This is a genomic window from Pseudodesulfovibrio sp. JC047, assembly GCF_010468615.1.
Classification (GTDB): Bacteria; Desulfobacterota; Desulfovibrionia; order Desulfovibrionales; family Desulfovibrionaceae; genus Pseudodesulfovibrio.
Map to the genome: position 1 here is coordinate 1 of NZ_WUEH01000014.1, position 57671 is coordinate 57671.

The window sequence follows — 57671 nt, forward strand, 5'->3', positions numbered from 1 at the left end:
TTCGAGTGGATAACGGGACCCCGTTTGCTGGACATGGCGCTGGAGGACTTTCTCAATTGAATATTCTGTGGCTCAGACTAGGAATTGATGTGGAATTTATAAAGCCTGGGAAACCGCAACAAAATGGTGCTCATGAAAGGATGCATCGTTCATTGAAACAGGAGATTCGCAAAGGGAAAAATATGCGTCAGCAGCAACGAATCTTTCGATCTTGGCGGCGAATTTATAATCACAAGCGAGAGCATGAATTTCTTGGACAACAGGTCCCAGCAAGTTTGTATACTCTCTCAGACAGAAAGTATCCACCTGTCATTCCTGACTTTTCGTACACAAATATCCATAGTGTCCGACGGGTGAAATTCAATGGTCAAATCAAATGGCAAGGGAAACGGCGTTATATAAATCAGGGATTGCGGGGTTGTTCAGTTGGATTGTTGGAGAATAGAAATGGCGACATGAACGTCTACGCTGGATCAGTATTGTTGGGTGTGCTCAAAAACTCCGACTCCAGGGGCCTAATCAGGCCCCTGGAGTCGGAAGAGCGGTGGTAAAAGTGTTACCCATGTACCCGGACAAAAGTGTTACCCATGTTCCGGGTTGCACAGGTTGATTTTTTGAATTTATTTGCTCAAAAGCATATCCCTATGTACTTTTTGGGTGCTTCAGGAAAGTTTCGCTTGCGTCAGACTCTATTAAAAAGTTGGGGCAAGACAACGCACTTGAGGAAAGATTGAATATCTACGGACTCCCCGGTGGGGGAAAAGGGAAGTTTTTAGAAGCACAAAAAATAATATTGCTATCACGTTTGGTCATCAAGGAATATATGAAGAAATGTTTTATAATAATTTCTTTGTTTATGATTTGGATTCGATGCCTTATGACTAATTTTGTGTGCCAGACGAGTATCTTTTAGCATATAATGGCGATGACATTTTTAAACTGAATGAGAATTCCCCCGGTTCTGCCGGAGGACCCCAAAAGTTTGACTTTTACAGGAGTAGAATAAAGCTTCCCCTGATGAGCTGCTCGTAGTGAGCACAGAAGAGGCTTAAATGAAGAGTAAGTCGAGCCTATGTCACACACGATGGGACTGCAAGTATCATATAGTTTTGATTTCCAAATGTAGGCGAAAAGTATTGTATGGAAGGCTGCGAACGTATTTAGGTGATGTTTTCCACAAGCTCGCCAACCAACGCGAAAGTGAAATATTGGAAGGGCTTTTGTGTAAAGATCATGTGCATATGCTGATCGTTATTTCGCCTAAATATTCAGTTGCGCAAGTAGTAGGTTTCATAAAAAGAAAAGAGTGCCATTTGTATTGCTCGTGAAGTTCAGAATCGAGCACGAGGATTTGTAGGGCAGAGCTTTTGGGTGCGTGGGTACTTTGTATCAACCGTAGGTCGCTATGAAAAAGTCATCCGTGAATACATCCAGAAGCAAGAGGAAAATGATAAGCGAATTGAGTAATTAAAGCTCCAGATGTAATCCAAAATAAGTCGCTTCGAGCGGCTCAGGGAATCAAGCCCCCGGCTTTGCCGGGGGCTTGAATGACAAACAGATAGTTGGCAGAGCGGGGGGGGCAATGAAATTGAACAAAAGTTTTATCAACTACGATAACCAAATGAGAAAAGAACCATGATTGATACACGAAACAAATTTGGAACGAAGTATTGCGTTGGCAATGGTGTGGAAATAGGTGCCGGAGTCTGCCCGACAGAAGTTCATCAAAGCTCTACGGTTGTGTATGTTGACAAACAGTCACCTGAGGGACTGCGACAATACTTTGGTGTTGACCAGGTGGTTGAGGCCCAGAGCATCCAATCCATTGCGAATCAGGAATTTGATTTCGTCATTGCTAATCACGTCCTGGAACATTGCTCCAACGTAATCAAGGAACTCCTGAAGTGGATCAAGCTTCTCCGAAGTGGGGGGACTCTCTTCATCACACTTCCGAATCGTCACCTTACTAATGATAACATGCGTCTTCTCACTCCTCCGACGCATTTCATTCTGGACTATTTATATGGTGCTTCGGATAGCGATTTTGAGAGCCGTGAACATATTGGCAGTTTCCTCTGGTCCTGGAACGATGTGGGCGGATTGCAAGGGATGACCAAAACTGACGCGGCCACTGCCGTTCAGGCAGCCATGCATGCTGATGAAAATGATCTCCATTGGCATGTGTTCAATCACCAGACCATGATGTTCGTGGTGAACCTTGCTGCGGTGCTTTCTGGAAAGGAAGTGGACGTACTCGAGTCTATCAATGGCTTTAAGGCCTCGTCCGAACACGCCTTGGTGGTCCGGCTGACTAACTCAGAAAAGGGTGCCGAAATTCGCGCTAACTTTTTTACATTAAAGAATACACTTCGTAGCACGGTTTACGATACCGCAATGGAGCTTCTGGACGGCAGCATAACCCACGGGCTGACCAAGGATCACGCTGGTAAGCTTTTTGAGGTTTCAGAAGGCAAGATGCGCTGGGTACAGCATCCTAATGAGCTAGTTGTCATGGGACTTGATCACGATGACTACACCTATGTCGAGGTGACCGATAGCGAAGCTCGCCTACTGGTGAAGCCTCCCTGTAGCCGTACTGAAGCAATCTCGAGCCGGCTTGAGGTATATCGGAATAAGAAAGGCATTGAGTTGTCTCCTGGGGCCGCTCCCCTTCTCATGAAAGAAGTATTCGATGTGCTGTATGCAGACAGGTTTGATCATTTTTCAAACGATGACAGGCATTATTTTGATGCTGCTCCTATAGAAATCGACGTTGTTCTTGGAGAGTCTTTGATACATGAGGTAATGGAGAAGGGTATATATTACTACTTTGTATCGAGTCATGTCATTGAGCATATTCCTGATTTTATTCAACATTTTATTTCTATTCGGGATGTGCTTGTCGATGGTGGAAAAATTGTAATGTATGTTCCTGACAAGAGATATACTTTCGACACCCTTCGCCCCGTTACTACTGTTGAAGATATTGAGTGTGCACACGCTGAGAAGTTGCGCATACCTAGCCGTGAGATGGCAATTGATTGTTACCATCTTTCCGACTTCGACGTGACTGCGGAAGGACTGTGGACTGGTACCTGCACTGCGAAACCGTGCCTTTCTCTGGAAGAAGCGCAGAATCTTGTTGATCAGAAGGGCCTGGAAAACATTGACTGCCATTGTCACACGTTTACGCCGGAAAGCATTCGTCTCTTACTGGACCACGTGATCGCCCACTATGTCAACGAGTTGCGTGTCGTAGAGATAACTGAGACTCCGCATTTCATGAATGAGTTCATAATAGAGCTTGAATTAGGTAAGAATTAGGGCCGACGGCCTCCCGATGTGCTATAGCTTGGATACAGATGTAGTCGGCAGCCTGAGATAAACAAAGAGAGTAGATTATGTGTGGTTATGGTGGATGTGTTTGGAAAAACGGAATAACGCCCTCATATGCCGAGAATATGACGTCCAAAATGGGAAAACAGTTGCAGCACCGTGGCCCCGATGATGTTGGGACGGTGATAGGAGCTGGGTTCTCCGTAGTCCACAGACGCCTAGCTATCATCGATATTGCCAGCGGCCAACAGCCAATGTTTTCTGACGATCGGCAGGTCGGCATTGCCTATAATGGTGAAATCTACAATTATCAGGAATTGCGGATAAAGCTCGAAGCAAAAGGATTTACCTTCAAAACCAATAGCGACACCGAGGTGTTTCTTGCGTTGTTTTTGTCCGACGGATATGACTCGTTTGACCAGCTGAATGGTATGTTCACCGCGTTTATCTGGGACTTTCGCGCTGGTTCGGAAGGAGAATTTCATCTCGTACGCGACCATTTGGGTGTGAAACCACTTTATGTCTATGAAGACGATGAAAAGATATTGTTCAGCAGCGAGCTTAGAGCTATTATCAATGCAGAACGCGTTGATCTTGAGCCAAACGTTGAAGGGCTTGCTTCGTATTTTACCTATCGCTACTGTCATGCTCCGTACACTCTTTATAGGAATATTCGCCGAGTTGAGGCTGGGACTTTTCTGAGAATTCGCCATGGCAAGGTAAGCAACTGGTGTTATTGGGATATCCCGGCATCAATGGAAACGGATATTTCAGTCCAGGAAGCCGCATCGGAACTTAGGCAGCTTTTGAAGGATTCCGTGCAAGGCCAGCTCATGTCCGAAGTCCCGGTGGGGTGTTTTCTCAGCGGAGGTCTTGACTCAAGTGCTGTTGCCGTACTTTGTTCCGAACTTGGTGCCAAGCTACTTTCGTTCAATATCGGCTTTCCTGATCTCAATGAATTCGAATTCTCTAACCGTGTTGCGGAAAAGTACGAACTGCCGCACCTGACGATTGAAACGACACCAGCCGAGATTGCTGAAAGGTTTGAACGGGTTGTCAGCGCAATGGACGATCCAATAGCCGACCCGGCCTGCTTCCCGCTGCACATCCTGTGCGACTACGTCAAGCAGCATGTAACGGTTGTCCTGTCTGGAGAGGGAAGCGACGAGATGTTGGGGGGCTATCCGCAGTATAAGCGAACACTTGACCGTATTCCCGATTCGTCGGGCACTCTTTTTGATCATTTCAGGGAATACAGTTGGTATTTCAACCGTCGTGTTTTGCCTCTGTCGGAATCTGTTGCTCCTTATTCATTGTGGGGTCACAAGAAGTATTTTACAGAACGCCCCGTGCTGGAAGGGATGCTCACCTATGATATGAAGACATGGTTCCCCGAGAATCTGATGGCAAAGGCTGACAAGATTCTCATGTCCCAGTCCCTTGAAGGACGCTTCCCCTTCGTTTCCAAGAAAATTGTTGAATTTATGGGACGTCTTCCTGAGGAATGTAAGATCAATAACAATGGTGAGAAGTACATACTAAGGAAGGCGTTTGAAAAGGATCTCCCCAAGTCCGTGCTGACTCGCCCTAAAATGGGCTTTTCAGTTCCCGTGTCGGACATGGTTACAGAAATGAAGGACACGGTGTATGATCTGTTGAACACTAGCAGGAGAGGGCGTTTCGAGAATGTTCTTGACCACAATGTGCTGGAGCAAACATTTAATGATCATTATTCTGGCAAATATACTGATCCGCTATGGGTTTGGACATGTCTTGTTTTGTTGCAATGGGTGGAGAGCAATTAGGCGTAAGGTGATCATGAAGCCCATTTTCTCAATTGATGAACAGTGAATAAACGAATTGGATAGTAGTATCCCATCCAAGCATCGGGCACGGCAAGAAGGTGCGCTTATATTGGAAACGACACATATGAAAGTAGTCATAAGAAGAATAATTTTGTCCATCATCGGTTGGATCCCTAAGAAGTATATCCGGATGTGCTTTGGTGGTGCTATTGCTAATGTCTTGATAGATGATTCCAAGCTGCTTCAGTTGACTAAGGATAGATTTTATGGGTGTTACCAGGCAGTCAACACACACCCCATGACTTATTCCAAAGATGACAGCAATATTGTTGACTCGGCTTCCATCCTCTATCAATCATTTCAAAGATTAGATGGAGAAAAAGTAGTCCTATTGGCTCACTGGGATCCCATTGGCATTGTAGATGACTATGTCCTTTATTACGCAGCGTCCTTCAAGGAGATGGGGTTTACCGTTTTCTTGTGCTCGGCCCATAACGTTAAGTTAACCAGCCAAATCAAGGATACTTTTGATTGCGTTTTATGGCGAAAGTGTGACGGGTACGATTTTACGAGCTGGAAGGCTGCTTTTGATTTGCTTCCAACGCTTTATTTAGCTTCTCAGATAACAATTACCAACGACAGTATTTTTGCTCCCTTGCACCCGCTTAATGATGTTTACAGTGAAATGCGCAAAGGGGGGTCAGATTTTTGGGGGCTCAGTTTTAGCGAAGAGCGGTGCGTCCCACATATCCAAAGTTATTTTGTAGTTTTTAACGAGAATGTCGTTAAAAGTCAGTTCTTCAAGCTTTTTTGGGACAAGATAGATACCCAAGCGGATAAGCAAAAGGTCATCGCTCAGAATGAACTGTTCCTTACCCAATGGTTGACAGGTTGCGGATTTACCGCTGGCGCATATGTTCCACACACTTTTTTCAATAACCCAATGATTCTCGGCCCGATTTATCTGTATTGGAAAGAGTTGATTCGAGACTATAACTTCCCCGCAGTAAAACGGCATATTTTTCTGAACCAACTGTGGTGGATTGATACAGCAGGCTGGCGTGAAGAATTGCAGAAAACAGGCTATCCGGCAAATTTTATCGAGTCATACCTTCACAGACGGGAGAAGCCTTCTGACTAAAACGATCACTGCCGAAAACGCATCCCTGGTTTCTATTGGCCGTAACGTTTTTCCTTGATTCAGGGGCAATTCGAATGTGAGTTTAGAAGTAATGGGATGGACCCGCCCCTTGATAAGCTCTTTGGCTTTTCATCGGGGTCAGCCTAAGCTGCCACCAAGCTTGTACATGACGTACAAGCTCAAACGTAAGGAAGCGGGTCCAATGAAAGATATTACCACCATCGGCATTGATCTGGCAAAAAACGTTTTTCAACTTCACGGGATAGACAACAAAGGCAATGTCGTTTTGAAGAAACGGCTCAATCGACGTAATGTCCTATCATTTTTGGTGAATATGGAACCGTGCCTCATTGGTATAGAGGCTTGTTGTGGTTCTCATTTTTGGGCTCGTGAATTGAAGAAGTTAGGTCACGAGGTTCGCCAAATGCCACCGCAATACGTAAAACCCTACGTCAAAACCAACAAAACCGATGCAAATGACGCTGAAGCGGTTTGCGAAGCTGTGACCAGGCCCAACATGCGGTTTGTTCCAACAAAAAGTGAAGAGCAGCTTAACCTTCAAGCTCTGCATCGCATCAGAGAACGTTTGATCAGAAATAGGACAAGTCTAACCAATCAAATCAGAGGGCTATTATTGGAAGCTGGAATTTCAGTGCCGCAAGGGGTGGCCAAGTTACGCAATGTCTTGCCTGAGATCTTTGAAGATTTATCCAATAGGCTGACATTGATTGAACGAGACTATCTCTCTGATCTATATACAGAATTAGTCGATTTGGATGGCAAAGTTCTCAAATATGAAAATCAACTGCAAATCTTATGTGGCCAATCTGCTGAATGCCAAAAGTTACTGACAATACCTGGCATTGGATTGTTGACAGCAATCGCCTTGGTTTCTGCTATCGGAGACGCTCATGCCTTCAAAAATGGTAGACAACTGGCAGCGTGGGTAGGTCTGACTCCTCGCCAACATTCTTCAGGAGGGAAAGATCGGCTGATGGGTATTAGCAAAAGAGGTAACAGTTACCTCAGGAAGCTACTTGTCCATGGGGCCAGAAGCGTAGTCTATCGATGTCGAAATAAAGATGACTGTCGCAGTAGATGGCTTGCAGAGATTGAAGATCGGCGAGGAATAATGAAAGCAACTGTGGCTCAAGCAAATAAGGCTGCACGGATTGTCTGGGCTGTCCTGACAAAGGATGAAAAATATCGTCAGGCAGCATAGCCAAAGAATGAACTTCTAAGAAGATGCCCAAGAGATAGCTGACGGCAAACAGGTCAGACAGGCTTCCGAAAAACCTGTTGGACCCACTGGTTGAACAAACCGAAGAAGTGATGAGGATTGGAAGCGCGGATTCCCATCAAGGCCAGAGCGACAAATTGCTCATAAACAGGCCGAATATATGACTGCATCTGATTCTTGTTTGTCTGAAAAAATCTCTTGCCATCGGGGCGGGTCCATCCCATTACTTCTACTTTACAGAGAATTCAATTCTGTGTAAGCGTTCTGTTGATAATGAAACTGATTTTCAACTTCACAAAAAGCAAGAACGTGAGGCTTGAGTCGGGGTGTGGTTGAGGGAAGCGTCGGTTGGAGTCTTTTTATGTGGTGGGTGTGGGAGTGAATATGGGAATGAGAAGCTTGATTGGAGCGATAATGCTGGCGGTGACGCCGGTTGTTGCCTGTGGGGCGGCGTCGCCCGAAACCGTGCATGAGGCCATGACCAACGCGGTCAGAGTCGAGGCCAAGGCGCAGGAAGAATATGTCCGGTGGACTGACACCAAAAGCGAAATGGCTGATGACATTCGGGATATGAAGGCTATGGATGACTGGCTGAAATTTCAATCCGACAAGTACACGAAATACATCGCGAAACAACGCGCAGTCATTGCCGAATTGGAACGTCGGAAGGAAGAGGCCAAGCGGATTTGCATGGAACTTGAACCGTTTCTCGAAACCGTGGTTGGTTCGTTGGATGAATTTGTTGCCAATGATCTTCCCTTCTTGCCTGAAGAAAGGCAACAGCGTTTGCGTTTTTTGCACTCGTCGTTGGACGATTATCGATTGAGCCTTGGAGAAAAGTTACGCCGCGTTTTCGAGGCGTTGCTGATTGAGATGGAGTATGGGCGGAACGTTTCCACAACGAGTCGCGAACTGATGCTCGATGGTACCCCCACACAGGTTTCCATTTTCAGACTTGGCCGGACCGCGTTGTTTTATCAGGCCATCGACGGGTCTGTCGCCGGTGTCTGGAATACGGCCTCTCAATCCTGGGAGCCGCTTGAGCAGGACTTTGCCCGAACATTACGACGCGCGCGGGACATGGCCGAACGGAAACGCGCTGTTCAGCTTCTTGAGTTACCCATGGGAGTCGCCCGATGAAATCGTTTATAATGACCTGTGTCACACTGATCCTTGTTGCCTCTCCTGTTTTTGCGCAAGAATGGCAGCAGGTGGCACAACAAGTGACCGCTGTTGCTGGGCAGGCGCAGGAAAATGCGCGTGAGACCCGGGCGATTATTAAACGTGAACGCGTAGAGATTTCCAAAGAAAAAAATAGTTTGAAACACGCTATCGCCAGCAAACAGAAAACGTTTGATGCGCTCAAGATTCAATATGAGGATTTGCTGGAGCGTGAAAAAACCTTGAATGAAGAGCTCGCGAGTCAGGCTCATGAATTGAAAACTATTGATGGAACCATTCGCACGGCGGCAAAGCAGGCCCGCGATGCTTTTCATGAGAGTCTGACCACACCGGAGTTTCCCGAGCGTGAAACCGTGCTTGCCGAAGTGCTTCAGCCAGAGAAATTTCCCGGTCTCAAGGGGATTCAGTCGTTATTGCAACTCTATCTTGGTGAGCTTCAGGCCTCGGGGGCCGTGGTGCGCCGCGAGGGGAATTTCATCGGCGCGGATGGCACGGATATAACCGGCGTTCTTGTGCGTATTGGAACCTTTACCATGGCGTATCGGTTGCCGGATGGATCGCTTGGGTTTCTGCGTCCAGAGAGCGATGGCCGTCGTTTGGTCGCTGTCCAGGGCGATCTTGGCTGGAAGATTTCTGGAGTGATGAATGACTATTTTGACGGTGAGAGCGATGTTTTTCCCGTGGATATTTCCAACGGCGCGGCCTTGGCTCGATTGGCGCAGGAACAGAAGGGCGTGTACGAATGGTTGAGTGCCGGAGGGTTGCTTGTCTGGCTGATCATTCTGGTTGGGATGATTGCTCTGGTGCTGGTTGGTGAGCGGTTTTATTCGTTGAGTCGTATTCGGGGCAATTCTGATCGTAACATGGCTGTTATTTTGAAAATGGTGAATTCCGGACAGTGGAATGAATGCCTGCAATTTTGTCGAGAACAGTCGCATTACCCGACGTGTCGTATCATCGGCCACACCTTGAAGTATGTGGGGAATACGCGTGAGATCATCGAGAACGCATTTCAGGAGGGGCTACTCAAGGAACTGCCCATGCTGGAACGGTTTCTGCCCACCTTGAACGTGTTGGCCGCTGTGGCCCCCCTGCTTGGATTGCTTGGGACCGTGACCGGCATGATCAATACCTTTCAGATTATTACCGTGTACGGTACCGGCGATCCGCGCATGATGTCCGGAGGCATTTCCGAAGCCCTTGTCACTACGCAACTCGGTTTGGCCGTGGCCGTTCCCATCATGATTTTGCATCATATCCTTGAGCGGCGAGTGGATCGAATCATTGGTGACATGGAGGAGAAGGGAACCGGTTTTGCCGTGGCTCTGATGAAACTCGGCAAGATCAAGACGCGGGAGGAGTTCGATGCAGCTGCCTAATCTCATGGAGCGTATGGCCGAGTATTTTCAGGCCGGTGGTGATATCATGCTGCCGTTGTTCATGTTGTCCCTGATCATGTGGACGCTGGCACTGGTCAAGGGACTGCGTTTTTTGCGGGAACGCCGCCGTGAACATTCGCCTGAGCACAGCCTCAATCTGTTTCAGGGAGAGAGCAGCGTGTGCAAGGCGGGGCTGGCTCAATGGCAATGGGATATACTGACCCAGTACATGGAGCAGCGATGTGACGACCCCGAATTGAACCGGGAAATGCTGGATGTCATTCGTATGCGTCAGGAAATCAAGGCCATGCGGTATATTGGCACTATTCTGCTGCTGGCGGCCGTGGCTCCGTTGCTCGGGTTGCTTGGGACCGTGACCGGCATGATTACCACCTTTGATGTCATTTCCGAATTCGGGACAGGAAACGCCCGTGCCTTGGCATCGGGCATTTCCGAGGCTCTGATAACCACGCAGAGCGGATTGGTCGTGGCTGTTCCCGGCCTGTTGCTCGGTGGATTCCTGTTCCAGCGTGCCAGCAAGCTCAAAGGGCGCATGGAACTTTTTTGCATCGGGTTGCAGGAGCAAACACAAGGCACGGTGGGGTAGGCGATGAAAAGTATCCGATTTGCACGCGGTGCCCGATCCCGTCGAAGCGAGATCAATATGACGCCGCTGATCGACATGGTGTTTATCCTCTTGATTTTCTTTATCGTGACCACGAGTTTTGTGCGAGAATCCGGTGTTGATGTACAGCGTCCGTCAGCTCAGTCCGCAGAGACCAAGGAAAAGGCGAATGTCCTGCTGGGGTTGACCAGTGAAGGACAGATCTTTGTTGAAGGTAGGCCGCTTGATATTCGATCCGTGCGTGCCTACATGGAGCGATTTCTTGCAGAGACACCGGACGGGTCCGTGGTGATCGTGGCTGACACGAAAAGCATGACCGGCAATGCGGTTCAGGTGTTGGATCAATGCCGGTTGGCCGGAGTCAAGAATATCAGCCTTGCGGCCAGGAAGCAGTGATGATTCAACCTCGTCGAGGAGCCGGAGAATTCATGGCCTCGTGTCTGGGGGCATTGCTTATTGCCGGCCTGATGTATGTGGGGGTGCTGATGTTGAACGACGCGCCGATTCCCGAGGGAACGCAGATGGTCGAAGGGGCCATTCGTTTGGCCCAGCCGCAGCGTGACAAGCCTGTGCAGGAATTGCAGCGCAAGCAGCTCGACACGGTTGATCCGCCTAAACAACTGCCCAGACAGTTCACGAGCCGTGCGAAAAAACGGCCAACCAAGCCCGTCCTGTCGGCGAGAACACCTGCTTTTTCGGCGGATATGCACCCCGGTCTGACCGGTGGAATCGCCATGCCGTCAGGGAATTTCGGGTCCATCGGATTTTCCATGGATGAGGTGGACGATATCCCGCAGGTGGTGCGGAGCATCCCGCCTGTGTATCCTTATGCGGCCAAGCGGAACAGGGTGGAGGGCAAGGTTGTTGTTCGCCTGCTCGTCACGGCCAAGGGAACACCGGAGCATCTGTCCATTGAATCCTCAACTCCGGAGGGCGTGTTTGACAAGGCTGCTGTAAATGCGGCGAAACGGTGGCGTTTTCAACCGGGCAAATACAAGGGCGAAGCCGTGGACACGTGGGTGTTGCTTCCCTTTATTTTCGAGCTGACCCAATGAATATGAAATATATTTTTCCCTTTTTCATGGTTGTTCTGATGCTGACAGGCTTTGCTCATGCCGAAGACCGGCTTCCTCCCATGGCGCGGCAAACTTTGCATACGGCGCAGATTCATATGGATAATGAACGATTTGACGAGGTCGTGTCGGTTTTACGGACATACATGGCCTCGACAGATGAAATCATTCCGGCCCCGGTGTACATCATGTTGGGTGGGGCGCATTACAGAAACGGGCACGCCCGGGAGGCGTACACGGCCTTCATTGAAGGCCAGGCCGTGTGGCCGCGTCATGAAATGCTGGTTCGTAATTGTGCCGTGCTTTGCTACGAGCTGGACCGATTCAAGGACGCGGGCAAGTTTTTTGAAAAAGCGTATGCCCTGACCGATCCGCTTGAGCCGTTATTGTTGTTTCAGGCTGGCTCGGCGTATTATGGAGGCGAGGATTTTAGTGCATCTTCATTGGTCATGGATCGATTGATGGCTCCCTCTCAACAGCCCAAAAAGGAGTGGGTACGTCTCGCGATTCATGCCCATCTTCAGGCGGGGCATCCGCACAAGGCCGAGAAAATGTTGCACCGGTTCCTTGCTGAGAATCCTGACGAGGGACCGTATTGGGAATTGCTCGCCAAGCTCCATCTTGATCGGGAAGAATATGAAGAGGCCGCCGGTGCGCTGGAGATATGCTATCGGCTTCGCGACCCCTCACAGCGAGAGCTTGAACGGTTGGCCTCTCTTTATCATTATTCCAACGCGCCACTCATGGCCGCAGCCACGCTCCGTCGTGCGTATTGTGGTACAACCGAGACACCTCAGTTTGAAAAAATAGCCTTTCTTTGTGCCTCGGCAGGTCGTCTGGATGATGCGGTGCAGACGATTGCTCGCTGTCCCTATTCCGTTGAACGAGCGGAAAAGCAGGGTCGGTTCTTGTATCAGGGCCGTCGTTTTGACGACGCAACAACGGTGTTTCAAGACGTGCTGCATCACGAGAGCAAGGCCGGGGAGAGTCGATTCTTTCTCGCCATGTGTGCTTGGGAACGACGCGATTGGAAGGGTGTCAAAGAACATTTGTCCAGATTGCGCGGGAATCCGGCGTTTGCCAATCGTCTCAAGGGACCGCTCCAGATCATTGAAGATATGGAAACTGTTCGTGCTGAATTGCGTGAATAGGCAGAGAGTCTCGCTCGTTCATGAAAAAGCCCTGATTCATGGTGAATCAGGGCTTTTCTTGTGGGGTGGAGGACTTTTCCCCGACGTGTTTGGACTTCGCTGAGAATGGCTGGTTCAAAACGTCAACGCTCTACTTATGGGCTTGTGCATACTTGATACAATCTATTGTTATATATTTATTACCTAAGGGGTATGTTTTCATTGTATTGACATTCATTTATCGATCGCATAGTAGTTGTTTTGATGGATATAGTATATCCTTCATGTTGTATTTTATTGTATACTGCTTGGGTTTTGAATGGTCAGTATTTTATGGTTTGAACAATCTGTATCAATTCACCAAATCAAGGAGAAGGTTATGAAACGATTGTGGACTGTGTTTATTGTACTCGCCCTCACATGTTGTTGTGCTGCTGTTGCTTTCGCAGAGGAAGATCTTCGTGCGAACGAGAAAGCGTTTCATCAGGAAATCTCGAAGCTGGTGCCTGCCGACAAAGTCGTGACCATTGAACAGTTCAAGGGTATTCATGAAGAAATCCTGGCCGGAAAACGGAAGGCCTATATCATCGATTGCCGGACCCATCCTGAATTCTATGCTTTCCATATTGAAGGTTCAGACCATATTCACGCCGGTCACATGTACACCATTCCCAAGAAGATTAAAGATCCTAACGCCGAAATATACTGCCTGTGCCGGACCAACCACCGCAGCTTCTATGTTGGTGGTTTTCTGTATAAATACGGCTATACCAATGTGCATGTCGTCGATGGCGGCCTTGTTGGTTGGGTCAAGGCCGGTAATCCTGTGGTGAATCAGTTTGCCGGAAAATTCGTGGTCATCGAGTACCACAAGAACTTTGACGAAGCTGGCAAGTACCGCGTGCGTGAGTTCCACCCGTACTAAGTCGGTGAGATGTGACATGGCGCATGGTGAAACACTGTGCGCCCAAGAAACCATGTGTGATTGAAAAAAGCATATTCACGAGATTTGACGGTTTTTGATTGAGGAATGGCAGGATTCCGGCATGAAATATTCCGGTTGTGCAGAGGCTTTTCGTGGTGGTTCCTGCGGATTTTTTGTTGATGAACTGTCGAAATACGCTCGGGAATGTTGAATGGTACATGGTCACCGCGTTATCAAGGGGCACTGAGCCTGTGGCGGGTGCCCCCTTTGTGTTGTAAAGAGGGCGGTTCAGTCTTTTTTGCTGCATTGAGACATGATGTCCGTGTACAATCGAACAAGGATTATTGCTCATGTATTGGATTCGCATCACTTCCACGTTGTTGTTCCTGCCGTTACTCTCATTTTTTACGCCGTCATCGGTCCTGGCTTCGGGATGTCTGGATTGTCATACTGATGCGGCAAAAATCAAGGAATTGTACACGCCTCCGACCGTCGAGTTCAAGGTGGACGAAGGAGAGAGCTGAGCGGGTGCGCTCCCTCCAGTTCGGAAGGAAGATATGTACAAGGGATTTGTGGTGAGCCGTGAAGCCGTCAAGGATGATCCGCACCTTGCCGAAGGGTGTTCCAGTTGCCACGCAGGTGACGAGTCCGCTTCCACGCGGGAAGACGCGCATACCGGGTTGGTCGCTCGACCGTCGGATGAGCCTGAGCGGTGTGCTGAATGTCATCCTGACATTTCAGAAAATTATTCGAAATCGTTGCATTATACTGCGTCCGGACTCAAACACGGTGTCGCACCGCGTTTTTCCGAGAAGGAAAGGAAGCAGTTTGAGAGCACGGTTTTTGAGAAGAGCTGTCGAAGCTGCCATGCGTCCTGTGGTGACTGTCATGTCAAGGGACCGCGCATCGCGGAAGTGACCACCGGGTTGCTGGACGGGCATCGATTTGTGCGCAAGGACGATGAAAAGACCTGTGGTTTTTGTCATGGTGGCCGGGTCTATCCCGAGTTCACTGGCCAGTACGGGGTCGTCAAGGACGTGCATTATGAAAAAGGCATGACCTGTACGGATTGTCATTCCATGCAAGAGATGCACGGTGACGGTACGGCCTATACCGGGCGTCGTCAGGTTGCGGATCGGCCGAATTGCAAAGAATGTCATACCCCGGCGGCAGCGGAAAAGGTCAAGGCCAGTGGTCGGAAACCTGGTCCGGACATGAATGTGTCTGACAAAGCCAAACAGGCTCACGCCGATCATGACGGGCTATTGAGTTGTCAAACGTGTCACGCGTTGTCCACGTACAAGCATTGCACTAATTGTCATTTGGGCAAGGGCGCGGAATCAAAGTCTGGATTCATTCAGGGACGGAATCCCAGCAATCCCGATCAGGTGACGACCTTGCGGACCGTTCCGGCAGCACGAGATACTTTCGCGTCTGTTGGAATTGCCATGGAAAATTATGACAAGGTTCCCAACTACTGGGACGCTGCGCCGCATGTCATTCGTAAGACAACCGAGCGTACCGGCAACTGCGTGCTCTGCCATCTCGTCAAAAATTGTTATCTGAAACCGTCAACACTGCTCAAGGATGGAGCCAAGGCCAATGAGAAGTTGGTCTATCAGCCAAAGCCCATCCCGACCAAATAGCGAAGGTTTTGAGACATTCTGAGGTCACCCTTTCGAGGGTGCCCTCAGGCTGTCGATAAAGGCCCACTTGCTGCGTTGCTGCGAAAAGGTCAGATCCTCGCGTACCCAAAGTACGCGTCGGCCCTGACCTTTTCTTGCGTCTTGCATGTGAACCTTTCTCGACAGCCTGCCGGATTGATTACAAAGGTCCACTTGCTGCGTTGCTGCGAAAAGGTCAGATCCTCGCGTACCCAAAGTGCGCGTCGGCCCTGACCTTTTCTTGCGTCTTGCATGTGAACCTTTCTCGACAGCCTGCCGGATTGATTACAAAGGCCCACTTGCTGCGTTGCTGCGAAAAGGTCAGATCCTCGCGTACCCAAAGTACGCGTCGGCCCTGACCTTTTCTTGCGTCTTGCATGTGAACCTTTCTCGACAGCCTGCCGGATTGAAGTGTGTTGAGGCTGTTCTTGTGATGGTGGCCTTTTCAGGGGGACGAACTGTGCGTTGTGAGGGACACTGACACACCCAGTGTGCGGTGGTACGCACAGTCCTGCTCAAATGGTTATTGAAGCTTTCCCGTTCAAAGTTCTTATAAAACAGTGTGTTATGATTATGTTCTGCATTGGTACGGTTCTTGTTCTATAGCTGCCATCACGTGTCATCGGACATTGAATTCAGCTACTCAGGAACAAGAGAATGAAAAACACAGTACGACTTCTGGCCATTGCGTTGGCGATCGTTTTTGCCGTGCCCATGATGGGTGTGGCTGCCAGCGATCCGCACGGATTGTCCCCGGCTGCGGATATGACTTTTTTGCCGCATCTGGCAGGCTTGAGAAACAAGGTTTTCAAGAACCAGTATGGACAAAAAAAACATGTGTCCGAAGCCATTATTTTACGCGGCAGCGAGATCAAGGACGGCGCGGCCCAAGTGCAGCCCGGCGGGTTGTTCTATCTTTCGGAAACATCACATGATGCGCGGCCGTTCATGCGCGATCCATTTTTGATTTTGGGTGAACACGCCTACCTTGTGGACATCAATTCCACCAAACGGGTCTTCACGGATTTTGCCCTGAAAAAAGGGGACCGCAAACCCCTGGGCGATACCGGCTATCGGGTGTGGTTCGATTATTCCACCGACCATTATGAAAAGCCGTATGCCGAACTGGCCGTGGTGTCGCCATCAGGCGGCTGGCCGCTTGAATTCCCCATCTCTACCGTGTTCCCCGGCCGTGAAAATGTCAGGAAACTCGCCTTGAAAGAAGGGCTGAATCCCCAGTTGCACGATTTCTATCTGGACAACACCTATTATTTCGGTGCCAGCAAGTACGTTGCCAGGTCCATTGATTTCGATCGGGCCGAATTCGCGTCCATTGAATTTCCTGAAATTACGGATGCGACATTTTCCATGCAGCGACCGATCATTCTCGAAGTTCGTCAAGAGGATTATCGGTTCTATGGCAACAAGCGCATATACGCCTTTCGTCAGCCGAATGGTTTTCTTGTGCGGGTGACCAACTTCTCAGGCAGTGAGATTCTGGCCGAAAAATTGGTCAAACCAACATCGGCACAGGAATACAAGTCCCGGATGGATGAAAAGGATTCATATCATTTGACCATCCCGGAATTGGATATGCGGGTCGAGATCGTCATGGACCCGAGTTTCCTGAAGGATTCGGATTTTGTGCCGTGGGCGACCAGCAAATCGCATGGCTATTCGACAGGGCATTTCTCCTTCGTGGTGTACCGGGGGCTTATGACCGTGAAAAATGGACAAGCATGGCCATTGGATTCCCGGTACTCCGTTGTGCTTGAGCCAAACCTCAAGACGGGGATGTTGCAGCGATTGCTCATTGAAAACAATGAGGTGATCCGTTTCGACAACGAAAACGACAGCTATGACGGCCCGGTAAAGTATTCCGATATCTGGAATCGTCCGGCATTCACGGTTGTTGCCAATGATTTTGATGATGACGTTGTGCGCAATCTCTATGTTCGAGATTATTACCTGATGCGCACGGATAACATGGTCATGTGGGATGATGAGGGCCGGACCAATCTGGATTTCTTTCTTGGATCGTCGCCGGTGCTCGAACCGATTATCGAACGCAGTTTCCTGACTCGGCTGGCCGATTCCTCCTATGGAACGGTGGTCGAAGAATCGCAATTCACGTCCTATCCCAAGGTCGTTTCCAATGCGTCATTTTATGAGCCGGATCATAGTGCGCCGTTTGTTCCCCGTCTCAAGGGGTTGATGCGCAGGACTTCCCGGAACCGAAATAAGGAACGTTTGTTGTCCGCAGAAGCCGTCATGATTCGGGGGAGTTATGTGGATTACAAGAACAACCGGATCGTAATCCCGCCGGCCGGTCTTTGCTATACCTCCCGCAATGCCCGGAATATTCGTACTCTGGCTGGCGAGTCCTTCTACTTGTTGGGCAAGCGCGCATATTTGGCCACCTTTACCTCCGGGACATTTGTTCGCAAAAATCTGAATCTGGATTTCTGGAAAAACCAACCCATGGGTGACGGAAACCTGATGTATTGGCAGGACGAGATGCTCGGTGTGCGCAACAAGGCACTTCGGTATACTGGCCAGACCTCGCTTGATGATCGGCCTGTGGCGTCCTTGTCGCTCATGAAATATTCCGGCAACCGTTGGGGGGCACATTTCTATCTCGCTCAGGGGTTCAATGAAGAGGCCAAGGCCGGCAATCGTTACTTCATGCCGGAAGTGTTCTCCGAAGGTGCGACGTACATTATCCCTGAATATATCGGGTCAAATTACGTGAAGATCAAGGAATTCGGCACACCGTCGATTCAGGCGATCAGCTACACGTTCAACAAACCCAAGGCCCATTCCATGGCTGTCGGAGAGACTGCCAAAATCGGGTCGTATCAGTTGACGCTCAACGGGTATGACCCCGAGGCCGGGACCGTGAATCTGGCCTTGCACGACGCCAAGGGGCACTTCGTTGCCCAAAAGGTGCTCGGCCCGTTGGATGCGGCTGCCAAAGAGCTGTTGCCCCAACATCAGGATGTGGCCAGAACCATGCAATTCAAGGTCGGGTCCGTCATGGCGGAACTGGACGTGAAACATCCGTTCAAAAGTGGCAAGGTCAATCTCTACTTTTTTACGGATATTCAGGAATTGGAGCGGGATACACCGTTCGAGCACGATCCACGGTTCATGGTCCGTCCGGATGTGTGCGGTCATTGTTACCAATTGAATGAAGTGCTTCTGGACAACCCGGAGACCATCATTCTGGATAAGGAACACCCCGTATACGAAGGCCCGCGCGATGAGAACGGAAAACCGTTGTTCACCATTGTCGTGGATAGCTTTGACGGCGAAATGGTCCATGCCTGGCATATCGAAACGGAATACAGGAAAAAACACTACTCGACCGAGAACCTCGCGTTTCGCCCCAGAAACAATGTCGATGTGCTGGTGGGTGTCAATGGGACCATTGAAGGCTTTTTGCGGCTTTCCATGCTGCCCCGTCTCGCCTTCAAGGACTTCTGGCGTATCGGGCAACACGCTCCCAGTGAAAAGTTGAGTGGCTCGGTGAATACCGGCGGTTCCGCCCATATTCGTCGGTAGCTGATATCTCCAAGAAAATGAGGAATAGAATGAATACTTCGAGTGCAATATTGAAGAACGAGCTGAACGGGAAGTCCTGGTTCAGTGCGCTGTACAGCCTCAAGGAAGTGCTGCCCGGCCTGGTGGCGATGTTCTGTATCGCCATCTTCAGCAACAGGTTGGTCGGGGTGCCGAATCCGTTCACGCTGCACACTCTGTTCGCGTGGCTGGACGGCGTGATCGGTCCGATCAACCATCAGCCCTTTTTCCAGATCCTGAATTCGAATTTTGTCTGGAATCCGCTGTTGCTCGGGCTGATCATTGGCAATGTCTTTGGGGTGCCGGACAGTTGGAAGCGCGGTCTGTCATATATCCACCTGCTCATGCCATTGGGAATCATCATGCTGGCTCCGCACTTCATGGTCGGACACGCCTTCAAGATCGGTGTGCTCCCCATCCTGATCTGTACCGGTTCCCTGTTCCTGACCGCTACGGTCACCCTGTGGGTGTCCCGATTGCTGAAGCTGGACGATCGGCATGGGGCGGTCATTGCAGGTGGCCTGTCCACGGGTGACCCGCATGTCTGCGCCATCCTCATGCCCCTTGTCAAAGCCAAGGGCGGACAGGTCGTCAATGCTTTTGTCGGAATCATCGTCTTTGGTCTGATCGCCATGCAGATTCTACCCATTGTGGGTGATCTGGTGGGGATCCCGGCCAAGTATTTCGGACTGGCTTCGGTGGTTGGTGTTGGAAATGGTGCGCAGGCAGTCTCCACCGCATTTGGCCAGAGCTATGAAGCTGGCCGGTGGGCCGGTTGGTTCGATATCGGCCGCCATGTCTTCATGCCCGCCGGGTTCCTGTATGTCTTCATTGTCATGTTCATCCGCAAATTGCGGGATCGGCACAATGAAAATATCCATGCCACCAGAGGTATCAAGACATTTCCGATCTGGCTCGGCGTGTTTGTTTTTCTGTGGATTTTGACGTGTCTGCATGTGTTCAAGGAACCCGCGCACCACGCCATTTTTGAAATGGTTCGTTGGGATTTCTCGTTGGCTGCCGCCGCACTCGGACTGTCCCTGTCCTTCAGGGATATCGGCAAGGAAGGGGTCAAGGGATTCTTCGTGACCTGCATTGCAGGGATTGTCCGAATCGTGGTGCTGCTCGCAGTGATCCTGCTGTGTGTCAAAACTGGCCTACTGCCGGCCTAAGGAGTCTGATGATGCAAAGAAAGAGTCACACGACCGATCAAAACGGATTCGATTTCATGGCGAATACCGGGCGGGAAGAGCAGAACCGGGACACGCTCGGTATTGTCTTTTCCCTGGTTATTATCGCCGTCATAACTCTCAGCCAATACTTGGGTATGCTCTAGGAGGCATGTGACAATGCATGGCATTTATTACGTCATTCTGCCGCTTTTCGCGGTCTTGTTGGTCCTGTTGTCCGCATCTGCCCTGTATATGGGGGTATTTCGGGCACATGGAGACACGGTCTCATATACGAAAAAGGTTTTTTCAGGGATTGCCAGTGGAGTTGTTTCCTGTCTGGTCTGGTCCATTTTGTACAGCCACCACTTTCTTGGCTGGTAATTCTCAGGAGGAAAAAATGAAAAACATGATTATCGCTTTGGCCCTTTTCTTGACTGTTGCTGTGGCTTCCGTTCCCGCTTTTGCCGGAGACAACGATGGTAAACTCAATTTGAATACCGCGACTGTTGAAGAATTGGTGGCCGTGGAGGGGATCGATCAGCCCATGGCTGAGGGCATTATCGAATTGCGCAATGAAAACGAGGAATTCGTGGACATGGATGAGCTGTTGGATGTGGACGGCATGACGCCAGCTTTGCTGCGTAAGTTGTCGAAATTCCTGTATCTCGAAGCGGCATCGTCCTGTAACTGTTAGGGAGCCAGCATGAACCGTTCTGTCGTTTGCTTGATTGTTGCCGGCCTTTTTCTGGCAGCGGGATCAATGGCTCATGCCGAGCTGTTTGGCGACTATGTGGGCTATACCGCGTGCGCTGAATGTCATGCCGACATCGTGGAAGGATGGAAAACCACACCCCACGCCCACGCCTTTGAGACGCTCAAGGAACAGGGGGAGGAAAAGCAGCAGGTTCAGGGCTGTGTTCAGTGTCATGTGGTGGCAATGGATGCGGATGGCGGTTTCATGGATATGGAACTGACTCCCGAACTCACGGACGTTCAATGTGAATCCTGCCACGGCCCGGGGTTGGCGCATGTCGAGTCCCAGGACCCCGTGGACATCATCAGTGTCCCCGACGAAGCGTCTTGCCGGACCTGCCACACTGAGGGGCAGGACAGGAATTTTGATTATCGAGTGAAATCCCAGTTTGTTCATGGGAAAAAATAAGGAAATATTCATGCTCAGAAAAATGCAATGGATGGTGTTGGCCCTTGGGATGTTGTGTGCATCTTCGGCCATGGCCGCGCAACCTGTGTCCATTAGTGACATGAAAGTCGATTTCGGCACCATGACCGAAGGTCCGGTTGCCAGCAAGACCGTGACGCTCACCAATATCAGTAAGGAGGTTGTCACGATCAAGAACGTGTCAACGTCTTGAAGCTGCACCACCACTGCTCTGGGACAGAGCAGCATCAAACCCGGTGCTTCGGTTGCCATGACCATTCGGTATAATACATTCAAGTACCCGGGAAAGTTTGACAAGACCATCACGGTCAGCACTGGTGACGGTCCGGAAAGTCAGCAAGTCATCCATATTGTCGGCTTTGTCGATCCCATTCCCATGGGCGTCATGGAGGTGACTCCGCGCAAGACTGTGGTGAAGGGACTGACAGCGGGCACGCCTTGTCCGGCCACGGTGGTTATCAAGAATGGCGGAGACGCGCCTATGACAATGACGTCCATTGTGTCTCGGAAATTCAAGACAACGTACTGGGAAGGAACGCTGATTGTGGATTCAGGCCAGAGTGCGTCGGTGACATTTGACGTGACACCGTCCAAGACCGGGCGATTCATGGACATTATCATGCTGTATTCTGATGCCAGAAACGACATTGGAAAAGGATACAAGGCTGTCCTGATCGGGCAGGCACAGTAGGGCGGCATGAAAGGAACATGCCTCGCATCGTGCGATGTTTCGAAGGTTTCCCCTGGCGATATTTCGCCAGGGGAAATTTGTGCGTTGTCTGATGTGCTGAAAAACGGACTGGCGGACCTCAGTCCTTTCAGGTACTGCAAGCCCATGCGTTTTTTCTTGTACATCCTCACATGTTTTTCTTTTCTTTTCTTTTTTTCATGTACAGATGCATTGAGTCGTCCCACCTACAAGGTGGGTATTCGTGCTATTTCACCACCATTTTCTTTTCTTGCCATGCAGGAAGGGGTTCAAGGAGTACGCGGTTGCTCCATCGACGAATGGGTTTTGCTCGGCGAATTGCTTGACGCAGATATTGAATTCGTTCTGGTGGACAGTCTGGCTGAGTATCCTCGGATGTATGCCGAGGGACGGCTCGACCTGATGGCACACGGTGCGCCGCCTTCATCTCGATCCTCTTTTGTCTTTATCCCTCTTGGATATAGTCTTCGGAATCATTTATTTGTCAATTCAATGGCTTCAGTGGGTGATGATTTAACCGAATTGGCCGGGAAGCGCGTGGTGGCTATCACTGGTGCCCCATACAGTCCTCAAGTGGAATTGGGTGGTGATGTGATTCGGGTGACGTCTCCGTTAGAAGCCTTGAGTATGCTGGATCGAGGGGTGGTGGAGGTCTTTGTGGCTCCATCTGAACGGGTGGCGGATTATTTAATTCATCAGAACAAGTTTTCCCACATCGAGAAAAAAGGAAAGGTGTTGGGAGAAATTCCGCTCGGTTTGTCCGTGTCCAAATATGACAGACAATTTTTGGCGGACCTGACGGCAGCGGTTCGGCATCTGCGGGAAACCGGTAGCCTGGCCCAGCTTCGTGATAAGTGGTTCGATTCGGCGTCTCACAGAGACAGTCTTGCCCATTACGCAAAACATATCGGTCTTGCGTTTGCGGTCATTGGTTTGATTTTTGTCGGATTCGTGCTGTGGAATGTCTCGCTCAAACGGCGAGTGGAAAAGGCCTCCAGTGATCTGCAACGCACGGAACAGCGGTATCGCGATTTGATCGAGTCATCGCCTGACATGATTTTTTTGGTCAATGAAGCCGGTGAGATCCTTCATGCCAATGAACGGGCGCATTCCTTTCTCTTTTTTCCCCGGCAAAGTGCTGTCGTGAATATCGGTCAGATCATGGTGCCTGAGGATGTTGAGGAAATCAGTGCCTTTTTGAAAAAAGTTTTCAACGACGGGTGTGACAAACTCGAAGTCGGCATGGTGAGTGAGGCTGGCAACGTCATGGAAGTGGAGATTGCCGGACGAGTCATTCAAGGCCCGATTCAAACAGAGCTACTGGCCTGCTTGTTTGCGCGCAACGTCACGGAACGCAATCGTATGGAAGAAGAGCTTATACAGTCTGAACGCCTCGGTATCATTGGAAAGATGGCGGCAAGTGTGGCCCATGAAGTGAATAATCCCCTCGGCATCATTCAAGCCAATGCCGAGGACCTGCTCTTTGAGCCAGATGTCTCGGATGGTGTGAAAGAAGGGTTGTCCGCCATTCAGCGCAATGCCATTCGGGCCGGTGAGATTACCAAGGGACTCCTCGAAGCCGCGTCTCCAAAACCAATTTCTCTGGAAAAAGTCAATGTCGGTGACATGATCGATGAATCATTGTCCCTGCTTGGTCCCAAGGTCAAAAAAAGCAGAATTCGCATCACGGTGCAGGATGGGCCATTGTTCATCCGAGGAGACAACCGGGTGTTGCAGCAGGTGGTGGTGAATCTGGTGTTCAATTCTTTGGCGAGCATGAATGAGCACGGGGTGATCGAGATCATGGCCTGGCGGCAGGATCTGGGCGGTTTGCAGACCGTGCGGCTTGAGGTCAAGGATGAAGGTCGGGGCATTCCACGGGAGAATCTGCCACGTATTTTCGAACCGTTTTTCACCTCTCGAAAGGGTGGTTTCGGTCTTGGCCTCTTCATTACCCGGCGGATGGTTGAACGGCACAGCGGTTTGATTTTCGCGGAATCCGCTGTGGGGGAAGGAACGCGTATGGTGATGGAATTCCCTGCATATCAAGAAAAGGACATGAAGAATGCCTGAAAAGATACTTCTGGTAGATGACGAACAGGAATTGCTGTCGGTTTTGAAACGGTCGTTGAGCCGTCAGGGATTCGTGGTGCATACGGCCTCGTCCGGCGAAGAGGCGTGGCATGCCCTGTCGGAAATCATGTACGATCTGGTCATCAGCGATCTGGCCATGGAACCAATGGGTGGTCTGGATTTGCTCAAACAGGTTCGGACCATTGACACTCTTTTGCCCTTCATCATGATGACCGGGGCCGGGTCGATCGAGACTGCGGTGGAAGCCATCAAGCTCGGGGCTTACCACTACATCACCAAGCCGTTTAAGACTCAGGAATTGGCCTTGCTTGCCCGTCGAGCCATCGAACACGGTCAGTTGCACCGGAAACTCGAATCTTTCAACGCTCAAGAAGAGGAGAGCAAGGAGGCCATGGTTGTCGGGCATAACGCGGTTGTTCAGCAGATGATGCACACCGTTGAAAAAGTGTCTGGTTCTGATGCCCCGATTCTGATTCAGGGAGAAACGGGAACCGGAAAATCCATGTTTGCAAAGCGGATTCATCGGTCCAGTTCCCGGGCCGACAAACCGTTTTTTACCATTGATTGTGGCTCGCTTACGGAAAATCTGTTGGAAAGTGAGCTGTTCGGCCATGTCAAAGGAGCCTTTACCGGTGCGACTCGAGCCAAGCGGGGGTTGCTGGAAGAGGCGCAGGGCGGCACGATTTTTCTTGATGAGATTGGCGAATTGTCCCCTTCCACACAGGTCAAGTTGTTGCGGGCCATTCAGGAATTGGAGATCAAGCCAGTGGGCGGGAATACCTCGCTGCACATTGATGTCCGCTTTTTATCCGCAACCAGTCGAGACCTCGAAGAAGGGGTGGAAACAGGCGATTTTCGTAAGGATTTGTACTATCGTCTGGCCGTGATTCCATTGCGCTTGCCTCCATTGCGGGAGCGGCAGGACGACCTCATGCTGTTCGTGGACTATTTCGTGCGGAAATTCAACAGTCGCTACAACAAGGATGTCACGGAGTTGTCGCCGAGTGCCATGCAGATGCTTCTTGATTCCCCATGGAAAGGGAATATTCGCGAGCTGGAAAATGTCATTGAACGGGCCGTGTTGTTGGCCGACGGAAAGAGCATCACCCTGGAATCCCTGTGTGCCAATATCAGCCCGTGTTCCCATGTGGCGGCAGAAAAGATCGGACAGGTCGTGGAATTGAAAAGCGCGGTGGAAAAGGCGGAAATCGCCGCCATTCGCCAGGCTTTGACCGTTGCAGAAGGGAATCGGTCCAAGGCCGCAAAGATTCTCGGCATTGGCCGTCGCACCCTGTACGACAAGATCGACGCCTACAATCTGTCGTGATCCGAGAGTGTGCGGAATGGAACACAGTGTGCGGACAAAACGCGCGATTGTGTGCACAAAGGATCTTTGTTTTGTATTTAAATATTTGAAATAAAAGAATGTTTTTTTATTCACATGCTGGCACGATTGTTGGAGATAGAGCGTATCTATTGTAACAATCCTTTTGAGGAGGACAGATGCGTAAACGATTGAATATGTACACATTGGCATTGGCCGCATTTTTGGCCGTGGTGTTGACCGTCCCGGCGCAGGCCTACGAGTCTGCGACAGGACCGACCGGCGTCTTGAAATATACCAAGGGAAAAGCGTTTGAAGGGTACACCCTGTTTTCTCCGATGGTCGGCTGCAAAACAACATATCTCATCGATATGGAAGGGAATATTGTTCATACATGGGACTGTGATTATCGTCCAGGTCTGTATGCAGAGTTGCTGCCTAATGGCAATCTGCTCCGTGGTGGCCGTGTCGATCAGCAGAAACAGTTGGAAGCCAAGCTCGGCAAGAAATTGGGCAAGGACGATCCCAAGAAATATGTGTCGGTTGGCGGAGCCAGTGGGTTGGTTCAGGAGATCGACTGGGACGGCAATGTCGTGTGGGAATACAAACTGGCTGAGCCGAACAAGGAAATACAGCACCACACCTTCCACCGTATGCCTAATGGAAATACCCTGATTCTGGCATGGGAGTACATGACCAGAGAAGAGGCCATCAAAAAGGGCCGTGATCCCAAAACTATTCCGACTCAACCCGTTGAATGCGACGGGGCTGAGCATGATGGGTTCTGGAATGATTTTGTTCGTGAGGTCGACCCCGCCGGAAAGACCGTCTGGGAGTGGCATGTTGCCGATCATATGGGCAAGGGTCCCAAGAAATTGGATTTCAATTTCACATTGCCGCAACCTGTTGGCGGTTTGTATCCCAATTATGACTGGTCGCATTTCAATACCGTTGATTACATTCCCGAAACCGACACGATCGTGTTGAACTCGCGGAATCTGTCTGAATTTTATTTCGTGAATCACAAGACAGGTGAACTCGAATATCGGTGGGGCAACCCGTCGGCTTACGATGTCAAGGCCAAGAAGCCGAACTGGTACGATAATGGCGATCAGCAAGTGTTTGGACAGCATTGCGCCACTCCGTTGGACAATGGCAATATCCTCTTGTTCGACAATGGATCAGAGGCCCCGGAAGTCCGTCATTCCCGCGCAGTCGAGGTGAATCCGAAGACCAACAAGGTTGTGTGGGAATTCGCCACCAACCATAGCAGCAGCTTCAACTCTCACCGTCAGGGCGGTGTGCAACGCCTTCCCAATGGCAACACCTTGATTTGTTCCACCCATGGTGGGCATGTCATGGAAGTGACCAAAGACAAGAAGATCGTCTGGGAATTTGTCAATCCGATTGTTTTCGGCAAGGCCAAGTGCGTGCTGACCAACAAGGATGCTATCCCCAACAGCACTGAGGACGCCATGTTCAACATGATTCACCGTGCTTTCCGGTATGGTCCGGACTATGCTGGCCTGCAAGGCAGGGATTTGACTCCACAAGGCTATATCTGCGGCGATGACTGCCCCCGTTTCTTTCGAGATTTCAAACGCGGTGCAGCCCTTGGCGACGACGATGGGTTTGTCGATGACGAAGAGGATACCGAGGAAGAGGATGGTCCGTGCATGCATGCCTACTAAGCCTGCGTAAAACGTGATGTGTTGGCCCCTTCCCGCTGTGTGCGGGGAGGGGCTTTTTCGTGGTGTTTCATGTGTGCGACCATCCGTACAGCGTGTTGACAAGTGTGCATGTCAACGCACTCCAATACGTGTTGCTGTCTGTCTATTATGTTGAAATAGTTGATAAATATTGTTCGGCACAGTCTGTGCTTTATGGAACATGAACGTGCATAATCAAATCCGGTGCAGCCAATGCTCTGGATGTGAAATTTAAGGAGAGGATATGAAAAGACGTCAGTTTTTAACCGGTTGCGCAGCGTTGGCCGCAACTACTCTGGTCAATCCTATGGAGGCCATGAGTTTTCCGACTGTTTTTCCGCACGGCACGACCATTTACAAACCGGGTAAGTGTTGGAACGGGTATACTGTTTTCGGCACCGAGGTCGAGTCTGAAGGAACCGTGCTTATTGATATGAATGGCACAGTCGTCAAACAATGGAAGGACATTTGCCAGGCCGAACATCCGCCCAAATTGTTGAAGGGTGGGTATCTGGCTGGAGCCAAGCGGCCTTCTCCTGAGAAGAAGGGCCGTGCGTGGGGCGATGAATCCTCCACAGATCTCGTTGTTGTTGACTGGAATGAGAAGGTTGTCCGTAAGATTCCTCATGCCGGAATGCATCATGATTACCAGTTCGAGGGGAATTCCGTTGGGTATCATACCCCGGGAAGGCCTGTGGCCAACTACAAGGGCAAGATGCTGATCCTGTCCCACAAGTTTACCCACAATTCCAAGATTACCAAAAAGCAATTGTATGACGATTATATCGTTGAGGTAGATAAGAACGGCAAAATCATTTGGGAATGGCTGGCTTCAGACCATTTTGACGAAATGAATTTCCCGCCGGAATTCAAAAAGACCCTGCGTAAATATCCCACGTATTCCATGACCCGGACACCGGGCCAGAAAGGTGGAGACTGGATTCACGTCAATGCGGCATCCTACCTCGGTCCGAACAAATGGTATGACGAAGATCCCAAGACTTATGCCATGTTCAATCCCGAGAACATCCTGATCTCCAACCGTCAGACCAATACATCCTGCATCATCGACAAGAAGACGGGCAAGATCGTGTGGCAGATCGGACCGTATTACTACAAGGATTCCGTCTGGGAATTCAATGGCAAACGGTACAAGAAGGCATACAAGAAGCTTGGCCAGATCATTGGTCAGCATCACACGCATATGATTCCCCAGGGACTGCCCGGCGAAGGGAATATCATGGTCTACGACAACGGTGGATATGCCGGATATGGTCCGCGCAACCCCGGTGCACCGTATGGCTGGTCCAATGCCCGTCGTGACTATTCCCGTGTCATCGAGTTTGATCCCCGCACCCTGAAAATTGTTTGGGAACATTCTGCCAAGCAGATGGGAATGCGAAATAAATATCAATTCTATTCGGATTATGTATCGTCCGCACAGCGGTTGCCCAATGGCAATACCCTCATCACCAATGGTGCTGTGGGGCAGTTCCAGGAAGTCACCCCGGATCATGAAATTGTGTGGGAATATATCAGTCCCTATTACACCAAAAAGGGGAATTACAATCTGGTTTATCGGGCCATGCGCGTACCGTATGACTACGTTCCCCAGTTGAAACATCCCACGGAAAAAGCGGTTACACCGCCTGAGAATACGACATTCCGTATCAAGGCTGATTCATAAACACCTCTTTGGATAGGGTGATGCTTCCTCCGCATCGCCCTGTCCCCCCATCTTTTCACTACGTAGGAGAACCCATGAAAAAACATATCATTTCCCTGTGTCTGGCCGCGTTGTGCGTCTTTTGTGTGTCCACTGCCTTTGCGCAGGACGATATCGTCAGTTTCAACACCGCCAGCGTGGAAGCGATCATGGCTATTGAAGACGTGGATATCCCCGAAGATCTGGCCAAGGCCATTGTGGACTATCGCACGACCAACGGGCTGTTCAAAAAGGCCGATGACATGGTCAAGGTCCCGGGCATGACCCAGGATTTTCTGGAAGAATTGAATCCGCAAGTCACTGAAGACGGCGATGTGGTCTTTGATCCTGATGCCGAACCCGCTTTGGCTCCATCCAAGTGCTAGTCTTTCTCTCGTGAATGACGAAAGGGCTTCAAGGTATCTTGAAGTCCTTTTTTTTGAGAACTCAATGGGGCTGGGAGCGCAGATCATCCTGCCAATGGCACCGTGTCCGGATTTCTTACTGCGTGACCACTTCGTATCGAGTGGATGGCCCTTTCCCTTGTTTGACAAGCAGGCCTCGTTTGACGAAGTCCTGAAGGTCGTAAATCGCTGTGCGCGTGGGCAGATGCCCGCTGACCAGTTCTTGATATTCCTTGCGGGTGACGGCTTTTTGTTTCTGGATGTGCGGCCAGGCTTCCTTTTGTCGAGCATTGAGCGAAGCGGTGGATGGACATGGTTTCTTGGCTGGTAGCGTTTCGTACGGGGGGGCCGTGTCTGCTGTTTGAGGTCCTGGCTCGGGCGGCGCGGTCGGCTGACTGGGGGGCGTGTTGTCATTTTCCAGCCGGATTTCTTCGGCTTGAATAATGTCGTTTTCCGCCATGACAGCGGCTCTGGTAATGCAGTTGACCAATTCACGAACATTGCCGGGCCATTGATAGTGGACCAGTTTGGCGAGGGCTCCCTTGCTCAGGTCGAGGTTTTCCCGGCCCGCAAGTTGTTCGGCCTGTGTCAGATAGTATACGGCGAGAAGCGGGATATTTTCCTTTTGTTCCCGGAGTGCCGGGGTCGCAATGGAGACCACTTTAAGCCGGTAATACAGGTCTTCGCGGAAGGACCTTTGTTCAATGAGATCGGGAATATCCACGTTTGTGGCTGCAATGATGCGGACATTGACCGACTGTTCCTTATCACTTCCAAGTGGCTTGATCTTGCGCGAGGCAATGGCCCTGAGAAGAGATTGCTGGACTTTGGGAGAAGCGGATTGGATTTCATCCAGGAACAGCGTGCCGCCATCGGCTTCGATGAATGCGCCGTTTCGGTCATCCTTGGCTTCGGAGAACGCGCCCTTGACGTGCCCGAACAAGGCGTCGAGCAGGAGATTCTCATCCAATGCACCACAGTTGATGGCTATGAACGGGTTGTCCGCGTGAACACTGTGCGCGTGGATGGCTTCGGCAACCAATTGTTTGCCCGTACCGGTTTCACCGGAGATGAAAACGTCAACGTCAACCTGTGCCGCCTTCAGAATATTGACTTTCATGGCGGAAATGGCCGGGCCGGTGCCGATGATCTCCGGGATGCGGCTTAATTCGACCTCGGCCAGGAGTTCGCGCTCCCGTTTGAGCGAGGCGCGTTCCCGTTTGTTGACGTTCAGGATCGTTTCATCCTTGACTTGAATTTCAACCACCTGTTGTTTGACCTTTCGAATGATGACATTGATCGCTTTTTGCAGACGCGTGATGTCCGCCCCGCTGTATGGGAGGTCGATCTCTTCCATTTCTTCCAGTGAATTCAATGAGTCCAGACTGGTTGCCAGAGCATGAATCGGGCGGGTGAGAATGCGTCCAAACCAGAAAACAAGACATGAAATCAGGATGATGGCACCCGCAGTGACAAAGAGCATGACATCAAGATTCTTATAGCCTGCGATGATTGGAAGTTGGCTTCTGTCAACAAAGATCACGCCACCGAAGGGGGTGGGGGTGTCGCTGCCGTCGCCCCAGAAACGGACCGGGGCATAGCTGAAATAGAATGAATTGACCACAGATTGACCGACTCGTTTATCCGCAACCTGGGTGAGTCCGTTTTTCCCATTGCGGATGTCGTTGACCGCATCCCAGTATCGACCATGGTTCTCGTTGGGACGAAATGCCGCAGTATGTCCGTCTTTGCCGAGCGTGCCACTGTAGTTCTCCCGGGCAAGGTAGGTGGTCAGTTTTTCATCTGTTTTCGTGTAGTTTTCCGACTGAAAAAGCATCCAGCCATCAATGTTCAGAAAATAGCTGAAACGGAGTTCATCACTTCGTGGAAAGGCCCAGAGTGGAGACTCTTCTGAATTGTACCAGGAGAGAATGTTTCGGATGTCCTTGGCTTTTATGGAAAGATACAAAATGCCGGGAGGGGATGTCTCATCGCCGGGGAAATAGGTATACAACCGAAGTACGCGGGTTTTGACGTAGCGATTAGTCGCGGTGTCGCAGGGGATGGGATAGACGGTTTCAATGATATCCGAAGGCAGGACATGCCCTTGTTTCAGTGTCCCTATTTTTCCCAGTTCCTCAAAGGGGTTTGGTTGTATCGAGTCGAAATCTTCGGCGGGAATTTCCAGAATTTTTCCTGCGTGATGGACCAGCGAGAACGGGCGTCCGCCCGAGGCCGGAATGTACGTCAGTTCGAAATATTGGGGACCACCGGAATGGACGCGTTTTTCCAGTGTGGCGCGTAATGCCTGCGGTTCCATGCTGCCATGGGCAAAGAAAAGCAGATCGATTCGACAGTGGTCGAGAACCGTTTCGACTTCGTGGGCCATGGCCAGCGTGTGCATCTTGACGGATCGTTCTAGCGCGATGTCGATGAAGTCTTCGGAGACGGTATAGGAGGCGTATCCTGTCACCAGGAGGATGGCCACAATGGGGGGGAGCAGGGCCAGCAGCAGTTTCCCGCGCAGCCCGAGTTTGCGGGTGATGAACGATGTGATTCCAGTGCGTTGTGAGTGCGTGGATTGATCGGTCGTGCGGGTCTCTGTCATGGCATCCTCCCTGTCTGGCGAACAATAACTCTATGCGTCTTTTTTCAATCGTTCTTTTTGCGGTTATTCTTCTCTTTTGTGCATGTCAATCATTTTTGGCATACCGGTTGCTTAATTGAAGTGTGGTTTGTTCAGTCTCGCGATATCGTTTTGCGTAATTTGTTAACTGTTTGGAATACATTGATAATCAACATGCGCCTATTGCGCAAAATCAGGCAGTGAATGTTCATGAATAAAAAAACCATGTTTTCTCGGGTGCACCGGCTGCTTTTTTTGACGATGATAATGGTTCCGGCTGTCCCTTTGTGTCTGGCTGCGGGTATCGGGTTCTTTTCCTATGTGGACACCACGAATACCTTTGCCACCGACGCCATTGAACAGGTCGCGGTAGACCACCGGAACATGATCACTGTCTTCCTTGACGAACGGCGGGCCGACCTTGAATCCATTCTCGCCCTTGTGCAGGTTGAATCCTTGTCTGGTCCCGAAGGACAAAAAGAGATGGGGCGTGTTTTGCGTGCTTCGGGCGGGGTTTTTCAGGATATGGGGATTATCGATCCCGAGGGAATACAGACAGCATATAGCGGGCCGTATGCCCTGGTTGGCAAGCGGTATTCAGCCGCTGCTTGGTATCGTGAAACCCGCAAACACGGGTATTATGTGAGTGACGTGTTTCTTGGATACCGGAATGTGCCGCATTTTGTTGTTGCCGTGGCCCGGCGTATTCAGGGACGAATCTGGGTCTTGCGGGCCACGATTGATTCCAAATTGTTTGGGCGGCTGGTGGAACAGGTCAGTATCGGCGATTCCGGTGAAGCCTATATCCTGAATAAAGACGGGGTGTTTCAGACTGATCGACGATCGTATGGAGATCTACTTGAACAGGACGGTTTTGTTTATCCTTCACAGGATTCATCGGTAATGACGTTTACCGGAACCGATACGGATGTGGACTATCTTTTTGCTTCGGCAACCATGAATGACGGCAAGTGGCGCTTGATTGTCCGTCAGAAAAAGGACGAGGCGTTTCAATCCACCATGTTCGCCGTGTATACTGTCGTGTTGATCCTGTTGTGTGGCGGAGTGGTCATTGTTGTGCTCGCAGTGGTTGTCAGTCGTCGCGTGCTGGATACCTTGAAGCGACAGGCTGAAGAGGTTGATATTCTGGAAAATCAATTGCTTCAGGCGGCACGATTGGCGGAACTTGGCGAGATGGCTGCGGGCTTTGCCCATGAAATCAATAATCCGCTTCAGGTGATGAAAACCGATACCGCGTTGTTGGAATTGACCTTGGGTGACCTCGAAGAAAAAGGGACGGATGCGAGTCTGTGTGATGAAGCTCGGGAAGTTGTCGAACAGTTCTCCATCCAGATCGGCCGATGCGCGGCGATCACGCGTGAGATTCTCCGTTTTGGTCGTCATGATGCGCCGGAATTACAGCCGTTGGCATTACCCACGTATATCCCCGAAGTCGGGGCCATGGTCCAGGGGAAGGCTGAGGTCCATGGAATCGATTTGCGGTTTGACGTGGATGAGAATGTTCCCATTATTGCCGCTGATCCCGGGCAGTTGCAGCAGGTGCTTATCAATTTGTTGAATAACGCCATTTATGCCGTGGTTGACCGACATGGTCCCGAAGGCGGTGAAATTTCCGTCTCTGTCAGAAACGTGCAGGGCAGTGCGGTTATCCGGGTGGCTGACAACGGGACCGGAATGTCTCAGGATGTGCAAAGCAAGATATTCCTGCCATTTTACACGACAAAACCTCCGGGACAGGGCACGGGCATGGGACTTCCCGTCTGCCATACCATTATCGATTCACTCGGTGGTGAATTGACCGTGGAAAGCACCCGGGGTCAAGGGACAACCTTTGTCATGAGTATTCCCGGTCTGTCCATGCGCCGATGAGAATGTCTCAGCTTTAAATATCTGGTCGGGTGCGATAGGTGGTCGCCAAGCTGTCGAGTTCCCGTAAATATTCTGGGTATCGAAGCAGGTAAAATGCCAGTGCTTTTGGGAAGTTTCGCCCGACGAGGCCATCCACGAACAGACGTGCGATGGTCTTTTCTTCGGAGAGGATTTGTTGCGATGCCATGAATACTTCAAGCTCATCTCGGTTCATTGCTTCCAGGGCTTCTCTGAGGGCTTCCCGCGCTCGGGGCTTGTAGGTGCGGATGTAGAGTAAATCAAGGGCGTTGGCGATGACTTCCGGCGTGTGGCTCGATTTTGCTTCATCGGACAAACGAATGAATTCCTTGGGAGAATTGAGCGTCTTGAGCATGTCCCGGGTTGGGAATTCGATTTCCAGTTGCGAGAAAATTTCAATAATTTGTCGGATTTTTTCTGAATAATCCCAGTGCCGCATGGCAATATTGCGCCCCCGGTCGGCAAGTCCTTCGATAACACCGGCAGCACAGTCCGAAGCGAGTTTTGAAATGACCGCAGCCCAGAGTTGCAGGATTCCGGGGATGTCTGAAGCTCCGGCGGCAAACAGCATGGCCCCGATGGCCGCATTGAAGAACATGGCGACGGGAATGGACAGGATGCTTCTGAAAAAATTGCCGATCGCGGCTTTTCGTGGCAGGCCACGAATAATGTTGTGACTGGATATGTATACCCCGTTTGTGATGGCCATGATCGTATACAGCAGCAACGGATTGGTTGCGGTGGTGATGCCGAGTCCCTGATCGAGCAGAACGGATTTGCAGAGCCAGTCCAGCAATGGCACGGAAAAACCGGTGTAGAGCAATGAATCGGAAATCCGTTCCCAGTCGATATAATCGTTCCAGCGCAGATAGGGCGAACGGCGCAAACCGCCGCCTCCGAGGATGGACTGAATCACGTTGCGCAGGCCGGTGATGGAAAACCAGATGACCCCGCCAAGATAGGCCAGTACCCACCAATCCTTGGTCAGGGCAAATGTCAGAAATGCCGGGATGAATCCAATGAGAATCTTCGCCGCGTTTTTGAGCGAGGTGTTGAACGTGCCGGTTGACGGATGATGTGGGGATTTTTCATCCTCATAGAGGCTCAATCCGTTGCCTTCCTGATTCATGCCGCCCAGCGAGACCACATTGCCACATCCTTCCTTGTCCACCTGGTATCGTGCAATGTGCCAGCGATGTCTGGTCGCGCAGGTCAGTCCACGCAGCCCCGGCATGTGGCACAGGGCTTTGGCAAGGCTCATTGAACGGACGAGACGATTGCGCGGTGGTATGAATTCGATGGATTGCGAGGCAATACCGGAGACCGGGATGCAGTTGGTTGTGGACCGTTTGCGAATTTCCTGCTGTGTCCTGAACGGGAGCGTATCCACGACCGCAAAGCCCATGCCATGGGACCGGGTCGATCGGCCGGTGGACCCACTGCCTATTTTTGTCCTGAGCGGAGTGCGTTTGTACTGGTTGAGTAGTGCGCTGAAGTCGGACAGGATGGCCATGAGCCGCTTGGCTCTATCTGTGGCCTGTGGAGTGTCTTCTTCGGTGATTTGTTCGATGCACTGGCGGATCGTTCGTTTGAGCGTGACCGCGTTTTGTTCGTTCAAGGATTTTTGGAGGAGGCTGAACGGCTTCCGTTGCCGGACGATGAATTCGGTCAGACTTTTGCTGTTGAAGACTTCGAAATGAGAGATTCGGCCCTTGCAATCGTAGAGCACTTCAATGGCATCCGATAAGTCGAGTTCTGAAAGAATGAGCGTCAGTTGGCTGGTATGGCTGACTTTTCGCAGGCGGTAGGTCAATGCTGCGGGCGAGAGTTTAAGCAGCTCCGGGTCTGATCCATCGGTCGCGGGGCTATCCGGATTCGGGATCTTCGGATTTTCTTCGGGCACCAAATACCGTGCGATAATGGTGTCGGAGTCCAGCGAGTCCAGCGATTCCAGATGCATGGCTATGGAGGCCCGGGTATCGTAATCAGATTTTGAATATTCGGCTTTCAGCTCTTCGACCCGGTCGATGAACAGGGGCAAGGCCACTTCGTGAATATGGTTCCCGAGATGAAAAATGGACGGTTGGCCCGTGCCGATGGTCTTGGCAACATCCTTGTAGTCGATGTGCGGAAGTTCAATACCGAATTCCTGCTGAATGGATTTTCGGTGGATATCGTTGAACGCTTCGGTGGCCGCTTGCACATATTTGGTTCTGTGGGTTTGAATCTCCCGGCCTTGTTGCATCAGCTCTTGAACCGCTTCCTGATTGAAAAAACCGTTGATATCAGGATCATTCTGCAATGCGTCCGGCCCCCAGACGATCTTGATGAATCGATCCCCGAAACGGGCCTTGTATTCGATACCCACGGAGACGGTGATCCCCAGAATCTGTGCCGAGGCAAAGAGTTCTCTGGCCACGGATTGTTCCATGAAATCATAATAGACGACCGTCAGACGGCGGATTCCCTTGATCCACGCATCCATGATGAGATGGGTGGCAGATTTTCGGCCCTTGCTGTTGGCATCGTGAACCCGGTCGTCAAAGGTGACCTGGTTCCACTCTTCCGGCATTTCGAGCAGATGATATTTCTTGAGTTGCTGACGGATAAAACGGGTTTTGCCCAACGCTGCACGACGGAATTCATGGGCCAGTTCCAGTTGTTTTTCCCTATTGCCTCTGGCCCGGATGAGTTCTTTACCTATTTGGAGCAGGACTCTGGCCCGGTTGTTCCGCATTCCGCCACTGGCGGCAGACATGGTTTCATCCCGAAGCGCGATGAGTGCCTTGGTCCGGTCCGAAGCCTGGTCCGATTTGAGAGACTGCAACAGGTGCATGATGGCATAGGCGATCCGCAGACCGCGTTCCGCCGCCAGTTCCTTGATGCCATGTGGCTTCAGATACGGCTCAAGCAGGGTCTTGAAGTTTGATCTGTCAACTTCTCGCGTCAACAGGTCATCGAGAATCTCAAGCAGTTTGTAGTCGTTCTTATCGTAATGCAAAAAGTCAGTCAGCACCGTTCTCTCCGTGATTTGTGTCCATGGTATTGGTTTTTGTGCAGTGCAGCAACCATGCCTTGCCAGACGAAAAGGATGTTCGACGAAGCACCTTGTCTGCGTGATGGTTCCTGTTCGCGGATTTCGTGGGCTTATTGCCTTTCCAGACCAACCGCCTGTTTTCTTTTTTTATTGCGTGAATATGAATTTGGCAAATCGTCTTTGCGCGGTGTTTTGCCAAAAAAATATCATTAAAATCAAATGATTGAAAGTGGCACACGGGTTGCTAAAGAGAAGTCGTTGTTCGCGAATTATCAAGCAGCTCAAACAGACGGTGACGCCATGGAACAATTGAAAATCTTACTTGTGGACGATGAGGAGCGGTTGCTCGTCACGACAAAAAAACTTTTCGAGAAAATGGGCATTTATGCCCTGACTGCCTCGTCCGGCAAGAGTGCGCTCCAGGTGCTGGAAGAACAGGAAGTGCATGTCGTGTTTCTCGACATCAAGATGCCCGGCATGGATGGCATGGAAACCTTGCAGCGCATCAAGAAGAATTACCCCCTCATGGAAGTCATCATCCTGACGGGACACGCCACCATGGAGACAGCGGTGGAGTGTCTCAAACTCGGGGCGTTGGACTATCTCATCAAACCTGTCAGCATGAAGGATTTTCTGGAAAAGGCGGAAGCAGCCTTTGAGAAAGTGACCCTTCAGAAACAGAAAATTCATTCTGCCCGAATGGTTGAAACAACCGGTGGGCAGGATGGTCTGCGTTAGATAACATTAGGAGGTTGAAATGGTTAAAATCAAGGTCCTCATGGTTGACGATGAGGAACGCTTCCGTACCACGACGGCTAAGATATTGGCTCGCAAAGGATTTGAAACGATTCTTGCGGAGAGTGGTAAAGAGGCATTGGACAAATTGGATCAGAAACCCGATGTGGTCATTCTGGATGTCAAGATGAGCGGGTTGGATGGTCATGCCACCCTGAAACTCATCAAGGAACGAGAGCCTGACATCCCGATCATCATGTTGACCGGGCACGGCGATGTCCCGGGCGCGCGCAAGGCCTATGAAACGGGGGCGTTTGATTATCTGGCCAAACCGTGTGCCGTGGATTTGCTGAGTGTCAAGATTCATGACGCCTACGAATATGCGACCAAGGTTGCATATATCGAAAAAAGTGCGGGGGACATCATGATTCCCCTCGAACGATACACGAAAATCGACATCAACAGCACGGTCCGTGACGCTATCGACGCCCTTGATACGGCCATGCGTGAATTCATGGCAACGGATCGACTGATGGATACGGGCCACCGTTCCGTGGTGGTGACCGGGTCCAATCATACTGTGGTCGGTCTGCTCAGTCCTTTGGACCTCATTGATGCGATCAGGCCCGGATACCTTTCGGCACCGAAACCGTCGATGGCCGATTCCCTGCAATATTCCGCCATGTTCTGGCAGGGGCTGTTCACATCCCGCGTCAAGGAGATCGTCAATACGCCTGTTCGGACGTTCATGTCCGATGCGCTTCCCGTCATCGATGTCGAGGCCAATCTCATGGAAGTGGCCAACACCATGGTGACACTTCCTGCTCGACGCATGTTGGTTCAGGCCCATGGCAAGGATGTCGGCATCGTTCGTGAACAGGAGCTGTTCTACGAGGTCGCAAAGATCATTTCGTCCAGCTGATCTTCATTGAAGTTCAACACACAGAGGTAAAAAATGGCTCAAGAAAAGAAAAAGGCGACCGGGTATGACAAGTATGTCAACTGGAAGCTCCTGATAATTCCGGTGATTATTTTTGCGGTAATTGTCCTGTTGCCGACGCCTGATGGAATGAAAAATGTCGGTATGCAGTATTCTGTTGGCCCAAAAGTTGTGACGCAATTTATCGCCATGGAATTGTTCGGAAAGAAGAGCGCGGATTGCGAACAATGGCAGGTTTTGACTGCCCGAATGATGGAACAGAACATGCGCATGGGCGCGTTGTCCAAGGATCGGTTTGTGAAGCGTGATCTGAAATGGGCAAAAAAGTACAAGATTCCAGTTGATTCAGCGAATTTTCAACGGTCCCTTCAATACATTGTGGATTCTGTGCCTACTGAAACCTACCTTTCGATCATGCAGGAAGCCTTCAAGCTGCGGACAACCGGTTTGAATTATGACGTCCTGTCGGATCGAGACAAGGCCAACGCGGACGACGGAGCCTGGAATATCAAGGTGTCCATCGCCTTGGTGGTCTTTGTGGTCTTCTGTTTCATGACCGAGTGCATGCCGCTCCCGGGCGTGGCCTTTTGTATCGGGTTGATTCTCGTTTTTTCCGGGGTGGTTTCGCGAAGTCAGGTGGCGGGGTTGTATTGGTCGGACGCCTGTTGGTTTATCATGGGTTCCCTCATGTTTGCGGCGGCGTTTGTCAAAACCGGCGTCGATAAGCGCATGTGTCTGATGATGTTCCGCAAATTGGCTGTGCCAAATGTGCGGTGGATCACCCTGATTTTCTTTATCGTCATTTCTCCGCTTGCGGCGTTCATTTCGGACCACGCCCTGGCGGCCATGTTCCTGCCCATCGGTATGTTGCTGTACCAGAATAGCCTGACGGACGAGGTTCCCGAAGACAAGGAACTGGCCAAGATGCTGATGATCGCCATTGCCATGGCGTGTAACATCGGTGGTCCGGGTGCTCCGTCCGGCGGTGCCCGTAACGTTATCATGATGACATACCTGAGTGACATGTTCGGCATGGACATCGGGTACGCGCAGTGGATCGCCTATTGTATGCCGTTTGTCATCGTGATGATTCCCTGCACCTGGCTGGTGACCAATATGGTCTTTAAGCCTCGGATCACGTCCCTTGCCCCGGCCATGCGCCATTTGGAAGGGGAAATCGACAAGATGGGGCGATGGAACAAGCACCAGATCTGGGCCATGGTTATTTTTGTCATCATGGTCTTTGGCTGGTTCACGGAAAAGGCGTTTTACAACATGGGTATTTATCCCATCCGCCTCGGCATCGGTGTCATCGCGGTTGGCGGTGCCGTGGCTTATTTGTTGGCCGGTGTGGTCAACTGGCGTGACTATCAGGAAAAAGTCGATTGGGGTGTTGTCTGGTTATACGCGGGCGCGATCATTTTTGGTCGAACCCTCGACAAGACCGGTGCAGCCTATTGGCTGGCCCAATCCGTTATCGACATGCTGGCCCCGCTGGGCATGAGCGAAGGAATCCCCTTGATGCTCACTTCCAACGGATTGACAGCCGTGTTGACGAACCTGATGGCCGATGGTCCGGCTGCTGCCGCTGTTGGTCCCATTACCTTGAATCTGGCGAGTATCGTGCATCCGGGCACGACGTTCCTGCCGTTCATGGCGATGTCCACCGCTGTGGCGTCATCCTTTGCCTATTGTCTGATTATCGGCACGCCGCCCAACGCCATCGTGTATGCGTCCGGGTATCTGGAGCCAAAGGATTACGTTCGAATCGGTATCCCCATGTGGTTTATCGCTAATATCGTGATCGTGCTTCTGACGGCCGTCTATTGGTGCGGCATCGGCTTCAACGATTTGCCCTCGTTCTGACGAGGCTCATTCAACCGTGCAAAGGTGGCCCGTCCGTGTGGGCGGGCCACCCAAAAAAAGAGGAGGGGGCCATGACACAGGAAAAAACTCGGGAAAAGCGTTTCGTGCATGAAAAAGGGGTGACGTATTTTTCAAAACAGACCGAACGGCGTGTGCTTTTTGTGTTCACCATGGTGATGCTTCTTTGGGGCGTTATCGAATATTCACGGGATTTCTTTTAGGGGGACGGACCAATGAAAGCATCATGTGTCGCTGAAACGAAAATGGGCATCAGAGAATATTTTGACGTCATTTTTGCGGTCATTCGGTCGCCAGTTCGATATTTTGAAGGGGTTGCCGAGGAGTCCGGGTCACGCCGCGCCCTGGTTTTCCTGATGATTTCCGCCGTGTTCTATTGTTCTGTCAGCATGGCCTATTTTTTCGAAAATTCACTGACCATGGGGGTGGTCATGATGATGAATGCCGTCCTCATGCCCGCGCTCGGAGCCGTGTTCAGCTTCATTCTTCTCGGCATGAGCGGTCGGGGGAAAATCTCCTATGGCCGGGTTTTCAATGTCTATGCCTATGCCAGCGGCGCGGTCATGGTGATTTCATGGATTCCGGGATTGGCTATTGTCATGGAGCCGGTTCGGGCCGTGCTTGTCGGTGTGGGGCTGTACAAGGTGACTGGGATCAGCAAGCTCAAGGCCGCACTGATTGTTGTGACCACGGCAGTGTTGCTGCTGATGTTCTTCTGGGCGGCAGCCCCGTTGGTTTTTGAAATGCGAACACTATTTTCGTGAGGATGTGTCTGATTCGACGCGGACGGACTGGTCGTCCATTCCTTACCCTCCCCAGCAGGCCGGGGACTTGCCCCGTCCCCGGCCACGGCGGAGAAATTGAGCGGGAGAGTTGTATGCAGAAAATCAAATTGCTTCTTGTTGATGATGAAAAGGATTTTTTGACGGTGTACGCGCGGCGGTTCATCCGCCGAAATGCCGATATCACACTGGCTTCGAGCGGCCAGGAAGCACTTCAGGCTATCCGAGATGCGGAGTTTGACGTGGTGATTCTGGATGTTCTGATGCCGGAAATGAATGGCATTGAAACCCTTCGGCGGATCAAGGCCATCAAGCCTGACTTGCCAGTGATCATTTTGACCGGCCATGCCAGCTCCAAGGCCATGATCGAGGGCATGGATATCGGGGCATTTGATTTTCTGATCAAGCCGGTTGGGACGGATGAGTTGTATTTCAGGGTGCTGGATGCAGTCAGGTCCAGACGTCAGGCGCAGGAGTAATCCGCGGGAGTGGAACCATGCAGACCCTTTTCAAGACGCTGTTCAAGTGTATTCGTCGATCACCGTCCGGACAGGATGAAGACCGGGATCGGTTCTTGGCGAAAACCGAAAATTTCCGCCTGTTGCTGGCCGCCAACAACAAGGCTCTTGAGGGCATGGCTCAGGCCACTGAGGATGCGCAGTCGAGCGCGGTTTTCAGCATGGCGCATGTTCGGGCGCAGTGTTTGATGATCGCCTCCAACGTGCGGCAGATGATCGAGCGGCTGTGCCTGATGGCTCCGGGCCGATATGACGCACTCCGGGATGTTTTCAATGCGCGTGTTCTGGCCATGGAAAAGGCCATGGACGAAGGCGCACTGGTCGATGACGGGCCGCTCGTCCTTGAAATGGAGGATATCTGTGCTGATTCCGTACCGCAGACCGGGGCCAAAATGGCCATGCTCGGCGAAGTCCGGGCCGCCCTTGGTGTGGAAGTCCCCCGTGGCTTTTCCATCACGGCAGCGTCTTTTGGACGCATCATGGAACAGACCGGGCTTGGTGATGAAATCAATCGACTGATTCAAATTCACGACAGTGATACTTTGGATGGATTGCGACTCCTGGAGGAAAGCATCAGACACGCCATTGATATGACAGTGATTCCACAGGACATCGAACAGGCCGTGAAGAAAAGTTGTCAGATATTCGGGAAGGTCCGGTTGGCCGTGCGCAGCAGCGCGATTGGTGAGGATTCCGAAGACGCGAGTTTTGCCGGACAATTCGCGTCGAAGCTCGGGGTGAAGGCGGATGATGTGTTGGAAGCCTATCGACGGGTGGTTGCCAGTGCCTATTCGTCCACGGCCATGTCCTATCGGCTCAACCGGGGTTTGCGTGACGATGCCGTTATCATGTGCGTGGCCTGCATGGAAATGATCAACGCCAAGGCGGGCGGAGTTGTCTATACCCGTTCACCCATGGGGCGGCATGACCGTCAGGTGCTGGTCAATGCGGTGCCCGGCCTGCCGAGCGCGGTGGTGGATGGATCGTCGTTGGTTGATTCATGGGTGGTTGACCGGGAATCCCTGACCATTCTGGATCGGCATATCGCGGTCAAGGATGTCTGTCATGGCGTGGCGACAAATGGTCGTATTATTCGGGAAAGATTGTCGGGCGAGAGAAGCGGTGCGCCATCTGTTGACGATACGTTCGTGAAAGAACTTGTGCAGCAGGCTCTCCGTATTGAACGGTATTTCACGCATCCGCAGGATATTGAGTGGGCGTTGGCGGACGATGGACGACTCGTCTTTCTGCAATGTCGTCCCTTGGCGGTTTGTGAACCACATGATGAGGTGCCGTCCGAAATGGAGCGGACTGAAGATGCTGGCGCCATTCTTTTTGACGCCTGTGATGTTGCCAGTCCCGGGGTGGCGGGAGGTCCGGTTTTCCCTGTGGCCGCTGATGAGGATATGTCCCAATTTCCTGACGGTGGGGTGGTGGTGTCGCGGAGTGCCCGACCGCAATTGTCCGTGCTCATGGCCCATGCCAGTGCCTTGGTGACAGACTACGGCAGTTCGGTGGGCCATCTCGCCAATGTCGCCCGGGAATTCGGTATCCCGTACCTGATCGCCGGTCCCGGTGCCTTTGAGCAATTGTCCGGGGTTGGGGTGGTCACGGTCAATGCGATGAACGGGACCATCTCTCTTGGATTGCGGCAATCCCAGCTAGACGCTGCCGTCACGACTGATTCGGTGGTTTTAGGTAATGATGTGCGGATGGCGTTGCAACGGGTTTTGCCATGTCTCGTGCCGTTGTCGCTGACTGACCCGGAGTCTCCGGATTTCGTGCCAGAAAATTGTGTCTCACTTCACGACATCACCCGATTTTGCCATGAAAAAGCGGTGAATGAGATGTTCATGGGCGGGGAACGTTTGACCTCCAATGCGCGAAAATTGGTCGGTAAAACTCCCACGCAGTACTGGCTTATCGACATTGGGGGCGGCACGGTTGAAACCGCTGACACCGCGCGGGTCACCCTGAATGACATTCGGTCCAACGCCATGCAGGCGGTGTGGCGCGGCATGACCGCTATCCCTTGGGACGGGCCTCCGCCGGTCGCGGCGGGTGGGCTGATGGCCGTCCTGTCCGAGGCGGCGAGTAATCCTGCCCTGACCCCGGGCATGGCAAATAGCATGGGAGAGCGGAATTATTTCATTGTCGGTCGGCAGTATTGCAATCTGCAATCCCGTTTCGGATTCCATTTTTGCACCATCGAAGGGTTTGCCGGAGACGATCCCACAGAGAATTATGCGCTGTTTCAATTCAAGGGCGGCGGCGCGGATATGGCGCGTCGGTCTCGGCGAACGGCCATGATCGGAACATTGTTGGAACGTCATGGATTTATTGTTGAGATTCGAGATGACGCTCTGTTCGCGCGTATCGAAGGTGTGGAGGCCGACGCCGTGGAGCAGGCACTTGTGGTGGCGGGATATCTTTTGGTGCACACGCGGCAGGTTGATATGGTCTGTGCCGATATCGCGTCCATTGATCGGTACAAGCAGAAATTTTCAACGGATATCAATGCCCTTTTGTCCGGGAAAATGACGGATATCCATGACTGGAGGTGTGGCGCATGATTCCTTCATCATACAGAAAACTTCGGTGGACCCTTGTGCTCATGACGGTGAGCCTGTCTCTCGTTCCGCTCTTTGCGCTCGGCTATGTCATTCATGCAGAATTCAGTCAGTCCTATGAAGAAAAACTGGCGAGCAATTTACAGTTGATGACGAGCAATAAACGGGACGCCATCGACATGTTCTTGAGTGAACGGATAGTCCAATTGCAACTGCTTGCGGATATGCACAGTTTTGCGGATATGAAGGACCAGAAAATACTGCGATCCGTATTCAATGCCATGCAGCATGTCTCCCATTCCTTCATTGATATCGGGGTGATCGGACAGGACGGACAACATAAATCGTATTGTGGGCCTTTTGATCTCAAGGATGTCAATTACCGGGATGAACCCTGGTTCAATCAGGTCATGCTCAAGGGCTTGTATGTCAGTGATGTCTTCATGGGGTTCCGGAATTTTCCGCATTTCATCATTGCGGTGAAACGGCGGGAAGGGGACATCACCTGGATACTCCGGGCCACGATCGATTCGGAGGTGTTCACATCTTTGGTGCGGAATGTCCGTATCGGCAAACAGGGTGACGCCTATCTCGTCAATCGGCATGACGCCTTGCAGACCCCGTCCCGTTTTGGTGGCGCGGTGTTGTCGCAGGCTGAGCTGCCCGAACACCGGGGAGAAGGCGATGTGGAAATCGTCAATTGGCAGAAGGACGGCACACCGTTTGTGGCTGGGATCACTCGATTGGCCCATGCCGGATGGCGGCTGGTCATCATCGAGAACCCGGACGAGGAACTGTCACCGCTGTTGCGGACGCAATCACTCATTTTCACGCTGTTATCCATCTGCGCGCTCATGATTTTTGTCGGAGCGTACAGTTCTGTGGCATCCATCGTGGCCAAGTTGCGGGCTTCGGATCGTGAACGGGCGGCCATGGATGCTGCGGTCATGCAGTCAAGCAAGATGGCATCGCTGGGTAAACTGGCAGCTGGCGTGGCCCATGAAATCAATAATCCCCTGTCGATTATCAGAGAGAGTGCCGGATGGATTCGCGATATCATTAATGATGGGGAAGTGGGCGAAGGCGAAGCTGTAGACGATCTTCAGGAGGCCACGGACGACATTGATCGGCATGTTGAACGGGCGCGGACTGTGACCCATCGAATGTTGGGGTTTGCCCGGCGGATGGAACCGTTGCATGAAGACGTTGATCTCAACCTGTTGGCCATGCAGACCTTTTCATTCCTCGAAAATGAAACCCGCCACCGGAATATCGATGTGGTGCGTCGGTTTGATCCGGATTTGCCGCTTATCACTACCGACTCCAATCAGGTCCAGCAGGTCTTGTTGAACCTGCTTGAAAACGCCATCGATGCCATCGGTGAAAATGGGTCCATTGTCCTTTCGACCAAGGAACAGCAGGGACGGGTGGTTGTCGAAATCGAAGACAGTGGTGACGGCATTCCCGAAGAACATATCAACAAGGTTTTTGATCCGTTTTTTACGACCAAAGCCACGGGAGAAGGCACCGGGCTGGGGTTGTCCATCGTCTACACCACGCTCAAGAAGTTGGGCGGCAGGATCTCGGTACGGAGCCGACGCGGTCAGGGAACGATTTTCACGGTGTCCCTGCCCTTGACCTGCCCGGTTTTTCCCGAGTGTCAGGAGGAAATATGACTCGAATACACGTTCTCGTCGTCGATGATGAGCCGGATTTTTTGAAGCTCATTCAACGTCGATTGGCAAAAAGAAATGTGGATGTGGATGTCGCCACCAGCGGAGAATCCGCGCTTGAGCAGTTGCGGAAGAATTCGGTGGACGTGGTGATTCTTGATGTGAAGATGCCGGGCTTGAGCGGTATTGAGACTCTCAAGGAGATTCGGAAGCGGTTTGGAAACATCGCGGTCATCATGCTCACCGGACATGGGTCGGTGAAGTCTGGCATCGATGGCATGAGTCATGGGGCCTATGACTACATTCTCAAACCGTTTTCCATTGATGATCTGCTTGAGCGAATTCGTGCAGCCAGTGAACATTCCCGATTGAAGAGACAGGACCGAGGTGAGGCATGAAACTCGTGAGGGTCAGACGAATAGCCCGTCTGGGGCAGTATGTGTACCCCGCATCCTGTCTGGTGATTGGGGCTATTGTCTGGAAATATCCACCGTCTGACCATCTTTTCGTGATGCTGGCCATCGGTGCCGGTGTGCTGTGCATGTGGGGAGTGCTTCGGATCGCTTTTCGATGGCTGGAGGACGCCACTGCCGAACAGTCCCGGCTTGGCAAGGAGTTGATCCAGTCGCAAAAGGTGCTGGCCCTTGGCGAAATTTCCACGGGCATTGCCCATGAGATCAACAACCCTCTGAATATCATTTTACGTGAAGTCGAATTGTTGAGGACACAGCTTGATGCCCCGCCGTCTTCCAATGATCTGGGCGAAATCCGTGACAGTCTGGATTCCATTCTCGGACAGGTTGAACGGTGCTCGGAAATCACGCACAAGTTGCTGGATTTCGCCCGCCATCGGCGTCCTGTGTCGCAGTTCGCCGATATCAACCTGCTCATGGAGGACATGTTGTCTCTGGTCGAGCGGGAGTCCGGGACCGACAGTATCTGGATCGTCAGGGCCTTTGATGATCTCATGCCCATGGTCAAGACCGATCCGCCGTTGTTACGACAGGTCTTTCTCAATCTTCTTATCAATGCTGTGCAGGCCATGGGCAAGAGCGGCGTGATTTTCGTGTCCACCTATTGCGAGGACGGCATGGCGTGTGTCGAAGTCCGGGACACCGGCCCAGGCATAAGCCCGGATGATATCAAGCGGATTTTCAATCCTTTTTATACGACGAAACCTCCGGGTGATGGCACGGGGCTGGGCCTGTCGGTCAGCCTGCGGATTATCAATGAACTCGGGGGAAGTCTGTGTGTGAAATCAGATCCCGGTGAAGGCGCGACCTTTACCGTTCGGATCCCAATAGACCATTGAGAGGTTCCCATGGAAAGTACTGCACGAGTCCTGGTTGTTGATGACGAAGAACGGTTTCGGAAATCCATGGCCCGTATCCTGCGTTCGAAGGGCTATGTCGTGGACGAAGTCGGCGATGGCATGGCCGCACTAAACACGCTCGCGACCGGCGGGTTTGACGTGGTGTTGCTCGATTTGAAGATGCCTGAAATGTCGGGCGAAGAAACTTTTCAGGAGATTCGGTTGCAGGGATTCGATGTCGAAACCATTTGTCTGACCGGGCATGTGTCCATCGATGACGCGACTCGGCTGTTGCGACGTGGTGTCTTTGATTATCTCGTGAAACCCGCATCCGTGGATGAAATCCTCGGAGCGGTGCAGCGAGCCATGGAAAAGAAACAGCTTCGGAATGATGAAATAGCAATAGATCAGCTTTTCAGGAATTCAGCGATGCGTTGAGATGGTGTTGAGGGAGTGGCTTTGGCTGATTCGGGCAGCATGGTGTCGCGACGTGGGCGTTGTGCTTTTGGCGAGAGTCTTGATGTGGTACATGATGTGGACTGTATGTCTTTTTACGGGGAGTACGGCGTGGATGATTTCAGTTATGAAAATATGGGATTCTGTTATTGGAACGGGTCGTTAGGTCCGTTCAATATCGGCGTCGTCGGGGTCGGCAACGGGTTGAAGGTTCTGGTGGACATCATTTACAATGAAGCCTTTCGGGAATTTTTGCCGGAAATTCGTTTGCTCGCCGTGAGTCACGAGGGCGAAACCGAAACCGTGCTGCGAGAATTGGATGGCATCGCCTGTCCGGTCTACGCCACTTGGCCGGAAATGCTCGATATGCATCCAGAAATCAATTTGGTTGTTGAAATTACTGGAAGTCGTGAAATTCGGTGCCGGTTGCGGCAGTCTCTTCCAGATCGAATTTCACTCATGGATCATCGCGAGTTTGTTTTCATGTGCGGTCTGCACGACATGGCGTTGGTCAAGACCCATTACATGAATCATCTGGACCATCAGCGAACCCTGTTGCAGTCCATCATCGATGAGATTCGGGAAGACATCTTCCTGCTCGATAAAAAGGGGAACATCACGGATGTGAATCGGATGGTCTGGCAACGGATCGGCCTGTCTCGAAAGGAGCTGTTGGGGCAACCGTGCTGGCACGCGGCGCGACTCCGGGATGGTTCGATTTTTTGTTCCGAACTCGATCCGGCCTGTCCATTTCATGCGACCCTGAAAAGCGGTAAAAAGGAAGAGTCCCTCGTCACTCGGATCAATGGGAACGGATTGCTGCAATATTATCGACTGTACGCGTATCCCATCTATGACATCAGAGGAAATATGACCCATATTATGGTCATGCACCGGGATATCACCGAGCGAACCCGTCGGGAAAAGTTTCAGCATCAGCGGGACAAGTTCGCCATTATCGGGGAAATGTCCACGTATCTGGCCCATGAAATCCGGAACCCGCTTTTTGCCGTGGGAGGATTTGCCAATTCTCTGTTGAAATCATCCAACCTCGACGCCAAGGATCGGGAAAAAGCCCAGATCATTGCCGATGAAACCCAACGATTGGACAAGATGTTGAGCAACATGCTGAATTTTGCCCGGCCCACGCGGGTGGGGGCGGAAAATGTCGATATCCTCACCGTGTGTCGGGATGTGGCGGAACTGATGTCCGTGGGCTATGGCAAACGCGGGTATTCCATCTCGGTGGATGCTCCGCCGTTGCCTCCGGTCAAAGGCGAGGCCGATGCGTTCAAGCAGTGCATCGTCAACCTTGTCAAGAATAGCATTGAAGCCATGCCGGACGGTGGAAAGATCCTTTTGGAATTGTCGTTGGACGGTGGAGAAGTTGTTTTGAAGGTGATTGATTCTGGTGAGGGGATGGCTGAACAGGAATTGGGAAAGGTCTTCAATCCGTTTTATTCTACCAAGGAAGACGGCAATGGTCTCGGGTTGGCCATGATCAAGAAGATCGTGGAAGATTTTGGCGGGACAGTGGATATCGCCAGCAAGGTCGGGCAGGGCACGACCGTGTCCATGCGGCTGTTGCCGGTGCTCGATGTGGACAACGAAGACGTGGTTGAGGACGCACCCACTACCGCCGAGATCGGGGAATATTGATGAACCCCCGCACCAGGAAGGTACGGGGGCCGTGACGGGGTGTTTGCGCGTACCCCCAGAGGAAGGGCCGTCGGCATTATTCCGATGCTGCGTGGTGTGTGGCGTTGGGTGAGGGGAATGGGGAACCGGTGTGTTCAAGTCCCCCCTTGGAGAGTTCCTGCCGTACTTCATCGAGGTCGATGATCCGTGGCGGAACGAGAGAATACCCGGAGGCATCACACCAGTCGTGGTTGGTGGCAAAAACGGTGTCATACCGGATTTCATCGAGAATGTAGTATCCCTCTTCGCCCATGATGCGGTCCCATTGGTGGACCATGAATTCGAACTTGGACGGATCAAACGGTCCCGGGGTCGTCCATTCCCAGGAAAATTTGCACAGCTCGTTGTCAAAACCCAGTACGCAGAGATACTTGGCCTTGCTGTCCAGATACATGCGACGTCTGATCTTGAGAGGATTCGCCGTAATCAGGGAGGTGTCGAATTCGACGGGAACACCGTCCACCGTCACCTGAATGTGGCAGACGTCATCAATCCGCATTCCCCATGTGGCGGTCTTTCCCTTGCGCCACCAGTCGAGTGCCTTCATGGCATACACATCAGACCCATATTCATTGACGAGACCAGCGGTCTTTTCGGATATGGGATGGAGTGCGAGATCACATGAATGTCCATGTACAGTAAAAGCGATTTGCATGGTAAATTCTCCTTATTGTGACTTTTTCCCTTCGTGATATTTGTGTTTTTGCATAGGGTGTGCCTGAATAGATTTTTATATTCCTTGCTGTATTTATTCACTTGGAAATATTGGATTCTTTTTTGAAATCTGAAAATATGGCAACATTTGATGGAACGGCAAAGAGTCTTTTTTTGCCCGATATTTGCCAGATCCTGCCACAACAAATGGTTGAAAATATGTGAAGCACGAATGTGGGGTACAGAATGGATGTGCCGAGATTCTTTGCAAGAAAGAAAATGTTTTTGCGGAAAAAGAATCTATTTGCGTGTTTTTTTTGGGTTCTTTTTGTGTGAAAGGTTTGTCCTGTTGACGCTTTTTTTGTGGAGGAGTATGTAAAAACCGTTTCGATGTTTTTGGTGTTGGAAAGGGTGCCCCTCCTTCAAGCTGTGTTGGAGGCCTTTCTGTGAAAATGTTGTCAATTGTATTGTGCTTGTTGCGGCATAATTGTACAGAAACAAACACTGAAGAAAGCGGACAAGGCAAGGACGATATGTCGGACACGCTCTGTGGTGGAGAAAATTGTGTCTTGCATTAGGCTCATTTGAGCATAGTGCTCATTGAAAGACGATCTTGGTGGAGAAGATATCTGCCTTTGACGGAATATGGAGTTGGCTGCTGATGAAAACTGTTCACGTTCACGATGCCGTCGGTATGGTGCTGTGTCATGATATGACGCGGATTGTCCCCGGAGAGACCAAGGGACCAGCGTTCAGAAAAGGTCATGTCATAGCTGAAGAAGATATCCCGTTGTTGTTGGATATCGGCAAGGAACACATTTATGTGCTCGATCTGGAAAAAGGAAAGATTCATGAAAACGAAGCGGCCGAGCGTATTTCGAAAGCCGCTGTCGGCCCGGGCATCACTTTATCCGAAGTGAGTGAAGGGCGCGTCAATTTTCAGGCCTCGCCCGGATTGCTCGATGTGAATGTTGAGGCCCTGAATCGGATCAATTCCATTGAAGAAGTGGTCCTGGCCACCATGCATACCGGCCAGCAGGTCACTCAGGCCAGACCCGTGGCCGGAACACGGGTGGTTCCGCTGGTCATCGATGAATCGAAAATCGAGCGGGTCGAATCCATTTGTGCCGACTATCCCTATGTGGTCGGAGTCCGGCCATTCAAACATCGTCATGTCGGGCTGGTTACCACCGGGAGTGAAGTTTTTCACGGGCGTATTACAGACAAATTCGGTCCGGTCATTCGTAAAAAATTCAAGCAATTGGGATCAACCGTCATGGATCAGCGGTTGACATCTGACGACCCGTCCATGACCCGGGACGCCATCATGGCCTTTATTGCCGAAGGTGCTGAAATGGTGGTGGTCACGGGTGGCATGTCTGTTGATCCGGATGATCAGACGCCCACGGCCATCCGGGCCACTGGTGCCGAGGTCGTGACCTATGGTTCCCCAACTTTTCCTGGCGTCATGTTCATGCTCGCCAGACTTGGTGATGTGCCCATTCTCGGGCTGCCCGGGTGTGTCATGTACTACCGGGCTTCTGTTTTTGATCTTGTGGTGCCCCGCATTCTGGCCGGGGAAGAGATTTCTCGTGAGGACATTGTGGCTCTGGGCCACGGCGGATTTTGCGCTTCGTGTGATGTGTGTCGATACCCTATATGCCCCTTTGGTAAATAGTCATTGGATCGCGACTTTCATTTTGAGATTCGCAACAGCGAGACAGTCATATACTTTCAAGGAGGAATACTGTCATGATTAAACGGACTCTTATGGTGAACGGCATTGCCCGGCAGGTCGTCTGTGAAGCAGACGAATCTCTGGCCAATGTCCTGCGTGAAAACCTGGGCCTGACAAGTGTGAAGGTCGGTTGTAATACCGGTCAATGCGGCAGTTGCAGTATCATCAAGGATGGAAAGTTGATCCGTTCTTGCACCATGAAGATGAAACGTGTCAAAAATGGTTCGAAAGTTATGACCCTCGAAGGGCTTGGCACACCGGATAACCTGCATCCCATCCAGTTGGCCTGGATCGCGTATGGCGGTGCCCAATGCGGTTTCTGTTCGCCGGGTTTCCTGATGTCCACGTATGCCTTGTTGGGAACCAATCCCAAACCGACGCGCGAGGAAGTGCGTGACTGGTTCCAGAAACATCGTAATGCCTGCCGGTGCACCGGGTACAAACCGCTGGTCGACGCCGTTATGGCGGCTGCCGAGGTCCTGCGGGGCGACAAGAGCAAGGACGATCTGATCTTCAAGATTCCCGAAGACGGTCGTATTTGGGGCACCAATTATCCGCGTCCTTCGGCTGTTGCCAAGGTCACGGGGACGTGGGACTTCGGTGCGGACGTCGGTTTGCGTCTGCCTCCTGGAACCTTGCAGTGCCAGCTGGTGCAAGCCGAGGTTTCTCATGCGAAAATTTTGTCTATTGATACCTCCGAGGCCGAAGCTGTCCCGGGTGTGTACAAGGTCGTCACCGCACAGGACGTCAAAGGCAAAAACCGGATTACCGGTCTGATTACCTTCCCCTCCAACAAGGGTGACGGTTGGGATCGTCCCATTCTGTGTGACGAAAAGGTCTTCCAGTATGGTGATGCTCTCGCCATTGTCTGCGCCGATACATTGGCCGCAGCCAAGGAAGGGGCCGCAAAGGTCAAGGTGGAGCTGGAACAACTGCCCGAGTACATGAGTGCCCCGGCGGCCATGGCTGATGACGCCATGGAAATTCATCCTGGCACGCCCAATGTGTATTACGAACAGAAAGTGGCCAAGGGTGAAGACACGGCGCCCATTTTCGAAAAAGCAGACGTGGTCATCGAAGGTGACTACTACACCCAACGTCAGCCGCATATGCCCATCGAGCCGGATGTTGGATTTGCGTACATGGATGAAGACAAACTGGTCATTCACTCAAAATCCATCGGTATTCACCTGCATCTGTACATGATTGCTCCCGGTCTGGGCATGGAACCTGAAAAGATGGTGCTGGTTCAGAATCCCACAGGGGGAACGTTTGGATACAAGTTCTCGCCGACCATGGAAGCATTGGTTGGCGCAGCCGCCATGGCAACCGGTCGTCCGGTGTACCTGAATTACACCTGGAAACAACAGCAGACGTATACCGGCAAACGTTCGCCGCAATTTACCACCGTGCGCATGGCTGCCACCAAGGAAGGCAAGTTGCTCGGTATGGAAACGGATTGGACCGTGGACCATGGCCCATATTCCGAATTCGGTGATCTGCTGACCCTGCGAGGTGCCCAGTATATCGGTGCCGGATATGATATTCCCGCGATTCGTGGTGAAGGGCGGACCGTGTGTACCAACCATTGTTGGGGCGCGGCCTTCCGTGGTTATGGTGCTCCCGAGGCGGAATTCCCCTCTGAAGTGCTCATGGATGAGCTGGCCGAAAAACTTGGGATGGACCCGCTCGATCTGCGGTACAAGAACGTCTATCGCAAGGGCTCGACCACGCCGACCGGTCAGGACCCGGAAGTCTATTCCCTGCCTGAGATGATCGATAGGATTCGTCCCAAATATGCGGAAGCCAAGAAACAGGCTGCCGAGCAGTCCACTGACGCGATCAAACGCGGCGTGGGTATCTCTGTTGGTGTCTATGGGTCCGGTCTGGACGGCCCTGATACCGCTGAAGTCGATATCGCGTTGAACGAAGACAATACCGTGACCGTGTTCACTGCGTGGGGCGATCATGGACAGGGTGCTGATATGGGAACTTTGGGCACGGCGCACGAAGCGTTGCGGCCCATGAACCTGTCTCCTGACCAGATTCATCTGGTGATGGGTGACACCAGCTTGGCTCCGAATGCGGGACCGGCTGGCGGCAGTCGTTCGCAGGTTGTTGTTGGTCAGGCGACCAAGAATGCCTGTGATTTGCTGGTCGCGGCCATGAAGAAAAAGGACGGAACCTTCCGCACCTATGAAGAAATGGTCGCCGAGGAACTGGACCTCCGGTACAACGGTAAGTGGACGGCTCCTGCCAATGACTGCGATGAAAACGGTCAGGGAAATCCGTTCTGCTGCTATATGTACGGCGTGTTCCTGTCCCAGGTCGCCGTGGATGTCGCGACCGGAAAGACCACGGTAGAGAAAATGGTCACTGTCGCCGATATCGGTGTGGTGAACAACTACCTGCTGGTGGATGGTCAGATTCACGGTGGTGTTGCCCAGGGTATCGGCCTTGCCTTGAGTGAGGATTATGAGGATATCAAGAAACATTCCACCATGGTTGGTGCCGGACTGCCCTACATCAAGCAGATTCCGGATGACATGGAGATCATTTACGTGGAAACCCCGCGTCCCGATGGTCCCTTTGGCGCGTCCGGTGTCGGTGAAATGCCGCTGACCGCACCTCATGCAGCCATTATCAATGCTATCTATAATGCCTGCGGTGCCCGAATCAGGAAACTGCCTGCCTACCCTGAAAAGGTGTTGGCGGCCATGAAGGTGTAAAGAATAGACCGTACCATTGGCGGCCCGTGCCTCGGCACGGGCCGCTTTTTCCATGAGTGGGGAGATATGGAACAGGCCGAATTGAGACAGTGGGAACAGCAATGTGTGCAAGAGGAAGTGCCGTGGTGCCTCGCGGCGTGTCCGCTGCATGTTGATGCCAAGGCTTTTTGTGCCTTGATGGCGCAACAGCGGTGGGACAAGGCGTGGATGGTTTTGGCCAAGACACTTCCTGTGCCCGGCATACTGGCTCGGTTGTGCGATGCGCCGTGTCAGGAAGTCTGTGTGCGCAAGGATGTGGGTGGAGCGATCGAAATGGGCCGTTTGGAACGGTTTTGCGCCGAGAACGCCAAGCCCGTGGCGCCGCCTCGACGGCTGCCGTCCCGGGGAAAATCCATTGCCGTGTTCGGTGGTGGCTTGACCGGCCTGTGCGGTGCGTGGGAATTGGCCCGCCGGGGATTTGACGTAACCCTGTCTTGTTCGGTTGTGGGTGAAGGCTTGCCCGCATTGCCGGACGGTGTGTTGGATGCGGAAGTGGCCAGCCTTGAAAAATTGGGTGTTGTCATTCGGCGCAGTGAGTCGCTACCGCTTGAACGGTTGCAGGACTGCCTCGTGGACAGCGATGCCGCGTTCATTGATTCGGCGAGTGTGCCGGAAGACTGGACGGTGTTTCTGGGTGAGCCGGATGCGATGACGCTTGGAACCACGCAACTCGGCGTTTTTTCGAGTCCGGCAGGAGAATCATCCGCGATTATGCAGGCGGCCGCTGGTCGTCGAGCCGCCAATTCCGTGGAGCGGTTCACGCAGGGCGTGTCCATGGTGTCGGGCCGCGATCATGAAGGGCCGTATGCAACGCGTTTGTTTACCAATTTGGCCTCTGTTGACGTGGTTGAGCCGATCAAGACATCGGGTCCGTATTCCGAAGACACTGCTCGTGATGAGGCGAAACGGTGTCTGCAATGCGAATGTATGGAATGTGTCAAAGGGTGCGAATACCTGCGCCATTTCAACTATTATCCCAAGGTGTACGTCCGGCAGGTGTACAATAACGAGTCCATTGTCATGGGCACGAGACAGGCCAATACCCTGATTAATTCCTGTATGTTGTGCGGATTGTGCGAAACCGTGTGCCCCGAAGATTTTTCCATGGCCGACGTATGCCTTCAGGCGCGACAGACCATGGTCGAAACCGGAAAAATGCCGCAGTCAGCCCATGAATTCGCCTTGCGCGACATGGCCTTTGCGGATGGGGACAGGTGTACGTTGGCCCGTCATGCTCCGGGCGAATCTTCCAGTGAATATGTCTTTTTTCCTGGCTGTCAGTTGACGGCGTCTGATCCCGAAGGGGTCATGGCAGCGTATGGCGACCTCCGGGATCGGCTCGGAGCTGTCGGATTGATGCTGCATTGTTGCAGTGCCCCGGCAGCGTGGGCGGGACGTCAGGCTTTGGCCGAGGCATCCATGGCGACGCTCAAGCAACAGTGGGAGGATTTGGGCTGTCCCCGAATCATTGCAGCCTGTCCCACCTGTCTGAAGACATTGCGTCAGGGATTGCCGGATGTCGAAATCCTTTCGCATTGGTCAATATTGCGGGCCGTGGGGCTGCCGTCGGGTGCGATGTCGGTACCGTGTCCGTTGGCGGTCAATGATCCCTGTGCAGCTCGATATGATCCGCTTTTGCGCGAGGATGTCCGGGCCGTGCTGGATCGGATGCGGGTCGAGATGGTCGAGCCTGCGTACAATGGGGAGTTGGCCCAGTGTTGCGGGTATGGCGGGCTTGTCTCCGAAGCCAATCCGGATCTGGGGCTGGCGGTGGCCGATGTACGTGCCAAGGGAGCGGATGAGGATTTTGTGACCTATTGCATCATGTGTCGTGACATGATCGCCAAGACCGGAAAGCGGGCCATGCATGTGTATGATTTGCTCTATCCACGGCAGGACGATCCCGCAGCGCGTCCTTCCCCCGGATATTCGGCCCGGCGGGAAAATCGGGTTCGACTCAAGGAACAATTGCTCCGGGATGTGTGGGGACAGGACGAGACACATACTGTCGAACCGTATGAATCCATTGAGTTTGATGTGACAGACGCGGTTGCGCGCAGCATGGAGGATCGGCGGATTTTGAAGAGCGACATCCAGAAAGTGCTGTTGCAAGCCAGAGAGTCTGGGACGCGTCTGGTGAATCGCGAGACCGGCTATTTTCTCGCGAGTTTTCGACCTGTGGTAATGACCTATTGGGTTGAATATGAAGAAAGGGCCGCAGGACTTTTGGTGCATCGGGTCTGGTGTCATCGAATGAAGATACAGGGGGCGCAGCCATGAGTGTCATCAAGGTACCGGAAGCGGATATTGCGGGCTGGACCTGCGCGACATGTGGAACGGAATTGGTGCTGGCTCCGGTGGAGCTGGAATATCTTGATTCCCTGTTCAATGTGGAATTGCCACGATGTCCTTCCTGCGGGTTCGTGTACATCCCGGAAGGGCTGGCTCTCGGGAAAATGCATCAGGTCGAGCAGTTGCTGGAGGACAAGTGACGCCTTCGACAACAGAAATCCCGTTGTGGGAGCACCCCGTTTTGCGTGCGGCTGCCGGGGAAACCCTGCGACCCGGCGGGTTTGCGATCACGGATCGGGCAGCGGCTCTGATCGGCCTTGTGCCCGGCTGGCGCGTGCTTGACGTAGGCAGTGGACTGGGGGTCACGGTGGACCGACTTCGTGCCCGTTTTGGCGTTGAAAGTTGGGGGGTAGAGCTGTCCGGATCACAGATCGCCCGTGGAGACGCTCGTCATGTCATTCAGGCTCGTGGGGATGTATTGCCCTTTGCGGATGGGACCTTTGATGCGGTCTTTTGTGAATGTGTGCTGTCCCTGTTCGAGAACCCTCGGCAGGGGCTTGCGGAGTTTCATCGTGTCATTCGGCCGCAGGGGGTTGTCGTGCTGGCGGACCTTTATGCCGAGGGGCGAATTGAGTCCTCGGGGAATTCCTGCGGGGAGAGGGCGGTTTCACTCGCAACGACGCGGACGCAAATCGAGGCGT

General features: G+C 51.9%; 47 protein-coding genes and 2 pseudogenes (1 of these 49 running past the window's edge). 46 read left to right on the plus strand and 3 right to left on the minus strand.

Translation table 11 applies throughout. The annotated features are described in order from the left end of the window. From GO013_RS10375 to GO013_RS10505, 28 genes and pseudogenes are all read left to right on the plus strand, one after another. Nucleotides 1-551, plus strand: a 551-nt coding sequence (locus GO013_RS10375; RefSeq protein WP_203529531.1) for an integrase core domain-containing protein, incomplete at its 5' end; no start/stop codon positions are given. 501 nt (nucleotides 552-1052) lie between these two features. Further along, nucleotides 1053-1467, plus strand: a pseudogene (gene tnpA, locus GO013_RS10380) (IS200/IS605 family transposase). 168 nt (nucleotides 1468-1635) lie between these two features. Next, entirely contained in the window at nucleotides 1636-3324 is a 1689-nt protein-coding gene (locus GO013_RS10385; RefSeq protein WP_163810837.1) for a methyltransferase domain-containing protein, read from the plus strand. A 77-nt stretch (nucleotides 3325-3401) separates the two neighbouring features. Beyond that, entirely contained in the window at nucleotides 3402-5141 is a 1740-nt protein-coding gene (asnB, locus tag GO013_RS10390; RefSeq protein WP_163810839.1) for an asparagine synthase (glutamine-hydrolyzing), read from the plus strand. Nucleotides 5142-5265: 124 nt separating this feature from the next. Further along, complete coding sequence (locus GO013_RS10395) at nucleotides 5266-6282, plus strand: rhamnan synthesis F family protein (protein WP_163810840.1); 1017 nt, start codon at nucleotides 5266-5268, stop codon at nucleotides 6280-6282. Between the two features lie 202 nt (nucleotides 6283-6484). Beyond that, nucleotides 6485-7504: an IS110 family transposase gene (locus GO013_RS10400; protein WP_163810842.1), complete on the plus strand. Its 1020-nt coding sequence runs from the start codon at nucleotides 6485-6487 to the stop codon at nucleotides 7502-7504. Between the two features lie 402 nt (nucleotides 7505-7906). Then, nucleotides 7907-8662, plus strand: a complete 756-nt coding sequence (locus GO013_RS10405) for a DUF3450 domain-containing protein (RefSeq protein WP_203529533.1) — start codon at nucleotides 7907-7909, stop codon at nucleotides 8660-8662. Further along, a complete protein-coding gene (locus tag GO013_RS10410) occupies nucleotides 8659-10083 on the plus strand; it encodes a MotA/TolQ/ExbB proton channel family protein (RefSeq protein ID WP_163810844.1) in 1425 nt (474 codons plus the stop codon). The genes GO013_RS10405 and GO013_RS10410 overlap by 4 nt, the downstream gene beginning before the upstream one ends. Continuing rightward, nucleotides 10070-10690, plus strand: a complete 621-nt coding sequence (locus GO013_RS10415) for a MotA/TolQ/ExbB proton channel family protein (RefSeq protein ID WP_163810846.1) — start codon at nucleotides 10070-10072, stop codon at nucleotides 10688-10690. The genes GO013_RS10410 and GO013_RS10415 overlap by 14 nt, the downstream gene beginning before the upstream one ends. Before the next feature lie 3 nt (nucleotides 10691-10693). Beyond that, nucleotides 10694-11104 carry a biopolymer transporter ExbD gene (locus GO013_RS10420; RefSeq protein ID WP_163810847.1) on the plus strand — a complete coding sequence of 137 codons (411 nt, stop codon included), beginning with the start codon at nucleotides 10694-10696 and terminating at the stop codon, nucleotides 11102-11104. Then, complete coding sequence (locus GO013_RS10425) at nucleotides 11104-11763, plus strand: energy transducer TonB (RefSeq protein ID WP_163810849.1); 660 nt, start codon at nucleotides 11104-11106, stop codon at nucleotides 11761-11763. The genes GO013_RS10420 and GO013_RS10425 overlap by 1 nt, the downstream gene beginning before the upstream one ends. Next, nucleotides 11760-12932, plus strand: a complete 1173-nt coding sequence (locus tag GO013_RS10430) for a tetratricopeptide repeat protein (protein ID WP_163810850.1) — start codon at nucleotides 11760-11762, stop codon at nucleotides 12930-12932. The genes GO013_RS10425 and GO013_RS10430 overlap by 4 nt, the downstream gene beginning before the upstream one ends. Before the next feature lie 358 nt (nucleotides 12933-13290). After that, nucleotides 13291-13836 carry a rhodanese-like domain-containing protein gene (locus GO013_RS10435; protein WP_163810852.1) on the plus strand — a complete coding sequence of 182 codons (546 nt, stop codon included), beginning with the start codon at nucleotides 13291-13293 and terminating at the stop codon, nucleotides 13834-13836. A 350-nt stretch (nucleotides 13837-14186) separates the two neighbouring features. After that, complete coding sequence (locus GO013_RS10440) at nucleotides 14187-14360, plus strand: hypothetical protein (RefSeq protein WP_163810854.1); 174 nt, start codon at nucleotides 14187-14189, stop codon at nucleotides 14358-14360. Between the two features lie 33 nt (nucleotides 14361-14393). Continuing rightward, nucleotides 14394-15482: a cytochrome c3 family protein gene (locus GO013_RS10445; RefSeq protein ID WP_163810856.1), complete on the plus strand. Its 1089-nt coding sequence runs from the start codon at nucleotides 14394-14396 to the stop codon at nucleotides 15480-15482. 675 nt (nucleotides 15483-16157) lie between these two features. Beyond that, on the plus strand, nucleotides 16158-19064 hold the full coding sequence (locus GO013_RS10450) for a hypothetical protein (RefSeq protein ID WP_163810858.1): 2907 nt from the start codon (nucleotides 16158-16160) through the stop codon (nucleotides 19062-19064). 29 nt (nucleotides 19065-19093) lie between these two features. Continuing rightward, the gene (locus GO013_RS10455; RefSeq protein ID WP_163810860.1) at nucleotides 19094-20254 is read left to right on the plus strand and encodes a putative sulfate exporter family transporter; all 1161 of its coding nucleotides are present in this window, start codon (nucleotides 19094-19096) and stop codon (nucleotides 20252-20254) included. An 8-nt stretch (nucleotides 20255-20262) separates the two neighbouring features. Next, a complete protein-coding gene (locus tag GO013_RS17010; protein ID WP_203529544.1) occupies nucleotides 20263-20418 on the plus strand; it encodes a hypothetical protein in 156 nt (51 codons plus the stop codon). A gap of 13 nt (nucleotides 20419-20431) precedes the next feature. Continuing rightward, a complete protein-coding gene (locus tag GO013_RS10460; RefSeq protein WP_163810862.1) occupies nucleotides 20432-20635 on the plus strand; it encodes a hypothetical protein in 204 nt (67 codons plus the stop codon). A gap of 16 nt (nucleotides 20636-20651) precedes the next feature. Next, a complete protein-coding gene (locus GO013_RS10465) occupies nucleotides 20652-20948 on the plus strand; it encodes a helix-hairpin-helix domain-containing protein (RefSeq protein WP_163810864.1) in 297 nt (98 codons plus the stop codon). 9 nt (nucleotides 20949-20957) lie between these two features. After that, nucleotides 20958-21416, plus strand: a complete 459-nt coding sequence (locus GO013_RS10470) for a cytochrome c family protein (protein WP_163810866.1) — start codon at nucleotides 20958-20960, stop codon at nucleotides 21414-21416. A gap of 10 nt (nucleotides 21417-21426) precedes the next feature. Next, nucleotides 21427-21627, plus strand: coding sequence for a DUF1573 domain-containing protein (locus tag GO013_RS10475; RefSeq protein ID WP_163810867.1), 201 nt, complete (start codon nucleotides 21427-21429; stop codon nucleotides 21625-21627). A 15-nt stretch (nucleotides 21628-21642) separates the two neighbouring features. Then, nucleotides 21643-22125 (plus strand): annotated as a pseudogene (locus GO013_RS10480) (hypothetical protein); the annotation flags it as partial. A 6-nt stretch (nucleotides 22126-22131) separates the two neighbouring features. Beyond that, nucleotides 22132-24216: an ATP-binding protein gene (locus tag GO013_RS10485; RefSeq protein ID WP_163810869.1), complete on the plus strand. Its 2085-nt coding sequence runs from the start codon at nucleotides 22132-22134 to the stop codon at nucleotides 24214-24216. Then, a complete protein-coding gene (locus tag GO013_RS10490; RefSeq protein WP_163810871.1) occupies nucleotides 24209-25564 on the plus strand; it encodes a sigma-54 dependent transcriptional regulator in 1356 nt (451 codons plus the stop codon). Before GO013_RS10485 ends, GO013_RS10490 begins: the two co-directional genes overlap by 8 nt. A gap of 176 nt (nucleotides 25565-25740) precedes the next feature. Next, nucleotides 25741-27252 (plus strand): aryl-sulfate sulfotransferase, encoded by a 1512-nt coding sequence (locus tag GO013_RS10495; protein WP_163810873.1) that lies wholly within the window; start codon nucleotides 25741-25743, stop codon nucleotides 27250-27252. 262 nt (nucleotides 27253-27514) lie between these two features. Next, the gene (locus tag GO013_RS10500) at nucleotides 27515-28957 is read left to right on the plus strand and encodes an aryl-sulfate sulfotransferase (protein WP_163810875.1); all 1443 of its coding nucleotides are present in this window, start codon (nucleotides 27515-27517) and stop codon (nucleotides 28955-28957) included. Between the two features lie 74 nt (nucleotides 28958-29031). Continuing rightward, a complete protein-coding gene (locus GO013_RS10505; protein WP_163810877.1) occupies nucleotides 29032-29361 on the plus strand; it encodes a helix-hairpin-helix domain-containing protein in 330 nt (109 codons plus the stop codon). Between the two features lie 115 nt (nucleotides 29362-29476). On the opposite strand, the gene GO013_RS10510 is transcribed toward GO013_RS10505, so the two are convergent. Further along, a complete protein-coding gene (locus GO013_RS10510) occupies nucleotides 29477-31987 on the minus strand; it encodes a sigma-54 dependent transcriptional regulator (RefSeq protein WP_163810879.1) in 2511 nt (836 codons plus the stop codon). A 228-nt stretch (nucleotides 31988-32215) separates the two neighbouring features. Between GO013_RS10510 and GO013_RS10515 the strand changes: the two genes are divergently transcribed. Continuing rightward, on the plus strand, nucleotides 32216-33895 hold the full coding sequence (locus GO013_RS10515; RefSeq protein WP_163810880.1) for a sensor histidine kinase: 1680 nt from the start codon (nucleotides 32216-32218) through the stop codon (nucleotides 33893-33895). A gap of 13 nt (nucleotides 33896-33908) precedes the next feature. Here GO013_RS10515 and GO013_RS10520 read toward each other — a convergent pair whose 3' ends face one another. After that, a complete protein-coding gene (locus tag GO013_RS10520; RefSeq protein ID WP_163810882.1) occupies nucleotides 33909-36929 on the minus strand; it encodes a hypothetical protein in 3021 nt (1006 codons plus the stop codon). 321 nt (nucleotides 36930-37250) lie between these two features. Between GO013_RS10520 and GO013_RS10525 the strand changes: the two genes are divergently transcribed. From GO013_RS10525 to GO013_RS10575, 12 genes are all read left to right on the plus strand, one after another. After that, a complete protein-coding gene (locus GO013_RS10525; RefSeq protein WP_163810884.1) occupies nucleotides 37251-37688 on the plus strand; it encodes a response regulator in 438 nt (145 codons plus the stop codon). Between the two features lie 19 nt (nucleotides 37689-37707). Then, entirely contained in the window at nucleotides 37708-38607 is a 900-nt protein-coding gene (locus GO013_RS10530) for a response regulator (RefSeq protein ID WP_163810886.1), read from the plus strand. A 33-nt stretch (nucleotides 38608-38640) separates the two neighbouring features. After that, complete coding sequence (locus GO013_RS10535; RefSeq protein ID WP_163810887.1) at nucleotides 38641-40491, plus strand: DASS family sodium-coupled anion symporter; 1851 nt, start codon at nucleotides 38641-38643, stop codon at nucleotides 40489-40491. A 71-nt stretch (nucleotides 40492-40562) separates the two neighbouring features. Beyond that, a complete protein-coding gene (locus tag GO013_RS17015) occupies nucleotides 40563-40712 on the plus strand; it encodes a hypothetical protein (RefSeq protein WP_203529537.1) in 150 nt (49 codons plus the stop codon). Nucleotides 40713-40724: 12 nt separating this feature from the next. Next, a complete protein-coding gene (locus GO013_RS10540) occupies nucleotides 40725-41273 on the plus strand; it encodes a YIP1 family protein (protein WP_163810889.1) in 549 nt (182 codons plus the stop codon). 113 nt (nucleotides 41274-41386) lie between these two features. Continuing rightward, entirely contained in the window at nucleotides 41387-41770 is a 384-nt protein-coding gene (locus tag GO013_RS10545; RefSeq protein WP_163810892.1) for a response regulator, read from the plus strand. Between the two features lie 17 nt (nucleotides 41771-41787). Further along, nucleotides 41788-44382, plus strand: coding sequence for a PEP/pyruvate-binding domain-containing protein (locus GO013_RS10550; protein ID WP_163810894.1), 2595 nt, complete (start codon nucleotides 41788-41790; stop codon nucleotides 44380-44382). Beyond that, nucleotides 44379-46055: a PAS domain-containing sensor histidine kinase gene (locus GO013_RS10555; RefSeq protein WP_163810896.1), complete on the plus strand. Its 1677-nt coding sequence runs from the start codon at nucleotides 44379-44381 to the stop codon at nucleotides 46053-46055. The genes GO013_RS10550 and GO013_RS10555 overlap by 4 nt, the downstream gene beginning before the upstream one ends. Further along, on the plus strand, nucleotides 46052-46450 hold the full coding sequence (locus GO013_RS10560) for a response regulator (protein WP_163810898.1): 399 nt from the start codon (nucleotides 46052-46054) through the stop codon (nucleotides 46448-46450). The genes GO013_RS10555 and GO013_RS10560 overlap by 4 nt, the downstream gene beginning before the upstream one ends. Continuing rightward, nucleotides 46447-47364: an ATP-binding protein gene (locus GO013_RS10565; protein ID WP_163810900.1), complete on the plus strand. Its 918-nt coding sequence runs from the start codon at nucleotides 46447-46449 to the stop codon at nucleotides 47362-47364. The genes GO013_RS10560 and GO013_RS10565 overlap by 4 nt, the downstream gene beginning before the upstream one ends. A 9-nt stretch (nucleotides 47365-47373) precedes the next feature. Continuing rightward, a complete protein-coding gene (locus tag GO013_RS10570) occupies nucleotides 47374-47802 on the plus strand; it encodes a response regulator (protein WP_163810902.1) in 429 nt (142 codons plus the stop codon). A 129-nt stretch (nucleotides 47803-47931) separates the two neighbouring features. Beyond that, on the plus strand, nucleotides 47932-49479 hold the full coding sequence (locus GO013_RS10575; RefSeq protein ID WP_163810904.1) for an ATP-binding protein: 1548 nt from the start codon (nucleotides 47932-47934) through the stop codon (nucleotides 49477-49479). A 76-nt stretch (nucleotides 49480-49555) separates the two neighbouring features. On the opposite strand, the gene GO013_RS10580 is transcribed toward GO013_RS10575, so the two are convergent. Then, nucleotides 49556-50173: a hypothetical protein gene (locus GO013_RS10580; protein WP_163810906.1), complete on the minus strand. Its 618-nt coding sequence runs from the start codon at nucleotides 50171-50173 to the stop codon at nucleotides 49556-49558. A 660-nt stretch (nucleotides 50174-50833) separates the two neighbouring features. On the opposite strand from GO013_RS10580, the gene GO013_RS10585 reads away from it, so the two are divergent. The 5 genes from GO013_RS10585 to trsM all read left to right on the plus strand — a co-directional run. Then, entirely contained in the window at nucleotides 50834-51850 is a 1017-nt protein-coding gene (locus tag GO013_RS10585; protein WP_203529540.1) for a molybdopterin-binding protein, read from the plus strand. 74 nt (nucleotides 51851-51924) lie between these two features. Further along, nucleotides 51925-54639, plus strand: coding sequence for a molybdopterin-dependent aldehyde oxidoreductase (locus GO013_RS10590; RefSeq protein WP_163810908.1), 2715 nt, complete (start codon nucleotides 51925-51927; stop codon nucleotides 54637-54639). Nucleotides 54640-54705: 66 nt separating this feature from the next. Beyond that, nucleotides 54706-56958 carry a pyridine nucleotide-disulfide oxidoreductase/dicluster-binding protein gene (locus GO013_RS10595; protein WP_163810910.1) on the plus strand — a complete coding sequence of 751 codons (2253 nt, stop codon included), beginning with the start codon at nucleotides 54706-54708 and terminating at the stop codon, nucleotides 56956-56958. Continuing rightward, a complete protein-coding gene (locus tag GO013_RS10600) occupies nucleotides 56955-57170 on the plus strand; it encodes a DVU_1557 family redox protein (protein ID WP_163810912.1) in 216 nt (71 codons plus the stop codon). The genes GO013_RS10595 and GO013_RS10600 overlap by 4 nt, the downstream gene beginning before the upstream one ends. After that, a protein-coding gene (gene trsM / locus GO013_RS10605; RefSeq protein WP_343219563.1) for a DVU_1556 family methyltransferase crosses the window boundary here: on the plus strand, nucleotides 57167-57671 show its 5' portion. Its footprint extends 161 nt past the window's final position; the window shows 505 of its 666 coding nt (coding positions 1-505); it begins with the start codon at nucleotides 57167-57169; its stop codon lies off the right edge, out of view. Before GO013_RS10600 ends, trsM begins: the two co-directional genes overlap by 4 nt.

Excerpts from the sequence above, each read along its gene's own strand:
- GO013_RS10385 (WP_163810837.1), top strand. The coding sequence starts at position 1,636 with ATGATTGATACACGAAACAAATTTGGAACGAAGTATTGCGTTGGCAAT.
- asnB (WP_163810839.1), top strand. The coding sequence starts at position 3,402 with ATGTGTGGTTATGGTGGATGTGTTTGGAAAAACGGAATAACGCCCTCA.
- GO013_RS10395 (WP_163810840.1), top strand. The coding sequence starts at position 5,266 with ATGAAAGTAGTCATAAGAAGAATAATTTTGTCCATCATCGGTTGGATC.
- GO013_RS10400 (WP_163810842.1), top strand. The coding sequence starts at position 6,485 with ATGAAAGATATTACCACCATCGGCATTGATCTGGCAAAAAACGTTTTT.
- GO013_RS10405 (WP_203529533.1), top strand. The coding sequence starts at position 7,907 with ATGGGAATGAGAAGCTTGATTGGAGCGATAATGCTGGCGGTGACGCCG.
- GO013_RS10410 (WP_163810844.1), top strand. The coding sequence starts at position 8,659 with ATGAAATCGTTTATAATGACCTGTGTCACACTGATCCTTGTTGCCTCT.
- GO013_RS10415 (WP_163810846.1), top strand. The coding sequence starts at position 10,070 with ATGCAGCTGCCTAATCTCATGGAGCGTATGGCCGAGTATTTTCAGGCC.
- GO013_RS10420 (WP_163810847.1), top strand. The coding sequence starts at position 10,694 with ATGAAAAGTATCCGATTTGCACGCGGTGCCCGATCCCGTCGAAGCGAG.
- GO013_RS10425 (WP_163810849.1), top strand. The coding sequence starts at position 11,104 with ATGATTCAACCTCGTCGAGGAGCCGGAGAATTCATGGCCTCGTGTCTG.
- GO013_RS10430 (WP_163810850.1), top strand. The coding sequence starts at position 11,760 with ATGAATATGAAATATATTTTTCCCTTTTTCATGGTTGTTCTGATGCTG.
- GO013_RS10435 (WP_163810852.1), top strand. The coding sequence starts at position 13,291 with ATGAAACGATTGTGGACTGTGTTTATTGTACTCGCCCTCACATGTTGT.
- GO013_RS10440 (WP_163810854.1), top strand. The coding sequence starts at position 14,187 with ATGTATTGGATTCGCATCACTTCCACGTTGTTGTTCCTGCCGTTACTC.
- GO013_RS10445 (WP_163810856.1), top strand. The coding sequence starts at position 14,394 with ATGTACAAGGGATTTGTGGTGAGCCGTGAAGCCGTCAAGGATGATCCG.
- GO013_RS10450 (WP_163810858.1), top strand. The coding sequence starts at position 16,158 with ATGAAAAACACAGTACGACTTCTGGCCATTGCGTTGGCGATCGTTTTT.
- GO013_RS10455 (WP_163810860.1), top strand. The coding sequence starts at position 19,094 with ATGAATACTTCGAGTGCAATATTGAAGAACGAGCTGAACGGGAAGTCC.
- GO013_RS17010 (WP_203529544.1), top strand. The coding sequence starts at position 20,263 with ATGATGCAAAGAAAGAGTCACACGACCGATCAAAACGGATTCGATTTC.
- GO013_RS10460 (WP_163810862.1), top strand. The coding sequence starts at position 20,432 with ATGCATGGCATTTATTACGTCATTCTGCCGCTTTTCGCGGTCTTGTTG.
- GO013_RS10465 (WP_163810864.1), top strand. The coding sequence starts at position 20,652 with ATGAAAAACATGATTATCGCTTTGGCCCTTTTCTTGACTGTTGCTGTG.
- GO013_RS10470 (WP_163810866.1), top strand. The coding sequence starts at position 20,958 with ATGAACCGTTCTGTCGTTTGCTTGATTGTTGCCGGCCTTTTTCTGGCA.
- GO013_RS10475 (WP_163810867.1), top strand. The coding sequence starts at position 21,427 with ATGCTCAGAAAAATGCAATGGATGGTGTTGGCCCTTGGGATGTTGTGT.
- GO013_RS10485 (WP_163810869.1), top strand. The coding sequence starts at position 22,132 with ATGAAAGGAACATGCCTCGCATCGTGCGATGTTTCGAAGGTTTCCCCT.
- GO013_RS10490 (WP_163810871.1), top strand. The coding sequence starts at position 24,209 with ATGCCTGAAAAGATACTTCTGGTAGATGACGAACAGGAATTGCTGTCG.
- GO013_RS10495 (WP_163810873.1), top strand. The coding sequence starts at position 25,741 with ATGCGTAAACGATTGAATATGTACACATTGGCATTGGCCGCATTTTTG.
- GO013_RS10500 (WP_163810875.1), top strand. The coding sequence starts at position 27,515 with ATGAAAAGACGTCAGTTTTTAACCGGTTGCGCAGCGTTGGCCGCAACT.
- GO013_RS10505 (WP_163810877.1), top strand. The coding sequence starts at position 29,032 with ATGAAAAAACATATCATTTCCCTGTGTCTGGCCGCGTTGTGCGTCTTT.
- GO013_RS10510 (WP_163810879.1), bottom strand. The coding sequence starts at position 31,987 with ATGACAGAGACCCGCACGACCGATCAATCCACGCACTCACAACGCACT.
- GO013_RS10515 (WP_163810880.1), top strand. The coding sequence starts at position 32,216 with ATGAATAAAAAAACCATGTTTTCTCGGGTGCACCGGCTGCTTTTTTTG.
- GO013_RS10525 (WP_163810884.1), top strand. The coding sequence starts at position 37,251 with ATGGAACAATTGAAAATCTTACTTGTGGACGATGAGGAGCGGTTGCTC.
- GO013_RS10530 (WP_163810886.1), top strand. The coding sequence starts at position 37,708 with ATGGTTAAAATCAAGGTCCTCATGGTTGACGATGAGGAACGCTTCCGT.
- GO013_RS10535 (WP_163810887.1), top strand. The coding sequence starts at position 38,641 with ATGGCTCAAGAAAAGAAAAAGGCGACCGGGTATGACAAGTATGTCAAC.
- GO013_RS17015 (WP_203529537.1), top strand. The coding sequence starts at position 40,563 with ATGACACAGGAAAAAACTCGGGAAAAGCGTTTCGTGCATGAAAAAGGG.
- GO013_RS10540 (WP_163810889.1), top strand. The coding sequence starts at position 40,725 with ATGAAAGCATCATGTGTCGCTGAAACGAAAATGGGCATCAGAGAATAT.
- GO013_RS10545 (WP_163810892.1), top strand. The coding sequence starts at position 41,387 with ATGCAGAAAATCAAATTGCTTCTTGTTGATGATGAAAAGGATTTTTTG.
- GO013_RS10550 (WP_163810894.1), top strand. The coding sequence starts at position 41,788 with ATGCAGACCCTTTTCAAGACGCTGTTCAAGTGTATTCGTCGATCACCG.
- GO013_RS10555 (WP_163810896.1), top strand. The coding sequence starts at position 44,379 with ATGATTCCTTCATCATACAGAAAACTTCGGTGGACCCTTGTGCTCATG.
- GO013_RS10560 (WP_163810898.1), top strand. The coding sequence starts at position 46,052 with ATGACTCGAATACACGTTCTCGTCGTCGATGATGAGCCGGATTTTTTG.
- GO013_RS10565 (WP_163810900.1), top strand. The coding sequence starts at position 46,447 with ATGAAACTCGTGAGGGTCAGACGAATAGCCCGTCTGGGGCAGTATGTG.
- GO013_RS10570 (WP_163810902.1), top strand. The coding sequence starts at position 47,374 with ATGGAAAGTACTGCACGAGTCCTGGTTGTTGATGACGAAGAACGGTTT.
- GO013_RS10580 (WP_163810906.1), bottom strand. The coding sequence starts at position 50,173 with ATGCAAATCGCTTTTACTGTACATGGACATTCATGTGATCTCGCACTC.
- GO013_RS10585 (WP_203529540.1), top strand. The coding sequence starts at position 50,834 with ATGAAAACTGTTCACGTTCACGATGCCGTCGGTATGGTGCTGTGTCAT.
- GO013_RS10590 (WP_163810908.1), top strand. The coding sequence starts at position 51,925 with ATGATTAAACGGACTCTTATGGTGAACGGCATTGCCCGGCAGGTCGTC.
- GO013_RS10595 (WP_163810910.1), top strand. The coding sequence starts at position 54,706 with ATGGAACAGGCCGAATTGAGACAGTGGGAACAGCAATGTGTGCAAGAG.
- GO013_RS10600 (WP_163810912.1), top strand. The coding sequence starts at position 56,955 with ATGAGTGTCATCAAGGTACCGGAAGCGGATATTGCGGGCTGGACCTGC.